This is a genomic window from Pseudomonas sp. CGJS7 (assembly GCF_036961695.1).
The window spans coordinates 1-57281 of the sequence record NZ_JBAMDI010000004.1 but is presented as its reverse complement, the minus strand read 5'-3'; the positions used below and the strand labels follow the sequence as shown (position 1 = coordinate 57281).

Here is a 57281-nt window from a genome sequence, read left to right as displayed (position 1 = left end):
ACGCTGCTGTGCATGGCACGGCATTCGCCACCCTGACCTTGGCCAACAACCTGCTGGGCCTGGCCACCGGGCCGCTGATCACCGGTCGGGTGTCTGACCTGATCGGGCTTCAGGCGGCGCTGCAGTTGGTGCCACTGACAAGCATTGCAGCGGCGGCTGTGTTCTTGGTTGCCAAACGTCACTACCACCGCGACATGGATCGTCTGCGCGCCAGGAGTTGAAACTGTGAAACAGCAATTGTCCATCGAGGTGCTCTTCGATTTCGTCTGCCCCTGGTGCCTGATTGGCCAGCGGCACTTGCAGGCTGCGTTGTTGCTGTTGCAGCGTGAGCAGCCACACGTGCAAGTGCAGGTTCACAGGCAGGGCGTGCAGTTGCTGCCGGGGCTGCCAGCCAATGGGGTACCCCTCAAACAGTTCTACCTTCAACGCCTGGGCAGCGAGCAGGCAGTGCGCGAGCGCCAGGCTCAGGTGCGCGCCGCTGCCCGCGTGGTGGGGGAGGATATCGACTTCTCGCGCATCTGCCGCATGCCAAACACCGGCAACGCCCACCGGTTGATGCAGCGGGCCGGCAGTCTGCTTGGCGCGTCGCAACAGCAAGCGTTGCTGGAGCGGCTGTTCATTGCCTATTTCCACCAAGGCCGCGACCTCGGCGATAGCCGCACGTTGCTCGGCATCGCCGAGAGTTGCGGGCTAAAGGCCGCGCAGGTAATCGATTGTCTGCGTGATGATGGCAGCCCGTTCCTCGACGGTGCAGGGCGTGCAGGCAGTGCCGTGCCACGTTATCGCTTCAACCTGGGCCCTCTGATTGCCGGGGTGCGGCCAGCCGAGGCGCTGTTTGCCGCGATGACCGACGCCTTGTCAGAGAGGGTGCAGGCATGAGCCTGCGTATCGCCCTGAACCCCAGCCAGCTGCCGGAGCGCAATGGCCGGGTGCTGCTGGCCTGCGAGGGCCGCAGCGTAGCGTTGTTCAATGTCGCCGGTGCGCTCTATGCCATCGACGATAGCTGCCCGCACCAAGGGGCGTCGCTGTGTGGCGGGCGCCTGGAAGGGCGGGTGATCCAGTGCTGTGCCCACGGCCTGCGCTTCGACCTGGCCAGCGGCTACCTGGTCAATTCCAAGGCGTTGAAAGTTGCCAGCTACCCGGTGCAGCAGGAGGGTGATGCGGTGTTCATCACCCTCGATGGTGACGGGCCTGGGGAGCAGGGCTGACACTGCGTGCCCGCCAGCTGGCCGGCGGCATGCCGTACTGGGCGATGAACCAGCGGGTGAACGAACTGGGCATCGAGTAGCCGAGCATATCGGCAATGCGACCCAGCGAATAGCTGGGGTTCTCCAGGTAGCGCATCACCAGGTCACGTCGCACGCTGTTGATCAGGTCCTTGAAGGTCAAGCCGCTGTCTTCCAGCCGCCGCTGCAGGGTGCGTACGTTCATGCCCTGGGTTTGCGCCACTTGCTCGAGGGTGGCCCGACCCATGGGTAGCAGCAGGTAGATGGTCTTGCGCAGCTCCAGCTCCAGCGATGGCTCGCTGCCTGCCGGCAGCGTGTCCAGGTAGCGCCGAGCCAGGCGGGCCATGGCTTCGTTGGCCAGCGGGCTGGCACTGTCGAGGTCGGCGGCAGGGCAGACGATGCCGTTGAACTCGCTGCCAAACACCAGCGTGCAGCCGAAAATACGCCGGTGAATGGCGGGGTCGGCGGGTGCCGCATGGGTGAAATTGGCGCTGATCGGGTGCCAGTGCGTGCCTAGCAGTGCCGCGCACAAGCGCATCATCACGCCGATAGCCAGCTCGGTGGCCTGGCGGCTACAGGGCGCGCGCTCGCTGATCACCTCTTCGCGAATGACCACGGTCTTGCCAGCTTCTTCGATATGAATGGCCAGCGCGTCATTGAGCAGGTGGCGGTACTGCACGATCACCTGCAGCGCATCGCGCAGGTTGCGTTGGTGGCTGAGCAGCAGGCTGATTTCGCCGAAGTCCGACAACTGGCGCAGTTCGGCCATGCGCAAGCCGAAGCTCTCGCAGTGGCTGGCGCTGGCGGAAGCTTCCAGCAGGTTGATCACGCTGGCCACCGGGATACGCCGGTTGGGGTCGTCGAGCAACGCCGCGCTGAGGCCCACCTGCGCCAGCAGTGTGTGGGGATTGAGGCCCAGGTGGCGGGACACTTCCAGGTAGTTGGTCAAGCTGGCGGCGCGGACGAGGGCAGGCATTTTTATTGTTATCCCTATTGTTCAGGCAACCTGGCGCTTTCAGGCAGCAGCACAAGGCTGTTGCGACAAAAAGCACTTGGCTTGCAGGTGCACGGGTTTTATAGCCTGCGTGTCATCAATTGAAAAGCAAAGCCCTGTTCGGGCCATTGTCATCAAATGAAAAGTACCTGACGCCCAATGTGAAGCACCCGGGGGGAGGGCTGTTTACTGTGAACCTCAACAGCTACACCGCACACGAGGTTCACCGTGGAAAAACTGCAAACCACTGCCACCGTGTTGATCGTCCCTGGCCTGCGCGACCACGTCGCCGATCATTGGCAGACGCTGCTTGCCAGCCGCCTGGCGAAGGTGCGCAGCGTACCGCCGCTGAAGGTTGACGGCCTTTGCTGCAACGCCCGGGTCGAGGCGATCCAGCGCGAACTGGAGCAGATCGACGGCCAGGTGCTGCTGGTGGCACACAGTGCCGGCGTTCTGATGGTCGCCCACTGGGCCGCGCGTTACCGGTGGCCGATCAAGGGGGCGTTGCTGGCTGCCCCGCCAGACCTCGACGCCCAGTGGCCGGCGCACTACCCAACCCCGGCCAGCCTGGCCGCCTAGGGCTGGTCGCCGTTGCCAACCACGGCGCTGCCGTTCCCGAGCATTGTCGCGGCCAGTAGCAATGACCACCTGGCCAGCTACGCCGCCGTTAGCGAACTTGCCCGCCATTGGGGCAGTGAGCTGGTCAACCTGGGCGCCGTCGGCCATCTCAACCCGGCTTCCGGTTTCGGCCCCTGGCCGTTGGCCGAGGCCCTGATCCGCCGTCTGGACGCCGAAACCCTGTAGTAACGCATGGACGCCCCAGCCACGCCCGCAACAGACGGGCGGCGTAAAAAACAATAACAATACGTGGAGCCATCGTAATGCCAGAACACCGCATTCACCATGCCGTGAAGCCACAGCGCTGCCTGCTCGCCTGCGCCGTCGCCCTGCTCACGCTGCCCGCCGCCCAGGCCGTCGAAGTCGAGACCGGCAATGAAGACTGGGCCGTGCGCTTCGACAATACCGTCAAATACAATTATGGCGTGCGCACGGAAAGCGCCGACAAGCGCATGCTGGGCACGCCCAACAGCAACGACGGTGACTACAACTTCCGCAAGGCCGGCACCAACATCACAAACCGGGTCGACCTGCTGACCGAGCTGGATGTGGTGTATCAGGGCAACACCGGTTTTCGCGTCAGCACTGCCAGCTGGTACGACAAGGCCTACGACAATACCGGCTCCAACAGCAACCCGTTCGTCAATGGCAACGGTGATCAGTCGGGCATCAGCCCCAGCCTCAATGGCCTGCCGGGTACTGGCATACCCCTGGGCAGCCCGCACCTGAGCAACTACGCCCAGCGATACTACAACGGCCCATCGGGCGAAGTGCTGGATGCGTTCGTATTCATGAGCCGTGATGTCGGCGAAGCGTCGCAGGTCAGTGCCAAGCTGGGCCAGCACAACCTGTTCTGGGGGGAAACCCTGCTCAACCCCGTGCATTCGCTGAGCTATGGCCAGTCCGGCCTGGACCTGGCCAAGCTGGCGGCATCGCCAGGCACCGAAGCCAAGGAGCTGTTCGTCCCCCGCAACCAGTTGTCGACCTCGTTCCTGGTCAACTCCGAACTCACCCTGGGTGCGCAGTACTTCTTCGACTGGGATGCTGCCCGCTTGCCCGAAGCGGGCACCTACTATGGCGGCGCCGATGTGGTAGGCGAGGGCGCGCAGAGCTTCCTGCTCGGCCACACCGGCACCCCGGGCTTGATCCCGGTGCGCGGAGCGCTGACCACCATCCGCCGCGGTCATGACCTGACGCCCGGCAAGAGCGGCGACTGGGGCATCATGGCCAGGTGGTCGCCGCAATGGCTGGGCGGCACCCTCGGTTTCTACTACCGCAAGACGTCCGAGATCCTGCCCCAGGCCTGGCTCGACGCGCGCGGCATGACCGTGGCCAGTGGCCCTTTCGGTAACCCACCGGGCAGCCGCCAGGCGGCGGTCGGCAACCTGTACAACTCGCTGCAAAGCACCACTTACCAGTTTGCCTATGCCGACAACATCGACATCTACGGCCTGAGCCTGTCCAAGGATGTGGGTGGCATCAGCGTCGGCAGCGACCTCAACATCCGCCACAACATGCCGTTGGCGAGTATCCCGGCAATCGTCAGTGCCCCCGGCCAAGGTGGCCTGGGTGGTGGCTTCGGTTTACTGCCGTCGCGCCTGCCCAGCAGCGGGGTGGTCTACGACGTACCCAAGGATGGTGACAGCCTGAGCGCCACTGGCGACACCCTGCATTTCACCGTCAACGGCCTGATGACGATGGGTGACACGCCTCTGTTCGACTCGGCAACCCTGCTCGGTGAGCTGTTCTACAGCAACCTGCTCAAGCTCGATGGCCACAACGAGGCTTTGTACAAAGGCAAGGGCAGCTACCGCGGCATCGACAAGGCGACCCGCGACAACTGGGGTATCGCCGTCAACTTCACCCCCACCTGGTACCAGGTGTTGCCAGGCATGGATCTGAGCATGCCGTTGTCGGTCAACGTCGGCCTGGACGGTGTCTCGCCGGTGCAAGGCGGCGGCGCCGAAAACACCGGCAATTACGCGGTGGGCTTGAGCGCTGCGATCTACAACCAGTACTTCGTCGACCTCAAGTACGTCGACAGCTTCGGTGAGACCAAGGCCTGCAAGGACGGCCAGACCGACGGCAGCACCCCCAATGCCCTGGACGGCGAACAGGATTACACCTGCTACGGCGGCGGCTACGCCTCCTTCTCCGGTGGTGGCGCCACCACCGAAGACCGTGGCGCGCTGTACCTGACCGTCAAGACGACCTTCTGAGTCCTGTTTCCTACCGCCTACACAGGAAGACAATCATCATGATCTTCGTACGTACCCTGCTGGCCTCGTGCCTGTCGCTGGCCGCGCTCAACGCCGCCCAGGCTGCCGTTTCTCCTGACCAGGCTGCACACCTGGGCAACAACCTGACCACCCTCGGCGCCGAAAAGGCCGGCAATGCCGACGGCTCCATCCCGGCCTACCAAGGCGGCCTGCTTACCCCGCCGGCCAGCTATCAGAGCGGCGCCAGCATGCGCCCCGACCCATTTGCCAGCGAGAAGCCGTTGCTGGTCATCGATGGCAAGAATGCCGATCAGTACAAGGGGCAACTGACCGCCACTACCCTCGAACTGCTCAAGCGCTACCCCAGCTACCACGTTGACGTGTACCCGACGCACCGCAGCGTTGCGCTGCCGCAGGCGGTGCTGGACAACACCCGCAAGAACGCCACCGGCGCCAGAAGCCAGGAGGGCGGCAGCGCAGTGGACAACGTGCTGCCGGGCATTCCGTTCCCCATTCCGCAGAACGGCGCCGAGGCCATGTGGAACTTCCTGCTGCGCTACCAGGGCGTGAGCATGACCGCCAAGTACGACTCCTGGAACGTCGATGCTGCCGGCAAACCGTCATTGTCGACCACCGGCCAGGCGCACATCAGTTACCCGATTTATGAGGACATGACCAAGCCGATCGGCGCCAAGGACACCTACTACCAGATGAAACTGGTGTACACCGGGCCCGCACGCCGTGCCGGTGAAGCAATGATGCTGCGCGACGCTGCCAACCCGTTGGTGCAACCGCGCAGCGCCTGGCAGTACCTGCCGGGCCAGCGCCGGGTCAAGCTGGCGCCTAACCTGGCCTACGACACGCCCAACCCGGGCACCTCCGGCTCTGGCACTTACGATGACGTGTTCGTCTTCAACGGCGCGCTGGACCGCTACGACTGGACCCTGGTCGGCAAGCAGGAAATGTATGTGCCTTACAACACCTACCGGCTGACCTACAACACCGACGTCAAGCAGTTGATCACCCCCAATCACCTGGCGCCGCAGTTTGTACGCTGGGAAAAACACCGCGTGTGGGTGGTGGAAGGCAAGCTCAAGGACGGCGCGCGTCACATCTACCACAAGCGCCGCTTCTACCTTGATGAGGACAGCTGGATCGCGCTGGCCTCGGACCAGTACGACGCCCGTGGCCAGCTGTACCGGGGTTCGTTCGCCTTCCTCACCCAGAGCTATGACAAGCAGACCCCGGACGCCACGCCGTTCATGATCTACGACCTCATCGGCGGCACCTACAACCTCAATGGCGTGGTCGGTGCCTACGGCGGCATCCGTTACATCGACCCGTTGTCGAAAACCCAATGGTCGCCCGATTCGCTGGCCGGCAACGGCATTCGCTAAACGCACGGAGCAGAGGTTCCAATGCCTGTCTTCAAACGATGCAGCGTGGTGATGCTGGCCCTGGTTGCGCTGCATGGCGCGGCCCAGGCAGCGCCATTCACCGATGTGCTGGATGTGCCCGCCATGCCCAGCGCCCTTGCCAGCAGCAGCGCCCTGCGTGATGTGACCTTGGCCGGGCAACGCCTGGTCGTGGTCGGTCCGCGCGGGCACATCCTGTATTCCGATGACCACGGCGCGCACTGGCAGCAAGCCCAGGTGCCGGTCAGCGCCGACCTGAATGCAGTGAGCTTCGCCACGCCCGAGCTGGGCTGGGCGGTGGGCCATGACGGTGTGGTCCTGCACAGCCGTGACGGTGGCATGCACTGGCAAAAACAGCTGGACGGCCGGGTACTGGCCGAACAGCTGCCAGGCGCGGGCACCGACAATGCCTTGCTCGACGTGTGGTTCAGCGATACCCGCACGGGTTACGCGGTGGGGGTGTTCAACCTGCTGCTTCGCACCACGGATGGCGGCAAGCACTGGCAGCCGTGGCTCGACCACAGCGACAACCCGCAAGGCCTGCACCTGACCAGCCTGGCCGCGGTGGGCGACGAGCTGTTCATCACGGGCGAGCAGGGCCTGTTGCTGAAGTGGGACGGCAAGCGCTTCGCTCGCGTTGGCACACCCTACGCCGGCACCCTGTTCGGTGCCGTCGGCAAGCCCGGCGTGCTGCTGATATACGGCCTGCGCGGCCACGTCTATCGCAGTACCGATGGCGGCCAGCAGTGGCAACTGATCGACACAGGGATCAACACCAGCCTCACCGCCGCCGGTATCGACCCTGATGGGCAGCTGTGGCTTGCCAGCCAGGCCGGTGACCTGCTGCTCAGCCGTGATGACGGCGCCAGCTTCAGCCCGGTAGCCCACAGCCCCCGCAGCCCAGTCACCGCACTCGTCAGCGATGCCGGTAACGGCCTGGTGGTGGTGGGCGAGCGTGGCGTGCGCAACCAGGCCGGTAACCCCACGCAGCACCCCTGACAAGAGAAGACCCTGATGGCCGCTACCCGCCAAGATACGCTTCCGGTAATCCGCAACCTCGCCGATTTCGACCCACGCTCGGGCAATTGCCTGGAGCGCCTGGTGTTCAACCATCGCTGGCCATTTCTGCTGTGCATGCTGCTGGCAACCTCGGTGCTGGGCTTCATGGCGGCGACGCGCCTGGAGCTGCGCCCCAGCTTTGACAAGATGCTGCCGCAGAGCCACCCCTACATACAGAACTACCTGGAAAACCGCGCTTCGCTGCGCGGATTGGGCAATGCGGTCCGGGTGGTGGTAGAGAACACCCACGGCGATATCTTCGACCCGGGTTACCTGCAGACCCTGCGCCATATCAACGACGAACTGTTCCTCAGCCAAGGCGTGGACCGGGCATGGGTGAAGTCCTTGTGGAGCCCGGCGGTGCGATGGACCGAGGTAACCGAGGAGGGTTTCCAGGGCGGCCCGGTCATGCCTGACGGGTATCAAGGCGCAGCCGGTGATATCGAACAGCTAAGGCAGAACATCGAGCGTGCCAACATCGTCGGCAGCCTGGTAGCGCGCGACTTCAAGTCGAGCATGCTGGTGGTGCCGCTGCTGGACCAGGACTCAGCCACCGGCAAAGGCCTGGACTACCATGCCTTTTCGCAAAAGCTCGAACAGTTGCGCAGTCAGTACCAGGCCAGCGGCCAGTACCGCATTCATGTGATCGGCTTCGCCAAGCTGATGGGTGACCTGATCGACGGCCTGATCCAGGTGATGGCGTTCTTTGCGCTGGCTGTGCTGACCAGCCTGGTGATCATCTACTGCTATACCCGCTGTGTGCGCAGCACCTTGCTGGTGGTGGTGTGTTCGCTGACTGCGGTGGTATGGCAGCTGGGTATCGTCGCCTGGCTGGGCTATGCCATCGACCCGTATTCGATCCTGGTGCCGTTCCTGATCTTTGCCATCGGCGTGTCGCACGCGGCGCAGAAGATGAACGGCATCCTTCAGGACATAGGCCGCGGTACGCACCGGCAGATTGCCGCCCGCTATACCTTCCGCCGCCTGTTCGTGGCCGGGGTCACCGCACTGCTGGCCGATGCCGTGGGCTTTGCGGTGCTGATGCTGATCGATATTCCGGTGATTCAGGACCTGGCAATCACCGCCAGCATTGGTGTGGCAGTGCTGATTTTTACCTCTTTGCTGTTGATGCCGGTGGCGCTGTCCTATGTCGGTGTGGGCCGCAAGGCTGCCGAGCGAGCGCTACGTATCGATGCTCGCGCGGATCAGCACCGTGGCTTCGGCCGGCTGTGGGCGCTGCTTGACCGATTCACCGAACGCAAGTGGGCCAGTGCTGCACTGCTGGCTGCCCTGGCGTTGGCCGCCCTAGGCACCTGGGGTAGCCTCCAGCTGAAGATTGGCGACCTCGACAGTGGCGCCCCCGAGCTGCGTGCGGACTCGCGCTACAACCTCGACAACGCTTACATCACCCAGCACTACGCACTGTCCAGCGATACCTTCGCGGTCATGGTCAAGACGGCCCCCGAAGGCTGCCTGCAATATCAGACACTGATCCTCGCCGACCGCCTGGCCTGGGAGCTGCAGCAACTGCCGGGTGTGCAGACCACCGTGTCGCTGGCAAACGCGGTGCGCCAGATCACTGCGGGTACCTACGAAGGCAACGCGCGCCTGAACAGCCTTCAGCGCAACCAGGACGTGCTCAACTACGCCGCCCAGCAAGCCTCGGTCAACGCCCCGGAGCTGTTCAACAACGACTGTTCGCTGATGCCGGTGATCGCCTACCTCAAGGACCACCGCGCCGACACGCTGGCCCAGGTGGCTGTAGCGGCTGAGCGTTTCGCCCAGGCCAACAGCAGTGCTGACCACCAGTTCCTGCTGGCCGCCGGCAGCGCGGGCATCGAGGCCGCCACCAACGAGGTGGTGCGCGAGGCCAACCACCGCATGCTGTTGCTGGTGTACCTGGCGGTGACCCTGTTCTGCCTGGTCACCTTCCGCAGCTGGCGAGCGACGCTGGTGGCAATCCTGCCGCTGATGCTTACCTCGGTGCTGTGCGAGGCGTTGATGGTGGCCATGGGCATCGGCGTCAAGGTCGCCACCTTGCCGGTGATCGCCCTGGGGGTGGGCATTGGCGTGGACTACGCGCTGTACCTGCTCAGCGTGCAGTTGCACTACCAGCGCGCCGGCCTGAGCCTGGCCCACGCCTACCAGAAAGCCCTGGCCTTCACCGGTCGGGTGGTGGGGCTGGTCGGTATCACCTTGGCCGCTGGCGTAGCCGGCTGGGCCTGGTCGCCAATCAAGTTCCAGGCCGACATGGGCCTGCTGCTGACCTTCATGTTCCTGTGGAACATGCTCGGCGCGCTGGTGCTGATACCCGCGTTGTCGCACTTCCTCCTGCGCGGCCAGGGCGCCCCGGCAGCTGCCGAGGCCCAGGCGCCGGCGCTTTCGCAAACCCAAGAAACCGAGTGCTCGCCTCATGTCTGATTACCTTGCGCCACTGCGCGACATGGATTTTCTGTTCAACGAAGTGTTCGACATCCCGACCTGGTGGGCGCAAACGCCCATACTGGCCGAGGTGGTCGATGGTGACACTGCCCGGGCCATACTCGAGCAGGCCGGCAAGCTGATTGCCGAGCGAGTGGCGCCGCTCAACCGCAGTGGCGACGAGCAGGGCTGCCGCTGGGAGGCTGGCCAGGTAAGCACGCCCGACGGTTTCGCCGATGCCTACCGGGCATTTGCCGCTGACGGCTGGGTCGGTGTGGCCGGTGACCCGGCCTACGGCGGCATGGGCATGCCGAAGGTGATCGGCGCCCAACTCGAAGAGATGCTCAATGCCGCCAACCTGTCGTTTGGCCTGTACCCGATGCTGACCGCCGGGGCCTGCCTGGCACTGCTCAACCATGCCAGTGAGGCTTTGCAGGCGCTGTACCTGCCACCCATGTACCAAGGGCGTTGGGCCGGTTCGATGTGCCTGACCGAGCCCCACGCCGGCACCGACCTGGGCCTGATCCGCACCCGGGCACAACCCCTCGCCGACGGCTGCTACCGCATCAGCGGCACCAAGGTCTTCATCACTGGCGGCGAGCAGGACCTGACCGAGAACATCATCCACCTGGTGCTGGCGCGGCTACCGGATGCACCGGCCGGCCCCAAAGGCATCTCGCTGTTCCTGGTGCCCAAGGTGCTGGTCGGCGCCGACGGCGTGCTTGGCGAGGCCAACGCAGTGAGCTGCGGCTCGATCGAGCACAAGATGGGCATCAAGGCCTCGGCCACCTGCGTGATGAACTTCGACGACGCCATCGGCTACCTGGTCGGCGAGCCGAACAAGGGCCTCAATGCCATGTTCACCATGATGAACTACGAGCGCCTGGGCGTGGGTATCCAGGGGTTGGCGCTGGGCGAGCGGTCTTATCAGGGAGCCATCGCTTATGCCCGTGATCGTCTGCAAGGCCGCGCGCCGTCGGGTGTTGAAGCGCCGTCGCAGTATGCCGACCCGATTATCGTTCACCCGGACGTACGCCGCATGCTGCTGACCATGAAAGCGCTGAACGAAGGCGGGCGGGCATTTTCCACCTACGTGGCGTTGCAGTTGGACATGGCCAAATACAGCGACGACCCGGCTACACGCGCCAATGCCGAGGCCAAGGTGGCGTTGCTTACGCCGGTCGCCAAAGCCTTCCTCACCGACATGGGACTGGAGACTACCCTGCACGGCCAGCAGGTGCTGGGTGGCCACGGCTATATCCGCGAGTGGGGCCAGGAGCAGTTGATTCGTGACTGCCGCATTACTCAGATCTACGAAGGCACCAATGGCATCCAGGCGCTCGACCTGGTAGGGCGCAAGCTGCTGGGTGATGGCGGCAAGGCCTACCGTGGCCTGTCTGACGAAATCGTCAGCTTTGCCCAGGCGCTGCCAGTGGCGCACGCCGAGTTCAGTGCGCCACTGCTGGCTGCCGTGCACAACCTTGACGAACTGAGTGCCTGGCTGCTCGACCGCAGCCAAGGCAACCCACGCGAGCTTGGCGCGGCGGCGGTGGAGTACCTGCACGTGTTTGGCTACACCTTCTACGCCTACCTGTGGGCGCGCATGGCCGTGGTGTGCCAGGGCCAGGCGGCACCGGAGCCGTTCCACCTCAGCAAGCTCGGTACCGCGCGCTTCTACTTTGCACGCCTGCTACCACGCATCCACTCGCTCAGCGCCAGTGTCAGGGCCGGCAGCGATAGCCTGTACCTGCTCGAGGCCGAGCAACTGTGATGGCCGCCAACATGCTCACCACTCGCGTCATGCCCCGGGCCGAGCAGGCCTATGCCTATCCGCTGCTGATCAAACGCCTGCTGCTGTCGGGTGTGCGCTACCAGCCCAACCAGGAAATCGTCTACGCCGACAAGCTGCGCTACACCTACACCACGTTGCTGGAACGCATCCAACGGCTGGCCAACGTGCTGACCACGGCCGGGGTCAAGCCTGGCGACACGGTGGCATTGCTCGACTGGGACAGCCACCGGGCACTGGAATGTTTCTTTGCCGTACCGATGCTGGGGGCGGTGTTGCATACGGTGAACGTGCGGCTGTCCAGCGAGCAGGTGCGCTACACCATGAACCACGCCGAGGATCGGTGGGTACTGGTGCATGACGACTTCCTGCCATTGATGCAGCAGCTATGTGCCGACCTGCCGGCAGTCGAGGGCATCATCCGCCTCAGCGACGGCGCTGCTGCCGCGCAGACAGTGCCTTTGCTGGGCGAATACGAAGACATGCTGGCGGCTGCAGCGCCGCAGTTCGAATTTGCCGACTTCGACGAAAACTCGCTGGCCACACTGTTCTACACCAGCGGTACCACCGGCAACCCCAAGGGTGTGTACTTCAGCCACCGGCAACTGGTGCTGCATACCCTGGTCGAGCAGGGCACCTTGGCCGCGTGTGGCGAGGTACCGCTGCTACGCACCGGCGATGTGTACATGCCGATCACGCCCATGTTCCACGTGCATGCCTGGGGCGTGCCCTATGTGGCCACGGCGCTGGGCATCAAGCAGGTCTACCCCGGGCGCTACGAGCTCAACCGCCTGGTGCGCCTGTTCCATGACGAGGGGGTGACGTTCTCCCATTGCGTGCCGACCGTGCTGCAGATGATGCTCGACAGCGAGCAAGGGCGCTGCACCGACCTGACCGGCTGGAAGATGCTGCTGGGCGGCAGCGCCCTGACGCTGAGCCTGGCCCAGCGTGCCAGCGGGCGCGGCATCAGTGTGCATTGTGGCTACGGCATGTCGGAAAGCTGCCCGCTGCTCAGCATCACCCACCTGAGCACCGACTTGCTGGCACAGCCCATGGCGCAGCAACTGCCGCTGCGCATCGATGCCGGTGTGCCGATTGCCTTGGTGGACCTGCGTATCGTCGATAGCGAGGGCAGGGAAGTACCGCACGATGGCGCAAGCCTGGGCGAAATCGTGGTGCGCGCGCCTTGGCTGACCCAGGGTTACCTGCACGAACCGGAGCAAGGCGCGGCGCTGTGGTTGGGGGGCTGGATGCACACCGGTGACCTGGCCTGTATCGACTCGCTGGGCGTGGTGCGCATCCGCGATCGCATCAAGGACGTGATCAAGACCGGTGGCGAGTGGGTCAGTTCGGTGGCGCTGGAAAACCTGATCAGCCAGCACCCGTCCGTCGCCTCGGTCGCGGTAATCGGTATTCCTGATCCACAGTGGGGGGAACAACCTTTGGCCTTGGTGGTCTGTCATGACGGTGTGCAGTTGGACCAGCCGGCATTGGCCAGACACCTGCAGCCGTATGTTGACAGCGGGCACCTGGCCAAATGGGCGATACCGCGGCAGGTGCGGTGTGTGGACGAGATCCCCAAGACCAGTGTCGGCAAGATCGACAAGAAACGCATTCGCCAGACTGCAATATAGATGTGGCTTGCGATGCCTGGGGGCGCCTTGCGCCCCATCTTGTTGCTGGCGGGGCTTTGCCCGCGCGCTCAGCAGCCCCAAAACCCCGCCAAACAAGGGAATGGCGGTTGACTTGAGTTCACCCAGGTAAAGTTAGGTAAAAGCGGCCACGGCATATACACGGATCAGTATTGTGGTTTGTACTGTCCAGTTAAAGATGCCATTGATGAACACACTTCCGTCGCAGCCAAGCGCTGAACGCGGGGCGTTCTCCGGTTTCGAGGCGTGTCGCAATTCCCAGCAGGGCCCCGTGGTGATCCTTGCCTCCGGCGCTTCTGCCAAACATTTTCCGCTGGGCGAGTTTGCGCACTTGCCCATCATCGCCATGAACGGGTCGGTCGCCATGACCGCCGAACACGGCATCAAACCCTTCTTCTACGTGTGCACCGACAAAAGCTTTTGCCAGCAACAGCCGGCCTTGTTCGCCACTGCCGTGCGCGACAGCGAACGCCTGGCCCTGTGGCCTGAGCAGTATGCGCGTGCCGATGTGCCAGCCCACACCCAGTGTTATGCCTTGCACAAAGCCGACATGCCGAGCCTGCTGGACGGTTTGCGCGGCCATGGTGACAGTTGCGTGTGCAACCGGGCACTGTGGAGCAAACGCAGCCGCTCGATTGCCTTCAGTAAAGACATGGCCCATGGCTTTTTCGATGCCCGCACGGTGGCTTATGTGGCCTTGCAGTTGGCCTATCACCTGGGCTTCGAGGAAGTGTTGCTGGTGGGGGTAGACCTCGACCAGAGCGTCGGGCGCTTTTACGAGGACGGCCAGGGCCCGTCTTCGCCGTGCGGACTCGACCAGCATTGGGACAGCCGCATCCTGCCGTCGTTGAAGCTGATGGCCAGGGAAGTGGTCAGCGAGCATTTCCACGTCTACAACCTGTCGGCAACATCACGCATTCCCGCTGAGCTGATACCCAAGGTCACGCTCAGCCAGGCGCGGCACATTGCCGGCTGCGCAATGAACTGAGCAAGAAAGCGGGTGCATGAAAGACTGTGGATGCGTACAGTGGGCCGATCGCAACTTGCAGGAGCCCGCTATGTCCAGCGCATTCACGATCATGCCATCGCCCGTCGGCATGCTGACCCTAGTGGCCCGTGGCAATTGCCTGGCAGCCGTATTGTGGGAAGAGGAGCGGGAAAACCGCGTACGCCTGGGCGCACTGCACCGGGACGACCAGTGCCCGGTATTGCGGGAAACCGCTCGCCAGCTGGGTGAGTACTTTGACGGCAAGCGCCAGCGTTTCGAGCTGGCGCTGGACTTTGCCGGTACTGAGTTCCAGCGCCAGGTGTGGGCCGCATTGCTGGCGATACCGTTCGGCGAAACCCGCAGCTACAGCGACATTGCCCGGCAGCTCGGCAACCCCAGGGCGGTACGCGCGGTTGGCGCTGCCAATGGCCGCAACCCGATTTCGATCATCGCTCCCTGTCACCGGGTAATCGGCGCGTCGGGCAGCCTGACCGGCTTTGCCGGTGGCCTGGCGGCCAAACAGTATCTGTTGGCGCTGGAAGGGCGGCAAAGCCTGGCACTGGACCTGTAAGGCGTCAACCGAACCAGCTGGCGATCAGGCAGGCCAGCACAGCCAGCACCGAACCGGCGATCAGGGTGTATTGCCGCCGGGCCTGACGTGCGCGGGGCCCGACCTCACGCAGGTACTCGCCGGGCGTAGGCGCATCGGGCCGATGGCGCAAACCCTCGGCCACATCGGCAAGTTGACCCTGAATCAGCAAACCGACCAGACAGTAGGTGCAGGCGTAACTCAGCAACGCTAGAAACAGATAGATCATGCAAGGTACGGGTTCAAGGGCAGGGTGATCGCGCTGGCACTGCGGGTGTCGAGTACGATCAGCCCTTCACTGTGGTCATCCAGGCTGGCCAGCAAGTGCCCCTGGCTGTCCCATGCTGCAGAACCGCCGGCACCGATGAAGGTGTCGGCCGGTCCCACGCAGTTGGCCATCAATACCGGCATGCCCAGCTCGCGTGCCACCTCTGGGTAGTGCGCATATCCCTCGCGGATACCCTTGGCGGTTTTCGCAACGCTGACCAGGTACAGGTCGGCACCGCGCTCGCGGGCAACGGCGGCATGCGCCAGGAACATCGATTCGTAGCAGATCGCCGGCGCCACCCGGTGTTCACCCACCTCCAGCAGCAATGCCTGATCACCTGGGGTGAAGTAAGGCAGTTCATCATCATGCAAGCGCTGCTTGGCATAGGCCTGGCGCGGCGCTTCAGGGCAGAAGATGGGCATGCCGATGCGTATGCCGTCGGGCGTCGGCAATGGCAGGCCCACGGCAACCGTAATGCCCAGGCGGTCGCAGGCTGCCTGCAGCGGGTCCAGGCGCGCGGAGGTGACGGGCAGGGCGGCCTGGCGCGCCACACTCGGCTCATAGCCGGTCAGCGACAGCTCGGGGAACACCACCAGTTCGGCACCCAGGGCCGCAGCCTGCTCGATGCAAACCAGATGGCGCTGGAGGTTGCCTGGCAAATCGCCCTTGAGCGACGCCAGTTGTACGGCGCACAGTTTCATCAGAACCATTCCCTGGTGAAGATTGACGTGCCGAGCATACTACCGGCACCAACGCCTGTTCCAGTGAAGGGTTTTTCAGGAAGCCTGGGGTGCGCAGCAAAACGCCTCCCAACCTGCGCAGCCACGGTACCTTGTGCCATGCTGTCCAGTGACAGCGCCATGCGCACGGCCCGCGCGAAGGCGGGCAGGGTGCTACCAGCGGAGGAACACTGTAATGGCACGGTTTCGGCGGATGATCGCCAATATCCGGGGACGGGATCTGGCCGTGGGCGATATCCATGGCCACTTCCAGCGCCTGCAACAATGCCTGGATGCGGTAGGGTTCGATCCGGCGGTGGACCGCCTGTTCAGCGTGGGTGACCTGGTCGACCGTGGGCCGCACAGCGAGGCAGCGCTGGAATGGCTGGCCCAGCCTTGGTTCCATGCCGTCCAGGGCAATCATGAGGCCTTGGCAATCACCCGCGTGCGCGGTGGGCGGCTCGACCTGGGCATGTACCGCGCCGCCGGGGGTGGTTGGTTCCTCGACTTGCCGCGGCGCGAGCAACTGCGTTTCGTGGAGCGTTTCGAGCAGTTGCCGATTGCCATGGAAGTGGAGAGTGCGGACGGTCTGGTAGGCCTGCTGCATGCAGACAGCCCGTTTGCCGACTGGACAGTCTTACGCTCCTGGCTGGAACTGGATGACGACCCTGACGTGCGCCAAGTGTGCCAGTGGTCACGTCGGCGCCTGAAAGAGGGGGACACCCAACCGGTGCAGGGCCTGCGAGCCCTGCTGGTCGGCCACACCCCGGTGCTGGAGGCCAAGCTGCTGGGCAATGTGTGGCACCTGGACACGGGGGGCTGGGCCAGCGGCCATTTCACCTTGGTCGACATGCGCACCTTGCAACGGGTCAGCCCCGGGCCAGATGCAGCAACAACGCCCCCGCCAACATCACCAGCATGACCCCCGAGGCCCGCTCCAGCCACGCCAGGCTGCTGGCGAAGCGCCGCAATACCCGCTGGTTGCCGATGGCCACGGCGACCAGCAAGTCCCAGAGCAGGACGATGCTGAACATCCATAGCGCGTAGGCCGTTTTCCAGCCGGGGCTGACGCTGGCGACCATGCTGGCCAGGCTGGCATAGAACAGCGCGTTCTTGGGGTTGAGGATGCCAGACAAGAAGCCCATGCCCAAACTGCGCCACCAGCCATGAACCCGCTGGCTGCCGGCGACTGTGCCCAGGCTGGTTTGCCCGGCATGGCGCAGGAACAGCACGCCGATGTACAGCAGGTAGCTGGCGCCGGCCAGCTGCAGGGCGCTGAACAGCAGGCTGCCCTGCTGCAGTACCGAAAGCCCGGTGAAGGCGATGACGATGAACGCGCCATTGGCCAGCGCTATGCCCAGACAGGCGCCGCTGGCGATGCGCCAGCCGCTGCTGATCGCGTTGCGTGCGACCAGGAAAAAGTCCGGGCCAGGTGAGAGCAGGGCAAGGAAGTGGGCCAGGGCGATGATCATGAATTGTTGCATTAGGGGCTGCTCTACGGAAAAAACCGCAGTCTGCTGCCGGGCCCGTTCTGGCGTATTGAACAATATTGCATATGCAGCAGGTTTCAGTTTCCGCGGTACTGCCCCGGCGTAACCCCCACATGGGCCTTGAACACCCGCTGGAAATGGCTCTGGTCAGCAAAGCCAAGCTGGTAGGCCACTTCCGCCAGGGCCAGCCCTTCACTCAACAGTTGCCGCCCACGGTTGACCCGGGCATTGAGCAGGTAGGCATGCGGCGTGAACCCGGTAGCCGCACGAAACGCGCGGATCAGCTGATAGCGCCCCAGCCCGGCCTCCCGCGCCAACACCTCCAGGCTCAATTGCGCAGGGTCCTGGTGTTCGATGCGTGCAAGCAACCCGCTCAAGGTGGCGGCTTGCAGGGCGGGGGCCGCTGCCAGCGGTGGGTGCGCGGAAAAATCCAGGTCCCCCAGAAAGGCAATCAGCGCCGCATCTTTCTCGCCGTTGCAGGCACTGGAAAACAGTAACCTGTTCAGCGCGCAGAACTGCCGATATACCTCGGCCTCCCTGCAGATACGCACCGGTTCGCCAGCTTCGATACCGCCAAGACCCGACTCCAGGCGTAACTGCGTCAGCCAGTCGGCATCCACATGCAGCATCTGATAGCTCCACGCCAGGCCGGGGGCCGGGTTGCAGGCATGCACGCGGTGGGCCGGAACCAGTACCAGCGTGCCGGGCGCCAAGTGTTGCTGCCCGTCGGCAGCCCCGGTGAAATGGCTGCGGCCAGCATCCACCGCACCGATGGAAAACGTCGGGTGGCTGTGGGCCTTGTAGCAGGCCCGGCTGTGACAGGCGCGCCGGCTTTCGACATGTGCCAGGGCCGGATCGCGCCACAGGTCGGCGTGGGAACGGGGCATTACAGGCTCCTCGGTATTGCCGGCAGGGTAACAGGTACCGTGAACCCGTACAGTTTTTATCGCTGGCTGTTACTTGACCGCAGGGCCCGGAACGCGCCGAAATAGAGGGCTGTTGTCAGAGGAAAACGAGAATGGACCTTTCAAGCCTGCTGCTTTTCATCCCTGCCTGCTTCGCCTTGAACATGGCGCCAGGGCCTAACAACCTGTTGTCACTGCACAACGCCAGCCGTTACGGCCTGCGCACCGCCTGCGTAGCCGGCGCCGGCCGTATCCTTGCCTTCTGCGGCATGATCGCCCTGGCAGCGATGGGCCTGGCAGTGGTGTTGCATACCAGCGAATACCTGTTCCTGGCCATCAAGGTGGTGGGCGCGGCCTACCTGTTCTACATCGCCTGGCAACTGTGGCGCGCCCCCGTGAGCGAGACCGTGGTGGCAAGCGATCACCCAGGCGGCACTTGGCGCCTGGCGCGCCAGGAGTTCTGGGTGGCGGCTGGCAACCCCAAGGCCATCCTGATCTTCACCGCCTTCCTGCCGCAGTTCGTCTCGGTCGGTAGCAGCACCCCGGTAAGTGAGCAGTTCCTTTGGCTGGGTGTGTTGTTCCTGCTGCTGGAATGGGCGGCCATCGCCATCTACTCAGGCCTGGGCGCCTACATGCAGCGTTGGTTCAGCCAGCCCGGCCCACGCCGGATGTTCAACCGGGTCAGCGCGTCCTTGCTGGGCTGCGCGGGTCTCGGTCTGCTGGCTGCGCGCCGCTAGAACTGCCAGCGCACGCCCAGGTTCACGCCGCTGGCTTCCTGCTGGCGGCTGTCCAGGTTGGCGGTGTACTGCACGCCGCCATGCAGGCTCAGCGCTTCGTTGACCTGCGCTACCACACCGCTTTCCAGTTGCACTGAGGTATAGCGGTAATCGGTCTTGATCTTGTCAGCGTCATCGAAGGTCAAGGTGTCGCGCCCACCGTCGCCGTGCCACAGGTTGACCTGCGCAAAAGGCTGCAACAGGCGCCCGCTGCTCCCCGTGAACGCACCCTCCAGGCGCAGGCCCAAACGGCCGGTCAGCTCGCCCTGGGCGTCATGACTGATGCGCGAGACGCTGTCGCTGGCGCTGTCCAGCGCGACCTTTTGCGCAATCAGCTGAGCTTGCGGTTCCACGCGCCAGTGCTCGGACAGGGTGATGGGGTAGCCCGATTCCAGTGAAGCTGTCCAGGCGTGGCCGTCGAGGTTCAGCGTGTCGCCACGATCGGAGCGGGCGCGGCCATCCAGGCGGGTGTACTGCAACACCGCGTCCAGGTACGCGCCCTGTGGCCCGACCAGCGTCCAGTAGGTGCCCACGCTATCGCCATCGAGCTTCAGGTCGCCCACCCTGCGGTCGTGAACGGCCAGAGCAAACCCTTTGACGTCGGCGTCCAGGCGGCTATGGCTTACGTAGATACCGACATGCTGGCGGTAACCGTTCTCGCCAACCTTGGCATACAGGTCCTGGCCCACCTTGAAACCGTACAGGTCGCCATCCAGGCTCGGGCTGACCGTGCCGCTCCATTGCTGGCGCAGCGTGCCGCCGTAGGCTTGCCCCCAGCTGGCGGGGAGGGCGCTCTCACCCTGCAGTAACAGCTGGTCGCCCTGGCGTTGGTGGAAGGTGCCCAGTGCCTGGCGGGCGATGATCGCGGCCCCCCGCGGCGCTGCGGCATACACCGGGACCTCGGGGCGGTACAGCGGCAGGCTTTGGCCCTGCACCGGCGCCGGCAGCTCGGCCTGGCCGGGCGCTGGCGCAGCGACGGGCAGGGTGACGGCCGGGGCGATCACTGGCGGCTCGCCCGGTGCCGGCACAGGGGCTGGCGCGGGTGGCGCAACCAGCGTCGAGCGCAGGTACCAGCTGTTTTCACTGCCGGCAGTGACGCCCCCTTTGAACAACCGATAGTCGTAGGCACCGGCCGATAGCCTTTGGGTCTGAACAAAGGCGGTGGCCGTACTGGTGGCGCCGTCACGGGCTTCGACCACCTGGATGCCGTTCTGGGCAGTCGCCGCACCTGCGCCGTTGAGGTTGTTGATGAGCACCTGGGTAGAGCCGGCGATGGCGCCGCGGCTGATCACCAGGCGATCGGAAGCAGCGCCATCGCCGGCCAGCACGCTGTTCAGGCGCAGGGTGCCGTTGTTGCCGGTGTAATCGCCCTCGATGCGCAAGCGGCCCATGGCATCATTGCCGGCGGTGAGGTCAAGTGTGCCTGCGTTGCTGATTGCGGCGCGCTGGCCTGGGGCAAACGCAGTGATCACCCCTTGGCGTGAAGTGATGCTGCTGCTGGCGTCGAGGGTGAGGCTGCCCGTGCTGCTGTCACTGTCGCCCAGTACCAGCGTGTCATCCAGTGCCAGCCGGCTGCCGTTGTTCAGCGCCACGCGCTCCCAGTTCACATAGTGGGCACCGCCTGCCGGCTGGCTGGCATCGAACGTCAGGCTGTCGTTACCTCCGCCGCCGTCCAACGTGATACTCAGCACCTCGGGCGTAAGGCCTTTGAGCAGTGCCGTGTCATCACCTGGCCCGGCATCCACGCGCCCGCCAATACGGCCACCGTCCCAGGTGAAGCGGTCGTTGCCAGTGCTCAGCAACACATCGCCGCCAACCTGGCCACCGTGCACCAGCACCTGGTCATCGCCACCGCTGACGCTGATGTTGCCGCCGATGTTGCCCTCGAAGACTTCGATGTAGTCCTTGTCGAAGGCCGCGATGACGTTCCGGTCGACGCTGCCGCCACGCATGATGAAGGTGTTCTCGTCCAGCCGCATGTTGACGTTGCCGATACGCCCGTCGTCCATTTCGGCATAGTCGCCGCTGTCGAAGGTGCCCTTGATCCAGCCACCGGTCATGTGAAAGGTGTCCAGGCCATCACCCTGGTTGAGGTTGCCTTCGATGACGCCGCCGCTCATGGCGAAGTCATCAATGCCAGCGCCTTGGTTGACGTTTCCGCCGACGCTGCCAGAGGCCATGTCGATGCTGTCTCTGCCGGCGCCGAAGGTTACGTCGCCGGTGATGGCGCCGCTACCGGATGCCGGGAATACCAGGCGGTTATCACCGCTGGTGTCCACCAGCGAGGGCGCAGTGCCGCTGTCACAGGTGTAGGTGTCGTTACCCGGGCCGGGTGAGAAGGTACAAGCCGCGTGTGCAGCGGGCGAGGCCATCCCCAGCAGCGGGAGCGAACCCAGGGTCAGCATCAGGCGTAGACGCATCAGGAAATCCTCCATTCTCCAGGGAGACCTGCGCACCACGTGTGGTGCACAGGGTTACCGGGGTTGTATAGAGGAGTGCGTCACGACCACAACTGGCAAAAATGTCAGGTGGCAAAGGGCTAGCGCATTAGTCGCGGTAGAACGTTTGCACCAGGTGGTAGCCGAATTTGCTCTTGATCGGCCCGTGTACCACTCGCAGAGGCTTCTTGAAGATCACCTGGTCGATGGCGCCGACCATCTGCCCCGGGCGAATTTCGCCCAAGTCACCACCACGCTTGCCGGATGGGCAAAGAGAGAACTTTTTCGCGAGCACGTCGAAAGCCTCGCCGTTGGCGATGCGCTGCTTGAGCTTTTCGGCTTCGTCAGCGGTCTTGACCAGAATGTGGCGGGCTTGGGCTTTCATGGGCTACCTGTGCATCGGGGAAAAAGGCGGCATTATGCCTGATTGAATCCCGTTGAAGCGATCGCGCCCAAATGGCCGCGATGAATGTCAGCTCTTCAGCTCAGCGCGATCGCGAAACTGCTCCAGCGCCTCCGGGTTGGCCAGGGCATCGGTGTTCTTCACCGGCCGCCCATGCACCACATCGCGAATCGCCAGTTCCACCAGCTTGCCACTGATGGTGCGCGGTATGTCGCTGACCTGGGCGATCACCGCCGGCACATGGCGGGGCGTGGTGTACTGGCGTATCACCTGGCGGATGTGCTGGCGCAAGGCTTCATCCAGCTGCAGGCCATCTTGCAGGCGCACGAACAGCACCACCCGCACATCCCCGTTCCAGTCCTGGCCGATGGCCACGCTTTCCACAACCTGTTCGACCTTTTCCACCTGGCGGTAGATCTCTGCCGTGCCAATGCGCACACCGCCCGGGTTGAGCACGGCGTCGGAGCGACCGTGGATCACCATGCCCCCGCTGGCACGCTGCTCCGCGTAGTCGCCCTGGGCCCACACCCCCGGAAACTGGCTGAAGTAGGCATCGTGGTAACGGCGACCGTCCGGGTCGTTCCAGAAACCGAGTGGCATCGAGGGGAAGTTGCGCGTGCACACCAGCTCGCCTTTTTCGTCCACCACGGGCTGACCCTGCTCGTTCCACACCTCCACCGCCATACCCAGGCCCTTGCACTGGATTTCGCCGCGACGCACAGGCAGGGTCGGGTTGCCCAGCACGAAGCAGGAGACAATGTCCGTGCCGCCCGACATGGACACGAGCCACAGGTCGGCCTTGATCTTGTCGTACACATAGTCATAGCTGTGCGGTGACAGCGGCGAACCGGTGGACAGCAGCAGCCGCAGGCTGGTCAGGCAGTGGCTGTTGGCAGGTTCCAGGCCTGCCTGCTCCAGTGCCGCCAGGTACTTGGCGCTGGTGCCGAAGGCGTGGATGCCTTCGGCCTCTATCAGGTCCAGAAGGCGCTCGGGGCCCGGGTGGAACGGCGAGCCGTCGTACAGCACCAGCGTGGCACCCACCGCCAGGCCGCTGGCCAGCCAGTTCCACATCATCCAGCCGCAGGTGGTGTAGTAGAACAGCACGTCATCGGCCTTCAGGTCGTTGTGCAGGCCGTGTTCCTTGAGGTGTTGCAACAGCACGCCTCCGGCGCGATGGACAATGCACTTGGGCACGCCGGTGGTGCCACTGGAATAGAGGATGTACAGCGGGTGGTCGAACGGTAGCGGGGTGAAACGGGGCTCGCCGCCAGGCTGGAAGAAGTCATCCCACAGGCTGACGTTGGCTGCCTGGAATTCATCGGCACGCGTGCCTTTGCGGGTATGGGGCACCACGATCAGTTGCTCCAGGCCAGGCAACTGCGCGCACACCTGGTTGACCTTGGTCACCTGGTCGATGGCCTTGCCCGCATACTGGTAACCGGCGCAGACGATCAGCAGCTTGGGTTCGATCTGGCCGAAGCGGTCGATGATGCCGTGCACGCCGAACTCGGGCGAGGAGGTAGACCAGACCGCGCCAAGGCTGGTGCAGGCGAGCATGGCCACCAGTGTTTGCCAGGTATTGGGCATGATGGCGGCTACCCGGTCGCCCGGGACGATACCTGCAGCCTTGAACGCCGTTTGCAGCCCGGCCACCTGTGCGGCCAGTTCGGCATGGGTGAATACTTCGCGCTGGCCATCTTCGCGTACGGCGACCACGGCCGGGCGGTCGTCGCGGCGGCGCAGCAGGTGTTCGGCAAAGTTCAGGGTGGCATTGGCGAACCATTGCGCATCGGGCATTTGCGGCCCTTCGCTGAGCACCTGGCTGGGTGGGGTATGCCAATGCACGTGGAAGTACTCGGCAAGGGTTTGCCAGAAGGCGCTGCGCTGTTCGATGCTCCAGCCGTGCAGGGCCTGGTAGTCGTTGAGTTGCAGGTTGTAGCGCAGGTTGACCCGGCGGCGGAAGGCATCCATCCGGCTGGCCTCGATCTGCGTTGTGGACGGGCGCCAGAGCACATCGTTCATGCCGAATCTCCTTTACCGGAACAAAAGCAGGCTCAGGGCAGGATCAGCCTTGTGTGGCGTATAGGCTGACCCTGCAGAGAAAGCGGTCCTGCCTACTCTACTTTAGCCTTCTGCACATCCTGCGATGCCGACCACACGCGGTAGCGCACTTCGACATCCTTGGGCACATACACCACCACCGGCAGCTTGCTGTTGTAGCGCAGCAGGAAGCCATCGCCGACCACCGGCACGAAGGCCTCGGTCTTCTTGCCGTCCGGGCAGGCCATCAGCGTGCTGGCCGGGCCGCTGACGTTGTCCAGGCGGTAGTAATTGTAGCCCCAGCCTTCCAGGGTGCGTGCTTCCAGGTTGCCGCCCAGGCGCTGACGATTGCAGTCGACCTGCAGCGTCTTGCCAGCGAGGATTTCCAGTTTATAGGCCGACTCGTCGGCCTGGGCCGGCAGGTGGATAACCTGCCGGGTGAAGCCTTTTTCCGCCTCGGGGTAGGGCGCGATGTCCTTCAGGCTGGCGGCCATCGCAGGTGCGGCGGCGGCCAGGCTCAGGGCCAGAATCGCGGTCATTGGGGTAGGGCGCATAAGGCCTCCTTGCTGATAAACGAATGCGGGGCCGTCGCCAGGCCCAGGTCGCCCGTCACTGGGCCAACCAGCCACCATCGACGTTCCAGGCGGCGCCGCGAACCTGGCTACCGGCCTCGCTGCACAGGAAGAGTACCAGCTCGCCGAGGTGTTCGGGGGTGACGAAGGCCAGCGATGGTTGCTTTTCTGCCAGCAGATCGTGCTGCGCTTGCAGCCGATCGCCACCCTTGGCCGCACGATCGTCGATCTGCTTTTGCACCAGCGGTGTCAGCACCCAGCCCGGGCATATGGCATTGCAGGTGACATGACTGGTGGCGGTTTCCAGGCCGACCACCTTGGTCAGGCCGATCACACCATGCTTGGCTGCCACGTAGGCTGCCTTGCCAATCGAGCCGACCAGGCCATGCACCGAAGCGATATTGATGATGCGCCCCCAGTTGCGCGTGCGCATGCCCGGCAGCGCCAGGCGCGTGCCATGGAATACGGCCGACAGGTTCAGGGCGATGATCTTGTCCCAGCTTTCTGGCGGGAACTGCTCAACCGGTGCCACATGCTGGATACCGGCGTTGTTGACCAGGATGTCGACGCCGCCGAACTCGCGTTCGGCCAGGTTGAACAAGGCCTCGATCTGGACCACATCCGACAGGTCGGCCGGGTGGTGCACAACCTTCACCCCGTGCCGGGCAATTTCCGCCATGGCGGGGCCCGGGTCACCAAAGCCGTTGAGCACGATGTTGGCGCCAGCCCGGGCCAATACCTGGGCGATGCCCAGGCCAATGCCGCTGGTGGAACCGGTGACGAGTGCAGTTTTGCCTTCAAGGGTCATGCAATGCTCCTTAGACGATGCCAGTGGCGTAGAACGTGGCGATGACCACGAACACCGCCAGGGTCTTGATCAGGGTAATACCAAAAATGTCCTTGTAGGCCTCGCGGTGGGTGAGGCCGGTCACCGCCAGCAAGGTGATCACCGCGCCGTTGTGCGGCAGGGTGTCCATGCCACCGCTGGCCATGGCCGCTACCCGGTGTAGCACTTCCAGCGGGATATCGGCCGCGTGGGCGGCGGCGATGAACGTGTCGCCCATGGCTGCCAAGGCGATGCTCATGCCGCCCGAAGCGGAGCCAGTGATGCCGGCCAGCAAGGTCACGGTGATGGCTTCGTTCACCAAGGGGTTGGGGATGCTGCGCAGGGCATCGGCCAGCACCAGAAAACCCGGCAGCGAGGCGATTACCGCGCCAAAACCGTATTCCGAAGCGGTGTTCATGGCTGCCAGCAAGGCACCACCCACCGCGCTTTTGGTGCCTTCGGCCAGGCGTGTACGAATGGCGCCAAAGGCGCACACCAGGACCATCAGGATGCCCACCAGCAACGCGGCCTGCACAGCCCAGATGGCCGTCAGCTTGGTCACGTCGCTTTGTACCGGTGCACTCATGCCTGGCAATTGCAGGCTGTGACTGGGGCCGTACCAATGCGGTATCCAGTGGGTGAACACCAGGTTCATCACCCCCACCAGTATCAGCGGCGACAGCGCCAGCCAAGGGTTGGGCAGGCTCAGGTCGGCAGCGGTTTCCGGTTCGTTGCGCAAGTCGGTGCCATAACCTTCACCGGCGCGCTGGGCCTTGTTGCGCTGGCGCTGCAGGTAGGCCATGCCGGTAAAGAACACGAACAGCGTGCCGATCAGGCCCAGCCACGGTGCGGCCCAGGCGGTGGTGTTGAAGAAGGTGCTGGGGATGATGTTCTGGATCTGTGGGGTGCCGGGCAAGGCGTCCATGGTGAACGAGAATGCGCCCAGGGCGATGGTGGCCGGGATCAGGCGTTTGGGGATGTTGCTCTGGCGGAACATTTCGGCGGCGAACGGGTACACCGCGAACACCACCACGAACAGCGAAACACCGCCGTAAGTGAGCAGGGCACAGACCAGTACGATGACCAGCATCGCCTGGCGGGTGCCGAGCAGGCGGATGGCCGCGGCGACGATCGAGCGGGAGAAGCCGGACAGCTCGATCAGCTTGCCGAACACCGCCCCCAGCAGGAATACCGGGAAGTACAGTTTGATGAAACCGACCATTTTTTCCATGAACACCCCCGTGAACGCAGGGGCGACGGCGGCAGGGTCGGTGAGCAGGACAGCGCCGAGGGCGGCGATGGGGGCGAAGAGGATTACGCTGTAACCGCGGTAGGCGGCCAGCATCAGCAAGGCCAAAGCAGCGAGTGCGATGAGCACGGTCATCGGGGTGGGTCTCCTGGGTGAGTCTTGTTTTTATCGTTGAGCAGGAGATAGCGGGAATCGTGCCAACTATGTAACTGGCTGATTTGTAAGGGTTAAAGGGTTTTGTTAGAAGTCTGTGTCTACATTCAGAGACGCCATGGGCTGCCTTACAGCCCATCGCTGGCTTGCCTGTGCTAAAGGGCGGAGCTCTGGCGGTAATCTCAAATCAGAAACAAAAGTCTCCAATCAGAGACCAAGTGCCGCCATCTTCTTGTACAGCGTCGACCGCCCCAGCCCTAAGGCTGCTGCTGCCTCTGGCACGTTTCCCCCCTGTTCGGCCAGCGCCCCGGCAATCAGGCCGCGTTCAAAGGCCTCGCAGGCCTCACGGTAGCTCTGCCGCACGGGCGCTTCAGCCAGCGGGCTCAATGGCCCCAATGCCGCACGCAGGTCCGCAACCCCCAACCGGGGCTGATCCGCCAGCAGGGTCGCGCGCTCCAGCACATTGCGCAGCTCGCGAATGTTCCCCGGCCACGCATGCCTGGCCAGCAGTTGCTGCGCTTCAGCTTCCAGCTCGTACTGGCTGCCCAGCTCAGCCAATATGGCCTCGCACAGCGCGGGCAGGTCCTCCAGCCGTTGCCGCAACGGCGGAACATCGATCGGCAGCACATTCAGCCGGTAATACAGGTCGGCGCGGAAGGCCCCGCGGGCCATGGCAGCCTGCAGGTCGATGGAGGTGGCGGCAATGATGCGCACATCGCTGCGCAGCATCTGGTTCGACCCGACCGGTTCGTATTCCTTTTCCTGCAGCACCCGCAGCAGTTTGCTCTGCAGGGCCAGCGGCATGTCGCCGATCTCGTCGAGGAACAGCGTGCCGCCTTCGGCCAGTTGCAGCTTGCCGCTGCGGCCCTTGCGGTCGGCACCGGTAAAGGCACCCGGCGCAGTACCGAAGAATTCGGCTTCCAGCAGCGTCTCCGGGATGGCTGCGCTGTTGATGCTGACAAAAGCTTTGTGTGCCCGTGCCGACGCTGCGTGAATGGCGTGGGCCAGCAGCTCCTTGCCGGTGCCGGTTTCGCCCAGCAGCAACACGGGCGAATCACTGCTGGCGCCACGCCGGGCGCGTCGTTTGGCTTCCAGGCTGGGCGCGCTGCTGCCTACGAACTGGGCGAAGCTGTATTTGGCCTGGCGGGCGCGCAGTTGCGAGCGGGTCGAGGCCAGTTCCTGCTGCATGCTGGCGTAGCGCTTGAGCAGCGGCGACAGGCTGCGCAGTTCGTCGAACAGGGCAAAGCCAATGGCGCCGATCAGCGCGCCCTGGTCATCGTGGATGGGCAGGCGCATGACCACCAACGGCTCGTTCGGCGTGTCGAGCATGTCCAGCAGGATGGGCCGGCCATTGCTCACCACGTCGCGCATCAGGCTGCCGGGGATTACCGTTTCGCAGGGCTGGCCGATGGCACTGGCAGCGTCGGCCAGGCCAAAGCGTCGGGCGTAGCGTTCGTTCATCCAGACGATGCGTGCCTGGCGGTCGACGATCACCGTGCCCTCGCTGGACTGCTCAATGATCTCGAACAGTGAGCGGATCGCCAGTTGCCGTACCTGGGGGTAGTCCTTGAGGCTGTCGCTGTCGTGCATGGGTGAACATCCTGAATCATGTATTGGCACAAGCCCGCGAAAAGGCCAGGCCTGAAAACTCATCGTCGGGGGTCAAACGCCTCACGCAAGGCATCCCCGATAAACACCAGCAGTGACAGGATCACCGCCAGCGCAAAGAACGCGGTAAAGCCCAACCACGGTGCCTCCAGGTGCTGCTTGCCCTGGGTCACCAACTCGCCCAGCGAGGCGCTGCCCGCTGGCATGCCAAAGCCCAGAAAGTCCAGCGCGGTCAGTGTGGTGATCGCCCCGGTCAGCATGAACGGCACATAGGTCAGCGTGGCATTCATGGCATTGGGCAAGATATGCCGCAACATCACCTGACTGTCCGGTAACCCCAACGCCCGCGCAGCCTTTACATACTCTAGGTTGCGCCCACGCAGGAACTCGGCGCGCACGACGTCGACCAGGGTCAGCCAGGAGAACAGCGCCATGATCCCCAGCAGCCACCAGAAATCCGGCTCGACGAAACCGCTGAGGATGATCAACAGATACAACACTGGCAACCCCGACCATACCTCCAGCAACCGCTGGCCGAGCAGGTCGACCCAGCCCCCGTGGTAGCCTTGCAGGGCGCCCGCCGCCACGCCAATGAGCACACTGACCACGGTCAGGGCAAAGGCGAACAGCAGCGATACCCGCGTGCCATAAAGCACCCGCGCCAGCACGTCACGGCCTTGGTCGTCGGTGCCTAGCCAGTTGCTGGCACTGGGCGGACTGGGGGTGGGCACCTGCAGGTCGTAATTTGGTGTGTCGGCACTGAACGGGATAGGTGCGAACAGCATCCAGCCACCCTGTTCAGCGATCAGTTGGCGCACATAGGCGCTGCGGTAGTCGGGCTGAAACGGCAGTTGCCCGCCGAACTGCTGCTCGGTATAGCGTTTGAGCGCCGGAACGTACAAATTGCCCTTGTAGCCCAGCAGCAGTGGTTTGTCGTTGGCCACCAGTTCGGCGCAAAGGCTCAGCAGCAGAAGGCCGGCAAACAACCACAGCGACACCCAGCCCAGGCGGTGGCGACGAAAACGTTGCAGGCGACGGCGCGACAGGGGCGATAGCATCAGTGCGCCCTCGTATCGAAGTCGATGCGCGGGTCGAGCAGGGTGTAAGACAGGTCACCGATCAGGCGAATCAGCAGGCCCGCCAGGGTGAAGATGAACAGCGTGCCGAACACCACCGGGTAATCCCGCGACACGGCGGCCTCATAGCTCATGCGGCCCAGGCCATCGAGCGAGAAGATCACCTCGATCAGCAACGAGCCGGCAAAGAACACGGTGATCAGCGCCTGTGGCAGCCCGGCCACCACCAGCAGCATGGCGTTGCGCAACACGTGGCCATACAGCACGCGGCGTTCGCTGAGGCCCTTGGCCCGGGCAGTGACCACGTATTGGCGGGAAACCTCGTCGAGGAAGGCATTCTTGGTCAACAGCGTGAGGGTGGCGAATCCACCGATCACCAGGGCCGCAACCGGCAGCACTAGGTGCCAGAAGTAGTCGGCGACCTTGCCCAGCAGGCTGAGCTCGTCGAAATTGTCCGAGACCAGGCCGCGCACCGGGAACCAGTTGAGCGAAGTGCCGCCGGCAAACAGGACGATCAGCAGCAGGGCGAACAGGAACGAAGGCAGGGCGTAACCGATCACGATCAACGCGCTGCTCCAGGCATCGAAGCGGCTGCCGTGGCGCATCGCCTTGCGGATGCCCAGCGGAATCGACACCAGGTAGGTGATCAGCGTGGCCCAGAAGCCCAGCGACAGGGTGACCGGCAACTTGTCGAGAATCAGGTCGGTGACTTTGGCGCCGCGGAAGAAGCTGTTGCCAAAGTCCAGCCGGGCATATTGGCCGAGCATCAACCAAAGCCGCTCGGGGGCGGATTTGTCGAAGCCATACTGGCGCTTGATCTCTTCGATCAGTTTCGGGTCCAGGCCGCGTGTGGCCCGGGATTCGCCATGGACCACTTCAGCTCGCGCGCCGGGTGCGCCGCCACCGATGCCCTGCAGGCGCGCCACGGCTTGTTCCACCGGGCCACCCGGCGCAGCCTGGACGATAGCGAAATTGACCAGCAGGATCGCCAGCAGCGTCGGGATGATCAGCAACAGACGGCGCAGGATATAAGCGGTCATGGCGAGGCCTTCCGGCGTTCGGCCATCTGCGCGTTGGTCAGCGGGGTAGGGCTTACCTCCCACCAGGTGTCCAGGCCTTCGTCATAGGTGGCCTGGACCTTGGGCAGGCCGAAGCGGTTCCACCAGACGGTGGAGCTGCCCGGTGGGTAATAGTTGGGGATCCAGTAGTAATTCCATTGCAGCACGCGGTCCAGGGCATGGGCGTGGCGCAGCATGTCGGCCTGGGTGTCGGCGCGGACCAGGCCGTCGATCAGGTGGTCTACGGCCGGGTCCTGCAGGACCATCAGGTTGTTCGAGCCGGGGTCGTGAGCGGCCGCCGAGCCAAAGTAGTTGTACAACTCGGCGCCCGGCGACAGGGTGACCGGGTAGCCGGTGACGATCATGTCGTAATCGCGCGCCATCAGCCGGTTGACGTACTGGGCCGAGTCGACATTGCGGATGTTCAGGCTCACGCCGATCTGGGCCAGGTTGCGCTTCCACGGCAGCAGCAGGCGTTCAAGGCCCGCCTGGCCATTGAGGAACGTGAACGCCAGCGGCGTGCCCTGGTTATTGACCAGACGGTCGCCTTCGGGGTGCCAGCCGGCTTGTTCGAGCAGGGCCAGGGCCTGCAACTGCTGTTGACGGATGATCCCCGAGCCATCGGTGACCGGGGCAGTGAACACCGTGGTGAACACTTCATCTGGCACTTGGCCGCGCAAAGGGGCGAGCAGCTTCAACTCGCCCGCATCCGGCAACTGGCGAGCGGCCAACGGCGTATTGGAGAACACGCTTTGCTGGCGGATGTACAGGTTGCGCATCATCTGCCGGTTGCTCCACTCGAAGTCCCATAACATACCCAGCGCCTGCCGCACACGGCGGTCCTTGAACTGCGGCTGGTCGAGGTTGAACACAAAACCCTGAGCCACCTGCGGTTTGGCCGGGCCCAGGTGGGCGCGCTGCAGGCGGCCGTCGTCCAGTTGCGCACCGTTGTAGCCCAAGGTGTAGGCCGTGGCGGAGAACTCGCGGTTGTAGTCGTAGCCACCGCCTTTGAGTACCTGGCGCGCCACTTCGGTGTCGCCGAAGTACTCGATGCGCAGCTTGTCGAAATTGTAGCGGCCACGGCTGGCGGGCAGGTCACGTGCCCACCATGCCGGGTCGCGTTCGAAGGTGATGCTGCGGCCGTTGTCGATGCGCCCGATTCGGTATGGCCCGCTGCCGACTGGCTTGTCGAAGCCGGCACCGTTGGCAAAGTCGCGCTGCTGCAGGTCGTGCTCGGGCATTACCGGCAGGCTGGCGAGGTCCAGCGCCAGGGTGCGGCCGTGCTCGGGCTTCAAGTCGAATCGCACGCTGTGCAGGTTTTCCACGGTCACGCCGGCCACGTCGGCAAACTGGGTACGGTACTTGAGGCTGCCCTTGCTCATCAGCAGTTCGAAGGTGAAACGAACGTCTTCGGCGCGCACCGGCTTGCCATCGGCGAAGGTGGCGCGTGGGTCGAGGTCGAAACGTAGCCACTCATCATTGGGGCCGCGCTCCATGCGCCGGGCGATCAGGCCGTAAACGGTATAGGGTTCATCGTACGAGCGTACCGCCAGTGGCGCGTACAGCAGGCCATCGACTTCGCTGACACCGATGCCTTTGTCGATATAGGGAAGGATATGGTCGAACTGGCCGATCTCGATGGCCGAGCGGCGCAAGATGCCGCCCTTGGGGGCGTTGGGGTTTACATAGTCGAAATGCCGGAAGCTGGCGGCGTAGCGGGGGGCTTCACCGTAGACCGTGAGGGCGTGGGTGGGAGCGGCCTGGACCGTAAAGCCCATGCACGAAAATACAAGCCCCCACAATACTTGTGGGAGCGGGTTTACCCGCGAATGCGTCGGAGCAGGCAACGAGGTTGTCTGGTCTGGCCTCTTCGCGGGTAAACCCGCTCCCACAGGGGGGCTGATCACCGGGAGGGGTGAATCAGTCCTGGCGGCTGGTCACTTCCAGCAGGTGGTAGCCGAACTGGGTCTTCACCGGGCCTTGCACGGTGTTGACCGGTGCGCTGAAGACCACGGTGTCGAATTCCTTGACCATCTGGCCTGGGCCGAACGAGCCCAGGTCACCGCCCTGACGGCTGGACGGGCAGGTGGAGTTGGCTTTGGCGATTTCAGCGAAGTCGGCGCCTGCTTCGATCTGGGCTTTGAGTTCGTTGCACTTGTCTTCGCTGCTGACCAGAATGTGGCGGGCGGTTGCACGGGCCATGGGTACTGCTCCTTGGGGGTAAAAAGGCAAGCCTAGCGCACTTGTCCGGGGTATGTCTCGCCAGGCTTACAACCTTCGGCCTACAGTTTTTGTGCCGCCTCACGCAACAGGGTTTCGGTCGAGGCCCAGCCCAGGCAGCCGTCGGTAATCGACACACCGTATTTCAGTGTGCCCTTGCCTAGCGCCTGGCAGCCATCGAACAAGTGCCCTTCGATCATGACGCCGACCAGCGAACGGTCGCCGGCCAGGCGCTGTTCCAGCACATCATTGAAGACCGCTGGCTGGCGCGCCGGGTCCTTGCCGCTGTTGGCGTGGCTGCAATCGACCATGATCCGTGCCTGCAGGCCGGCCTTGGCCAACGCCTGACGGGCCATGGCGATGCTGTTGGCATCGTGGTTCGGGCCTTTGTGGCCGCCGCGCAGCACAAGGTGTGTGTCCGGGTTGCCCAAGGTCTCGATGATCGCCGGGTGGCCCTGTGCATCCATACCGAAGTGGCGGTGCGGGTGGGCAGCGCTGCGCATGGCGTCGCTGGCGATGGCGATGCCGCCGTCCGTACCGTTCTTGAAGCCGACCGGCAGCTCCAGGCCACTGACCATTTCGCGGTGGATTTGCGATTCGGTGGTGCGTGCGCCGATCGCCGCCCAGGCCAACAGGTCGTCGAAGTAGCCGGCGGCCATCGGTTGCAGCAACTCGGTGGCGATCGGCAGGCCGCGTTCGATCATGCTCAGCATCAGCCCGCGAGACAAGGCGATACCCGAGTGCATGTCGTCACTGCCATCGAGGTGCGGGTCGTAGGCAAGGCCTTTCCAGCCCACTGTAGTACGTGGTTTTTCGACGTAGGCGCGCATCACCAGCAGCAGCTTGTCGTTGACTTCGCGGCCAAGGGCGGCCAGGCGGTCGGCGTATTCAAGGGCCGAGCGTGGGTCATGAATCGAGCAGGGGCCGACGATGACCAGCAGGCGCGGGTCGCGGCCTTCGAGGATGTTGCGGATGGCCAGGCGATGGGCCTGGACTTGCTGGGCCCGTTCGCTGGGCAGTGGCATCTGCTGCTTGAGCAGGTGCGGGCTGGGCAGGCGTTTGCTGACAGTGGTGTTGGCCGCTTGCGGCTGGGTCAGGGGCAGGGCGAGGCTGGAAGCGTGCATGGCGTTTTTCCCTGGGCGGACAGCGGGTTCAAGCCCGCATGGTCGGCCCTATCGAGGTGTTCGACAGATCGTTGAATTCGTATTGGCTGCTGCATTGCCACCTGTAGAAGACCGATCGGAGGCGGCAGGCTGGCCCGAACGGGATTGGCTAAATCGCCAGGCGCAGGTGTTTGCGTAGTAATAAGTGGCGTAGTTCATGAATCTGTCCTCAAAGTGAATCGGTGTTGGTCAAAGGCCTGAAAAACAAAACCCCCGGTCGGGAAGCCGACCGGGGGTTTGAGTATTCTCATGTTCGGCGGCCCCTCGAAGGTGGACGCCGGGTGGGTATCGGCGCCTAGTGGCTAAACCAATACCCAAAGTAATAGCTGGCAGGTGCCACGCAGCCGGCAACGGCCAGCACAGGGCGCAGGCTGCGACCGGTGTGGTTGGCGTGGTTGCGGGTGTGTTTCGGCATGTTGCTCTCCAGTGAATGAGCCCGAGCTTACTTCAGTTCGTGCGGGCCATTCAATGGATAAATGCTATGGGGCCGATCATTTATTTTTGTACTGACTGGTTCAATGGCCGTAGCGTCCGACCAGGCTCTGCGCCCCCAGGGCGTGGCCTTGCAGCAGTTGCAGCAGGCCGCTGCGGTCCAGCCCCTCGGGCAAGGTACCCAAGGGCAGGTCGGTGGCAATCAGGGTCAGGGCGTAATGATGGGGGTTGTCGCCGGCGGGTGGACAGGGGCCGCGGTAGCTCTGGGTGCCACGGGAGTTGCGGCCCACTGTCACGTAGGGCCCGCTCAACCCCGCCATGCCTTCCTTGAGCCCATCGTGTTCGGGATCGATGTTGTAGGCCACCCAGTGCACCACACCCACACCCTTGCCACCGTCCGGGTCGAACATGATCAGGGCCAGCGACCGCGTACCTGCGGGCAGGTTGTCCCAGCTCAGTTGCGGGGTCCGCTCTTCACCGGCACCGCATGCCGGGTCCTGGCCGACCTGTTGCAGGGCAATGACGCCGCCATCGGTGAAAGACGAGGAACTGACCGACATCGCGCCTTGGCCGCCTGCGGCGGCTAACGCTGTGCAGGGCAGCAAAGCAGCGAACAGCCAGTGTCTGAAGTGCATGGTCAATCCTTGGCAGGGCGTCAGGGCTCAGTCTAGACCAGGTCTGCTTCAGCGGCTGTCCTGGTCCTCGGCAGTGCCTCCGCTGGCTCCGGCACCAGAGCCGGTGGCTTCGCCGGTGCTGTTGGAGCCGCCAGACGCACCGTCGGCGGCATCGGCGTTGCTGCCGGTGTCACTGCTGTCGTTACCTTTGCTGCTACCGGGGCTGTTGACGCTGCTGCCTTCACCGGCGGTCTTGCCGCCGGATTGGTCAGTTTGCGGATGGCTGTCGGTATGGGTGTCGGTGGCGGCGAAGGCAGCGCCGGTGAGGCTGGTCAGGGCCAGCGCCAGGCTCAGGGACAGCGGGCGAATACGGATCATGGGACTTCTCCTTTGTGCAAGATCTGACATTCGTTTGGCTGGCAGCTGCTGGCGGGGTGCCTTCTGGGCGACGAGTGGCAATCAACAGGATTCCGAGCGCTGTGCGGTTGCCGGGGTTTCGACCGGCTCCAGCGGCGGATGCTCCTGCGCCGCATGCATCAGGTCTTCGGTCACCCGCAACTCGGCACCGGTTGGCGAGAAGGTGGTCGAAGCGGTGAACGGCGCCGGGTGCTCTGCCGCCGGGCGTTTGCCGCGGCGCCACATGAAGAAGCACACCATGGCCAGGTTGACCACGGCAAACGCCCAGAACAGCCCAGCCTCGCCAAACTCGGTCATCATCGGCGAAATGGCCACCGGTGCCATGGCCGAGCCCAGCGAGTTGATCAGCAGCAGGCCCTGGATCATCGGTACCAGGGCATCGGACGGCGCGCGGTCGGCCGCATGGCTGACCGCCACCGGGTACAGGGTGAACACGCCACCACCCAGCAGGAACAGCATGGCCGGCAGCAGGAACGAGTCCGATGGCAGGAACACCGTTACAAGGGACAGGACAACGCACAACGCGGCGAGCGCGAGCAGCACATCGAGGCGGTCCTTGCGGTCGGACCAGCGCCCGACCGGGTATTGCAGCAGCATCGCGCCAAGGATCACCCAGGCCATCATGTTGCCGACCTCACCCACCTCCAGGCCGATGCGCTGCAGGTACAGTGGCAGCAGCGCATAGATGCCGGCAATCGCTACACCCGAGCCGAAGCAGCCGACCAGGCCCGACGGTGCCACGCCCAGCAACTGGCGAGGTTTGAGGGGTTCGACCTGGTCCAGCAGCGGCGACACCCGCGGCAGGATCACGATCGGCAACACCGACAGGGCGGCCAGCACGCCGGCCAGCATGAACGGGGCGGTATCGCCTAGCTGGGTGATTTCGCCAAGACCGGCCTGGGCGATCACCCCGGCGCCGTAGAAGGCGATCATGTACAGCGCCAGCAGGCGGCCGCGGATTTTCGCGTCGCCAGCCAGCAACAGCCAGCTTTCGATCACCAGGAACACGCCCACTGCGGCCCAGCCGTTGATCAGGCGTAGCACCGACCACCAGGTGACCTCGTAGAACAACCCTTGCAGCAGGATGGTCACGGCGATCAGCGAGGCGAAGCTGGTATAGGCGCGGATGTGGCCGATGCGCAGGATCAGCCGGTCGTTGAAGATGGCGCCGAGGGTCAGGCCGATGAAGTAAGTCGACGAGACGATACCAATGGTAGTGGCAGACTCACCGGCGGCGCCCAGGCGCAGGGTGGTCAGGGAAGACATGAAGCCGTTGCCCAGGGCAATGATGAACAGCCCGAGCAGGGGCGCCAGCGCCATGGCCAGCAAACGCGGAGACATACGTACCTCTAGTTGGATGAGCGGAATGAGCACCTTCTCGGCGCGCACACCGGCTCGACCCGGCAAGGGGCGAGTGGCGACACGGATGCGACCTGGGCAAGACTCAACCGCTGGGCGCTATGGGAGATGGGCCGGGCGGGGAGGGTTGAGCCTACTTCACATGTGCGTTCATGTGTTCAGGCGCTGACTCTGTCATTGCTGCTGGTTGCCACCGTTCAAGGCGACGGGCGAAAAGGAAGCGGGATTCTACGGGCTTGGACGCTTTTGCCCAAGGGGCTCGGGTGTGCGACGAGACGCCGCAGTCTCAGCGCGACATGAACATGTCTTCCACAGACATTTTCGATGGCGGCTCCTGCGTGCATTGAAATCGGCCCGGTAATCTCACTGAGTGCTGCATAATGCCGAACCCCACCAAGGAAGGCCCCCATGTTCGCGTCGCTGTTCGCAGTACTGGCCCCGGTTTTCATCGTCGCCGGAATTGGTTTTGCCTGGGCCCGCAAGGGCCTGGATTATCCCACTGACTTCATCGCCCGGGTGGTGATGACCGTCGGCACACCTTCGCTGGTACTGTCCACCCTCAGCCGTACCGAGCTGGACCCGAATGCCTTTACCAGCATGGCCGTGGCCTGCTTGCTGTGCACCCTGGGTATGGCCCTGGCCGCTTTGCTGGTGTGTCGCGCGTCGGGCATGCACTGGCGGGTACTGCTGCCGGCGTTCATGTTCCCCAACACCGGCAACATGGGCCTGCCGATCAGTCTGTATGCCTTCGGGGAGCATGGCCTGGCCCTGGCCGTGGCATTTTTCCTGACCCTGTCGATCGTGCAGTTCACCATCGGCATGGCCATCTCCGGCACGGCGGCTTCGCTCAAGGCGCTGTTGCGCAACCCTATCGTCATCAGCCTGGCCGGCGCCATGCCCATCATTTTTCTCGATTTCGAACTGCCGCGTTGGCTGGCCAACACCGCAGACCTGCTGGGCGGCATGACCATTCCGCTCATGCTGCTGACCTTGGGGGTGTCACTGGCCAGCATTCGCCTGCGTCATGTGGGCAGCGGCATGCTGCTGGGCGGCTTGCGCATTGGCCTGGGGGCTGCGGTGGGCTGGGCAGTGGGCGCGGTACTGGGTATGGACAGCCTGGAGCGTGCGGTGCTGATGGTGCAGTCGGCGATGCCGGTAGCCGTGTTCAACTACCTGATGGCGGTGCGGGCCAACCGTGAGCCAGAGCAGGTGGCGAACCTGGTGATGTGTTCTACGGTGCTGTCGTTTGCCTGGTTGCCGGTGGTGCTGGCTTGGTGGATGTAAGCCTGTTCTGGCCTTTTCGCGGGCTTGTCCGTGAAAAGGCCAGTGGCAATCACATCATGTTCTGCCGTGGACGCACCCGGGGCACCCTGCAGGAACTTTAGACGCTGCAGCGTTCAGCCTTGCTCATCAAAGCGTCTTAGAAGTCTACACTGGCCGACAAGCGCAAAACCCGCGGCGTACCTTGCGTCAGGTAGTTGTTCGAGGTCGACGCCGAAGCCCAGTACGCCTTGTTCGCCACGTTCTCCACATTGGCGCGCAATGTCACCTGCTTGTCGTCGAGCTTGAAGCGGTAGCGCCCGCCCAGGTCCACCCGGGTCCAGGCGGGGATGCTCAGGCTGTTGGCCGCATTCACATACTGGCCACCCGTGCGCAGCAGCCGGGCACTGAGCGCGGCGCCTTCGATACCGGGCACGTCCCAGTCGGCGCCCAGGTTGTACTGAAAGCGCGGCACGCCAGCAGCACGGTTGCCGTCGTTGCTGCCATAGGCCGTGTTTTTCTGTTCGGTGTGCATGAACACCGCGCCTGTCAGCAGACGCAAGCCGTCTAGCGGTTCACCGAACAGGTTCAGCTCCACCCCCTTGTTGACCTGCTCGCCGTCCATGCTGAACGTGTCCAGCGCTGCCCCGGGAGCGCGATAGGTCACGCTGTTGGGCTGCTCGATACGGTACACGCCCAGGCTCGCACCAAAGCTGTTCCAGTCCAGCTTCACCCCGGCCTCTACCTGTTTGCTGCGCTTGGGCGGGAATACTTCGTTGGCATTGCTGACACTCGAGGGTGCCGTTGGCCCCTGGGCCAGGCCCTCGATGCGGTTGGCATAGAACGACACATGCTCCCAGGGTTTGATCACCAGGCCATACACCGGGGTTGTAATCGACTCATCGTAAGGCGTGTTGCGCACACCTGTGGCAGTCGCCCAGCTGTCGACGCTGATCGACTGCCGGCGCACGCCCACGGTCAACAGCACGCGGTCATCCAGCAGCCCCAGGGTGTCGGACAACGCGACGCTCTTGTTGCGGTTTTTGCCGACGATGCGCGGGTCGTGCAAATCGCTGCCGAAATAGGTATCGGTCGGGCGCGGCACCTTGACCGGGTTGTAAAGGTTGCTGTCATAACGCTTGCTGGCCGCCAGCGCCTCGTAGGCCGAGCGCTGCTCACCCCACAGGCCCGACAGGCCAAAATTGACCCGGTGGCTGACCGGGCCGGTGGCAAAGCGGCCATTGACGCCGGCGACGGCGCTCTTGTTGTCTTCGTCGTGGGGCGCATAGAGGAACCCGCCGCGTGCGGTGCCATTCCCGTCACTGACATAGAGCGAGGAATACTCGCCGTTCTCACGGGTATGCTTGGCCCCGGCGCCGGCATACAGCATCCAGGCGTCGTTCAGGTCGTACTCGGCGTTGAGCATGCCGTAGGTGTCTTCCAGCTGCGACCAGCTCCAGGCCTGCGAGTAGTTGTCTCGCGCCGATGGCGCCCGGGGAACCTTGTCGCCGGTGGGGTAGATCACCGCACGGCCCTGGTTGATACGCTCTTTCTGGTAACCCAGGTCGGTGGACAGGCGCAGCCGTTCACCACGGTAGTCAAGGGCCACGGCAAGCAGGGTGGAATGCTGGGCCTCGTCATTGATGCCGCTGCCACCGTCATGCTGAGCCAGGTTGATGCGGGCGCCAAAACGGTTGTCTTCACCAAAACGTTGGCCCAGGTCGAGGTGGCCACCCACGTTGTCGCCCGTGGCGTAGTCGAGGGTGACATGCCGCGTGGCGCTATCTTCGGCACGCTTGGGCACCAGGTTGATCGCCCCACCGATGCCGCTACCCTGTGGTGCGACCCCATTGAGAAAAGCACTGGAACCCTTGAATACTTCGACCCGCTCGAGTGCCTCGGTCGTCACGATCTGCCTCGGTAGCACCCCGTACAGGCCGTTATAGCTGATGTCGTCGGTGTTCAGCGGCAAACCGCGAATGGTGAATACCTGCGAAAAGTTGCCAAAGCCCGCCGACTGGCGCACTGACGCGTCATTGAGCAGCACGTCACCCAGGGTACGGGCCTGCTGGTCGGCGATGGTCTTGGCGGTATAGCTGGTAACGCTGAACGGCACGTCGCTGATTGCCTGGTCTCCCAGCACGCCCAGGCGGGCACTACGGGCTACCTGGCCACCTTGCCAGGTATCGGTGCTGGCGGCCAGGTCGCTGTTGATGGTAGTCGCGCCCAGTTCCACGGCATTGCCCAGGTCGACCGTCGGCGCCAAGGTATAACCGCCACTGTCGGTAGTGATCAGGCTGTAGCCACTGCCGGCCAACAGACGGGCAAAGCCTTGCGCGATACTGTAGCTGCCCTCCAGGCCTTGGCTTTGTACGCCCCTGAGCAGGGCCGGGTCGAATGACAACGCCACCCCGGCGTTGGCGGCAAAGCGCGCCAGCACATCGGCCAACGGGCCTGCCGCCAGGTGGTAAGTGCGCGCGGAGGTGTCGGCTGCCATCGCGGTGGGGGCCAGGGCGGCCATGGCGATGGCTAGGCTCAGGGCCTTCAAAAGCAAGCGGTACGGCTGGCGAGGCGTCATGCGTGGGTCCTGTGGGTGCAGAAATGAAGGTTCTGCACTCATCACCGGACGACGCAGGAAAAGGTATCAATCGTGCTGCCCATCGTCCCTGTGGGAACAACTGTCCTGCTCACACGTTGAAGGTTGGCGCGATCACCGGGAGCGTTGCCAGGCTTTCACACGTGTGGCTCCACAGTTACCCAGTAGCGGGTCATGCCCTGAATGTTCACCGGCAGGGTGTCGCTCAGCAGCCGCAGGCTGGCATCGGTGTCGGCCAGCGGGAATGCGCCAGACACCTTCAGCTCGCGCACTGCCGGGTGGCAGCGCAGCACGCCGGGGCGATAGCGGGCCAACTCTTGCAGCAGGTCGGCCAAGCGCATGTCGCGAGCCAGCAGCATGCCGTGCTCCCAGGCCAGGTCACCGGTTTCCAGCGGTGAGGCCGGTAGCACCCGGTCCCCATCGAAAGCGCTGCGCTCGCCTGCCTTGAGCAACAGGCTGTCGGCATGCAGCGGTCGAGTGTCGACTGCGCCTTCCAGGACGGCGACCTGGGTCAGCGGGCCATGGATGCGCACGCTGAAGCGAGTGCCCCTGGCAGTTGCCTGCCCATGCGGGGTGCGCACTGACAGTGGCCGGGCCGGGGTCGCTGGGTCTTTGGCGCTGGTCAGTAGAATTTCGCCCGCCAGCAGGTCAATGCGGCGCTGTCGCGCGTCAAAGGTGATATCGATGGCGGTGTCAGTGTTAAGCAGCACCTGGCTGCCGTCGGCGAGCGTCAACGTGCGTTGTTCGCCGACCGCTGTATGCGCATCGGCGGTCCATTGCTGCCACGGCGTTTCGCGCCAGGCCAGCCAGGCTGCCGGTGCTGCCAGCAGCCACAGCCCCAGGCGATGCAGCGCTTGGCGACGACTTACCGCGCCGTTACGGCTCAGACGGCGCAGGGTTTCACCGGTAACCGGTGTGGGCAGGCGGCGGAAATCACCGAGGATGGCCTCTGCACGCTGCCACGCCTGGGCGTGCTGGGCACTGCGCTTGCACCAGGCCTGCACGGCGCGGTGGTCGGCTTCAGTGGCGGTGCCCGATTGCAGCTGCACCAGCCAGTCAGCCGCTTCGCCCAGGATCAGCGGGTCAATGCGCTGCACCATCACTCGATGCTCAGGCAGGCAAGGAATGCCGTACGCATGTCGCGCTTGATCGTGATCAGCGAAACCTGCAGCTGTTCGGCGATTTGGGCGTAGGTCAGGCCGTCCAGCTGTGACAGCAGGAACACCTGACGTACCCGCGCCGGCATGTCGCGCAGCATGGCGTCGATGCGGTACAGGGTTTCAAGGATCAGCCAGCGCGTTTCCGGCGAAGGCACCTCGGGTTGCGGCAAATGGGCGATGGCCTCCAGGTAGGCCCGCTCGACATCCTGGCGGCGCCAGCGGTCGACCACCAGGCCCTTGGCTATATGAGTAAGCAAGGCCCGGGGTTCGTTGCCAAAGTAGGGGTTGCCTTGGCGGCTGAGCAGGCGCACGAACGTGTCGTGAGCCAGGTCGGCGGCATCGCAGGCATTGCCCACTTTACGGCCCAGCCAACCCTGCAGCCAGCCATGGTGCTCGGTGTACAGCGTCTGGACCTGCAGGTTGAGGCTAGGTTCGGCGGGTGGCATGGCGGGCGCGTGGCTCCGGAAGCGTGAGTGCAATCAAGAATTGATCGCATTCTAATCGGCGGCCCAGGAAACTGGCAATGCGCAGGCATCACAAGGCCTTGGCCAAAAACGCCGCCGTGCGGCTGTCGGTACATGCCGCCACCACCTGCGGCGTGCCACTGACCACCACCTTGCCCCCGGCATCACCAGCCCCCGGCCCGATATCGATCACCCAGTCGCTCTGCGCCACCACTCGCATGTCGTGTTCGACCACCACCACGCTATGCCCGCTTTCTACCAGGCGGTTCAGCTGTACCAGCAGCCGGTCGATGTCCTGCGGGTGCAAGCCGTTGGTGGGCTCATCCAGCACATACAGGGTCGCCCCGCGGGCCATGCGCTGCAGTTCGGTCGCCAGCTTGATCCGCTGCGCTTCACCACCGGACAGCTCGGTGGCCGGCTGGCCCAGACGCAAGTAGCCCAGGCCGATATCCTGCAGCACTTGCAGACAACGGCGGGCAGGCGGTTGCTCGGCAAAAACCTGCAGGGCCTGGTCGACGGTCAACTGCAGCACTTGCGCGATGTTCATGCCTTGCCAGCTCACCGCCAGGGTTTCGGGGTTGTAGCGGGCACCCTGACAGGTCGGGCAGGGCGCATATACGCTGGGCATGAACAGCAACTCTACGCTGACGAAACCCTCTCCCTCGCAGTTGGCGCACCGGCCCTTGGCAACGTTGAAGGAAAAGCGCCCGGCATCGAAGCCCTTTGCCTTGGCCTGCTCGGTAGCCGCGAAGAGTTTGCGCACGTGGTCGAACAGGCCTGTGTAGGTGGCCAGGTTGGAGCGCGGCGTGCGGCCGATCGGCTTCTGGTCAACTTGCACCAGCCGCTTGATGCTGCCAAGCCCGGCGCTTACGTGGCCGCTGCTGGTCTGTTCGGGTTCGTCTTCCAGGCTTTGCGCTTCGGGCTCGCTACGTTGCTCGGCATGGCCCAGGTGTGCCCCCACCAGTTCCAGCAGGGCCTGGCTGACCAGGCTGGATTTGCCCGAGCCGGAAATACCGGTAACGGCGGTAAAGCAGCCCAGCGGAAATGCAGCGCTCAGGTTATCGAGGTTATTGCGCGTGATGCCTTCGAGCTTCAGCCAGTCGCGGGCCTGGCGGGGGGCGCGTGCGGCCTGTACCGGGGCATTGAACAGGTAGGTGCGGGTGCATGACTGTTGCACCTCGACCAGGCCGGCAGGCGGCCCGCTGTAGAGGATGGTGCCACCATGCTCGCCGGCAGCTGGCCCTACATCCACCAGCCAGTCGGCGCGGCGCATGGTGTCCAGGTCGTGCTCCACCACATACACCGAGTTGCCAGCCTGTTTCAGGCGCTGCAGGGCTTCGAACAGCGCTTCACTGTCGGCCGGGTGCAGGCCGGCCGACGGCTCGTCGAGTACGTAGACCACCCCAAACAGCTGCGAATTCAGCTGGGTGGCCAGGCGCAGGCGTTGCAGTTCACCAGAAGACAAGGTCGGGGTGCTGCGCTCCAGGGCCAGGTAGCCGAGGCCGAGGTCAAGCAGCGTATCAATGCGTTCGAGCAGCTCGTTGGCGATGCGTTGGGCCGCCAGGCGTTTTTCCAGTGTCAGCTCGTCCTGCTGCTGGGTCAGGTAGTCGGCTGCTGCCACCTTGCGGAACACCTCGGCCAACGCCTGCAACGACAGGTGCGACAGTTCGGCGATGTCCAGCCCGGCGAAGGTCACGCCCAGCGCTTCGCGCTTCAGGCGTTTGCCCTGGCACAGCGGGCAGGGGCTGGGGCGCATGTACTGGGCCACACGCTTGCGCATCTGCGCGCTCTGCGAGTGCATGAAGGTATGCAGCACGTAACGCCGGGCACCCATGAACGTGCCTTGATAGCTGGGCTCGAGTTTGCGCTTGAGCGCTTCGCGGGTCTGCGCCGGAGTCAGGCCGGCGTACACGGGGCGGTGGGCGTCTCTTCGGTGAACAGGATCCAGTCGCGCTGCGCCTGAGGCAGGTCGCGCCAAGGGATATCGACGTCATAGCCCAGCGTGACCAGAATGTCGCGCAGGTTTTGCCCTTGCCAGGCCATTGGCCACGCCGCCACCGCACGCTCACGGATGGTCAGCGACGGGTCGGGGACCATGGTCGCTTCGGTCACCTCGTAGACACGGCCCAGGCCATGGCACTGCGGGCAAGCGCCCTGGGGCGTGTTCGGAGAAAAGTCTTCGGCGTACAGCATCGCTTGCCCGGGCGGGTAATGGCCAGCGCGGGAATAGAGCATGCGGATCGAGCTGGACAAAGTGGTCACGCTACCCACCGAGGAGCGTGCACTCGGCGTGCCGCGTTGCTGCTGCAGGGCCACCGCCGGCGGCAGCCCGTCGATGGCATCCACATCCGGGACGCCAACCTGGTCGATCAGGCGCCGGGCATAGGGCGCGACCGATTCGAAATAGCGGCGCTGGGCTTCGGCATACAGCGTGGAGAACGCCAGCGAAGACTTGCCCGAGCCAGACACGCCGGTGAACACCACCAAGGCGTCGCGGGGGATATCGACATCGATGTTCTTCAGGTTGTGCTCGCGGGCGCCACGGACGCGGATGAAACCGCTTGGGGTGGTCGGGCTTGGAGGCATGAAGCAGTCCTTGTCTGAAGCTGAGCAGTGCGCTCAAGTTAACAGCAATAGCAGCGCGCTGCAGCGCCTGGCGGCCCATGAGCGGCTGGATGACGATGGGTTGTTGCGCGATATCGAAGAACAAGCGCACAAGGGCTTTGGTCAGCGCACCGAAGGCTACTGGGAATACCCGGTACGCCTGCCGTTCCTGATCCGCGCCATTGCCTTGCCGGTACATGCCGAAGGGCGCCTGGTCGGCAGCATTGCCTTGCAATGGCCGCTGGATCAGGCGCCGGTGGAGCGGGTGTTGAGCCTGCACCTGAGCAGTTTGGCGACCACGGTGGGGGAAGTGCAGCGGGCCTTGGCTGTTTGATGTTTCCTGCACGGGTTTCTTCGCGGGTAAGCCACAGACGCAAGCATTGCCAGTAACACCCACAGAGCCTGCGGGGCGTTACTGGCCCTCCCGAAATCCGCTAGGGCTCACCCCCGCCTGCTTGCGAAAGAACCGGCTGAAATACCCCACATCGGCAAACCCCAGCTCATGAGCGATTTCTTTCACGCTCAGACTCGAATGCCCGAGCATGCGCTTGGCCTCCAGCACCAGTCGGGCATTGATCACATTCATCGGCGTCATGCCCAGGTGTTCCTGGCACAACCGCCCCAACGTCACCAGGGTCATGCCCAACTCGGCGGCGTATTCCGCCAGTGGCCAGTGCGCGCGGTAGTGCATGTCTACCAGCTCGCGAAAAGCAGTCAGTTGCTGGCTGCGTCTTGATACTGGGCGCTGCTCACCTGCGGGTATGTACGGCTCATGGCGCAGGACATGGATCATCAGTGCCAGCAATAGCGCCATGCTGCTGGCCACATGCTCGCGGGCGCGGTTGTGGTATTCCTCGCGCAGGGCCCGAAACAGGGGCAACAACGGGTCTTCATCGGCGGCCCGGTGGGGCAGGGCAATCACCTGTGGTTTGCGCAGTTGCACCAGCACGCTGGGTGCCAGCACCTGAGCGATGCTATCCAGCGGGTGCTGCGCAGCCGTGATTACCTGGCCTTCTACCTGGCTGGCCCAATGAAAACCATGCACCACCTGCGCCGGGACGTACACCACGCAGGGCGCATGAACCTGAAACCGGTCACTGTCGAACAGCACCTCGCCGCCACCGCTTTGCAGGTACAACAGCTGCAGCAAGCCTTCGTGACGGTGTGCGGCAATCTCCCAGTTGTGCGCGCCAGAGCGCTGGGATATCTGCTCCACATGCAAGGCTTCGTGCCACACCGGCTGCGCGGTTTCACCGTACAGGGCGTAATTGGGGATCTTGTTCATGGTGTTGTAATTGTTCTGTTCAGTACCCGCTACTGTGCCATAGCTGCACGCGGGCTTCAGGACGCAGTGGGCAAATTGACGGGAATGTGGGGCTGGTTGCAGGTTTTGTCCATTCTGCCGGTGGGCCTGCCGGCCATAGCCTGTTGCCCAGAACAAGCAACGCTCTGGAGAACAGCATGCACAACAACAAGATCCTTTCTCAGTGGCTAGGCCTGGAGTCGGCCGTATGCGTGGTGACCGGCGCGGCCGGCGGCATTGGTGCAGCGTTGGCCGCAGCCTTGGTGGAGCAGCAGGCCCACGTGGTGCTGCTTGACCGCGACCTGGACAAATGCCGCGAACTGGCGGCCACCCTGGGGGAACACAGTGCAGGCGAAGTCAGTGCCCTGGCCTGCGACATTGCCGACCCGGCCAGCGTGGAGCAGGCTGCGGCCCAGGTACAGGCGCTGCATGGACGCTGCGATGTACTGATCAACAATGCCAGCGTGCTGCGCCCCGGTGCGCTGGACACGCTAAGCCTGGAACAATGGAACCAGGTGCTGGCGGTCAACCTCAGTGGCTACCTTTTGTGTGCCCAGGCCTTTGGCCGTTCCATGCTGGACTGCGGCCAGGGCCGTATCGTGCATGTGGCCTCGATTGCAGCACATTACCCGCAACCCAACAGTGGCGCCTACAGCGCGGCGAAGGCAGGCGTCAGCATGTTGTCGCGGCAGATTGCCGTGGAATGGGGGCCACGCGGTGTGCGCAGCAACGCCGTATGCCCGGGTTTGATCCGCACGCCATTGTCGGCAGCGTTCTATGCCGACCCACAGGTGGAGCGCCGGCGTAGCGCCATGACCGCCAACCAGCGCATCGGTGAACCGCAAGACATCGCCGAAGCCGTGCTGTTTCTGGCCAGCCGCCGCGCCGACTATATCAACGGCGCCGAGCTGACCGTGGATGGCGGACTGGAAAGCATGCCCATGGCATTGATCCCGCGCCCTGGCTTCGAGGGGGCAGGCCAATGAATACGCGTAGCTGCGATGTACTGGTCATCGGTGCGGGTGCTGGCGGCCTGGCGACAGCCATCACGGCGAAAAAGCTTGGCCTGGATGTGATCGTCATCGAAAAGGAGGAGTGCTTCGGCGGCACCACGGCGTTTTCCGGCGGCGTATTGTGGGTGCCGGGCACCCGGCACGGGGGCAATGACAGCCAAGCAGCGGCCATGACCTACCTGCGCAATGAAACCGGTACCTGCTTCGATGCGGCCGGGGTGGAGGCATTCTTGCGCTACGCGCCGCAGATGGTTGAGTTTTTCGAGCGCGAGACGGCAGTCAAGTTCGTGCCCACGCTGTACCCCGATTATCACCCGCAGGTGGAAGGCGGCGTCGATGTGGGCCGCTCAATACTGGCCGCACCTTACGACATCCGTGGTCTGGGGCCCGACATGGCGCGGCTGCGCCCGCCGCTGAAGACCATCACCTTCATCGGCATGATGTTCAATTCGTCGAATGCCGACCTCAAGCACTTCTTCAATGTCACCCGTTCGTTGACCTCGTTCGCCTACGTGGCCAAACGCCTGCTGACCCATTTGAAGGAGCTGGCCTTGTACCGACGCGGCACCCAGGTCACCAGTGGCAATGCCCTGGCGGCACGGCTGGTACGCTCGGCACTGGACCTGGGCATTCCGATTCTCACTGGCACCCCGGCGCGGCAGTTGCTGCGCGAAGGGGCGCGGGTAGTGGGGGCGGTGACCGGGCAGGCCGGCAGCGAGCAGCGCATCGAGGCCCGGCGTGGGGTGGTGCTGGCCTGTGGCGGTTTCTCCCATGACCTGCAACGGCTGCGCCAGGCCTACCCGCATGTACGGCGTGGCGGCGAGCATTTTTCACCGGTGCCAGCGGGCAACACCGGCGATGGTGCGCGCATGGCCGAAGCGCTGGGAGCAAAGGTCGATATCTGCCTGCAGGCACCTGCAGCCTGGATGCCGGTGTCGAAGGTGCCGGTGGGTGGTGGGCGGCATATTGCCTTTCCGCATTTGCTCGACCGCTACAAGCCGGGTGTGATCGGCGTGCTGCGTTCGGGGCAGCGATTCACCAACGAGTCGAATGCCTACCACGACGTAGGCGCAGCGCTGATCGAGGCGTGTTCCGATCAGGCAGAAACCGCCATGTGGCTGGTGTGCGACCGCCGCACCCTGGCCAAGTACGGGCTGGGCTTTGCCAAGCCTGCGCCGATGCCGCTGGGGCCATTGCTGCGCAACGGTTACCTGCTCAAGGGCCAGACCCTGGCGGAGTTGGCCGGCAAGGCCGGTATCGATGCACAAGGGCTGGAGCAGACTGTGCGCGAGTACAACCTTGGCGCCGTCCACGGTGAAGACCGTCAGTTCGGCCGCGGCAGCACCAGCTTCAATCGCTACCTGGCCGACCCGCAGCAACAACCCAACCCGTGCGTAGCGCCGCTTGGCGAGGGACCGTACTTTGCCGTGAAAGTGATCATGGGCGATCTGGGCACTTTCGACGGGCTGCGCACCCGTGTGACCGGTGAAGTGTTGGCGGCCGACGGGCAAGTCATCGACGGCCTGTATGCGGTGGGTAACGACCGCGCCAGCATCATGGGCGGCAACTACCCCGGGGCGGGCATCACCCTGGGGCCGATCATGACCTTTGCCTACATCACCGGGCGCCATCTGGCGGGTGTCGAGCAGGGGCTGGCGGCGGGCAACGCACGGGAGGTGGCGTGATGGACAAGCCTGTGGTCGACCACCGCATCTACACCATTCGCCCGCGCGGCATGGCGGCCTTTCTCGAGGCGTTCGACCAGCTGGCGATGCCGATCCTGCTGCGCCACCTCGGTGCACCCCTGGCGTTTTACACCAGCAGCATCGGGCCGTTGAACCAGGTGGTGCACTTGTGGGGCTATGACAGCCTCGATGACTTCGAGAAGCGCAGCGCAGCGCGGGATGCCGACCCGGACTTTGCCGCGTACCTGCATGCCACCCGCGACCTGGTGGTGGCTCAGGAAACACGCATCATAAAGCCTGTGCGCTTACCCAGCCTTTTCCACTAGGGCTGCGACAAACACCGTCATAAAAACAACAACAGGTGATACCTATGAACAACACGCTCGACGTGCGCCAACTGATCGACCAGCAACCCATCGGCCGCTACCAGAAATGGGTGGTGTTCCTTGGCTTTCTCATCATCGCCCTGGACGGCCTGGACGTCGCCATCATCGGCTTCATTGCCCCGCAATTGAAAAGCGACTGGGGCCTGGATGCGCAAAGTCTGGGCCCGGTATTGAGCGCCGCGTTGATCGGCCTGGCACTTGGCGCCTTGATTGCCGGCCCCTTGGCGGACCGTTACGGGCGCAAGGCGGTGTTGCTGTGCAGCGTGCTGCTGTTCGGCCTCTGGACACTGGCCTCGGCCTTTTCACCCAACCTGGAAGCCCTGGTCGCGTTGCGCTTTCTGACCGGCCTGGGCCTGGGCGCAGCCATGCCCAATGCCAGCACCCTGGTCAGCGAGTATGCCCCGGCACGCAGCCGCTCGCTGCTCATTACCCTGGCATTCTGCGGCTTCTCCCTGGGCGCGGCGGCAGGTGGCTTCGTCAGCGCCTGGATGATTCCGAACCTGGGCTGGCGCAGTGTCTTGGCATTGGGTGGGGTGTTGCCGCTAATGGTCCTGCCGTTGCTGTATTGGCGCCTGCCGGAATCGGTGACGTTCCTGGTCAGCAAGGGGGCGGACCGCAAGCGCATTCTGGCCATTGTCCGTCGCCTGGCACCTGAGCATGTCAACGCCGACACGACCTTTGTCTTGCCCGGTAAAGCCCAGGCTGCAGGCGGTGCAATCGGCACTATCCTCTCTGCGCGGTATCGCTTTGGTACCTGCATGCTCTGGGGCGGGTACGTGCTGGCGCTGTTCCTGGTCTATCTGTTCAGCGGCTGGCTGCCGACGCTGGTGAAGGAGGGGGGCGGGTTCTCGGTGGCCGAAGCGGCCATCGTCACGGCCTGTTTCCAGATTGGCGGCCCGTTGGGCGCAATTTCGGTGGGTTGGGCCATGGATCGTTACCCGGCGCAGCGCGTGCTGGTACTGACCTTCCTGTTCAGTGGTGCGGTGATTTTTGCAATTGGTCAGGTCGCTGCGGACTTCGCCTGGTTGTGCGCGGTTGCGAGCGCTGTAGGCTTTGGCCTTAATGGGGCAAGTGTTGGGATGAATGCACTGGCGGCGGCTTTTTACCCGACTGAAGCACGGGCGACCGGGGCCAGCTGGATGAGCGGCATCGGGCGCCTGGGTGCGATTCTCAGTGCCTTTGCCGGGGCACAGATGCTGGCGCTGGGCTGGAGTTTTGCCCAGGTGTTCGCTTCGTTGTTGCTACCCGCAGGGTTGGCGGCTTTGGCGGTATGGCTGCAGGGGCGAAATGCGGCGTCACGGCTTAGCGTTCCAGGCTGTACATCCGGCACCCCGGCTGCAGTGCCAGCAAGTTCGGCTCCCGCTCCCTAGCCTTCGGGAACACACCCCGTATCTGAAGCCATACGCTCGATCAACGCCCACAACGCCGCATCATTGAAATCGTCGACAACCAGCCTGGCGCCCGCCGCCAGCAACCGCTCCGGGGTCTGCGTCGTGGCCACGCCCACGGTAAAGATCCCCGCGCCACTGGCCGCGGCCGTCCCCGGCAATGAGTCCTCGAAGGCCAGCGCTTGCCCGGCCTCGGCACCCAGGCGCTGCAGGCCGGTGAGGTAGGGCAGCGGGTCCGGTTTGGGCCGTGCCAGTTCTTCGGCCACCAGCACATGTTCAAAGTGCTGGCCAAGGCCCATGGCGTTCAGCATGTGCTCGGCGTTCAGCCGCGGTGCGTTGGTCACCACGCACATGCCGATGCCATGGGCCTGGGCATGCTCCAGCAGGCGCAACAGGCCTGGCATCGGTTCAAGCGACGGCGACATCGCGCGAAACAGCGCTTCCTTGCGGTCGGCCAACGCCTGGCACTGTTCGACGCTGGCGCCGCTGAACAGCTCGGCGAACAGCTCGCCGTTGGCGCGGCCGCTGACCTGGGCGTCGAACTGCGCCTGGCTCAGCTCGCGGCCGTCGTGTTCGCGTAGCAGTTGGCGAAAGGCCTGCAGGTGCAGGGTGTCAGTGTCGGTGAGGGTACCGTCAAGGTCGAACAGCAGGGCGGTCAGCATGGGATATCCAGATGAAAAAACACAAGCCAGGGGGATCATAACCAAAGCTGACGACGAAGGGGGCTGTTCAGCGTGCTCCGAAAAGAGTACAAATGTGCTCCATGGACACTCTTACCCCCAAACGCCGCGCCATTTTCGAATTCATCCGTGAGCGCATTGCCGAGCATGGTCAGCCGCCGAGCCTGGCCGATATCGCCACGCGCTTCGGTTTTGCCTCGCGCAGCGTTGCACGCAAGCACATCACCGCCCTGTGCCAGGCCGGTTACATCGATGTCACGCCAAACCAGGCCCGGGGCATACGCCTGGCCGAACCGCTGCGCCGGCCGGAAATCCTCGAAATACCCGTGCTGGGCCAGGTGGCGGCGGGTGCCCCCATCGGCCCGGACCTGGACATCCACGAGCAGTTGCTGCTCGACCCCAGCCTGTTCCGCCGTACCCCCGACTACCTGCTGAAGGTGCGGGGCGACTCGATGATCGACGACGGCATCTTTGACGGTGACCTGGTCGGCATCCTGCAACAGGCCGACGCCCGCGACGGGCAAATCGTGGTTGCGCGCCTGGACGGCGAAGTGACCATCAAGCGCCTGCAACGCCAAGGCGGCACTTACCGGCTGTTGCCACGCAACCCGGCCTACGCGCCGATCGATGTGCAGCCCGAACAGGACTTTTTCATCGAAGGCGTGCTCTGCGGCTTGCTGAGGCGCGACTGATGGGCGCCGTGGTCGACCTCGACAGGCTGCTGGAGCAGCGCCGGGTATGGCGCGGCCGGCAGGCCCAGGCGCGGCCACTCGGGTTGCAGCCCACCGGCCATGCGGCCCTCGACGAACGTTTGCCGGAAGGTGGCTGGCCGGCGGCAGCACTGAGCGAGCTGTTGCTGGCCAACCCCGGTTGTGGCGAACTGCAGTTGCTGTGGCCAACCCTGGCTCGGCTGAGTGCAGAAGCCAGCAGAGTGGTGCTGGTGGCTCCACCCTTCATCCCTTTTGCACCGGCCTGGCAGGCAGCGGGGGTGGACCTGCGCTGGCTGGTACAGGTGGATGCCGAGCCTGCCGATGCCCTGTGGGCTGCCGAACAGTGCCTGCGCTCGGGCAGTTGCGCGGCGGTGCTGTGCTGGCCGGAACGTGCCGATGACCGCGCCCTGCGGCGCTTGCAGGTAGCGGCCGAAACCGGGCAGGCACTGGCGTTCGCCTGCAGGCCGCAGCAGGCGTCGCACAACCCTTCACCCGCAGCGCTGCGCATTGCAGTCGACACGCGCCCGGCGCAATGGCGCGTGCTGAAAAGCCGGGGTGGCATGCCTCCAGCGATGCCTATTCCCTGCCCGGGGCGGGGCTGATGCACCATGCTCTGGGCCTGCATCCTGCTACCGCAGCTTGCGCTGGACACCGTCCTGCGTGAGCGTGACGACCCTGACACGCCTTTGGTGCTGATTGGCGGGCCGACCCAGCGTCGCGTGTTGCAGGCAGTCAACCCGGCGGCCGCTGCACTGGGCCTGCGGGCCGGGCAAACCCTGACCGCAGCGCGTGCCCTGGCCGATGGCTTCACCTGTGTCGAAGCCGACCCCAAACGCATCGATCAGGTGCAACAGCTGCTGGCGGCCTGGGCCTACCGCTTCAGTGCCCAGGTCAGCCTGCATTACCCACGGGCGCTGCTGCTGGAAGTGGGCTCCAGCCTGCAACTGTTCGGGCCCTGGCCTTTGTTCGAGGCGCGTCTGCGTCAGGAATTGGCAGAACTGGGCCTGCGCCAACGCATTGTCCTGGCCAGCAACCCGGTGGCAGCTCGCATGCTCGCCAATGGCCACGATGGCCTGGCCGTGGGCGATGTCGACGCCACCCGAGCTGCGCTGCTTGGCATGCCCATCACGCGCGTCGGCCTGCCGGCAGAGGCGGCCGAAGCGTTTGCCCGCATGGGCTTGCACCAGCTGGGCCAGGTATTGGCCTTGCCGCGCGATACCTTGGCCAGGCGCTTTGCGGCCCAGGTGCAGCTGCACCTCGACCAGTTGCTCGGCCAGCGCAACCTGGGGCTGGATTTCTACCAGCCACCGGACCGTTTCGAAACCCGGCTGGAACTCAATTTCGACGTCGAGTCGCACCAGGCGCTGTTGTTCCCGCTGCGGCGCATGCTCAACGACCTTGCTGCATTTCTGGCCGGGCGAGACTGTGGCGTGCAGCGCTTCTGTCTGCATCTGGAGCACGCCGAGGGGCCGGATACCCTGCTCAAGGTGGGCCTGCTGGCGGCCGAACGCGATGCTGCGATGCTGTTCGAGCTGGCCCGTGGGCGCCTTGAGCCGCTGCGCATACCCGCACCGGTGCGCAACCTGCGGCTGGTTGCCGAAGACTTGCCACCCTTCGTGCCACAGCATCAGGCGTTGTTCGACCCGCGGGCGCAACAGGCGCAACCCTGGGCGCAATTGCGCGAGCGGTTGCGCGCCCGCCTGGGGGATGAGGCCGTCAAGGGGCTTGGTGCAGCCGCCGATCACCGCCCCGAATGCGCCTGGCAGTTGGCGGAGCAGGGGGCCCAAGGCAACATGCCGGTTGCACCGGGCAGCCGCCCGGGGTGGCTGTTGTCGGCACCGATCGCGCTGGATGACGCCGCCTACCAGGTGCAGGGCTACGCCGAACGCATCGAATCAGGTTGGTGGGATGGCGGCGATGTGCGTCGCGACTACTACCGCATCGAAACCCGTGACGGCCTGCGCGGCTGGGCCTACCGCGACCTGAGCCAGGCCGGCCCGCTTTGGCTGCAGGGTTGGTTCGCATGAACACCCCGGGTTATGCCGAGCTGCATTGCCTTTCCAACTTCAGCTTCCAGCGCGGTGCATCGAGCGCCGACGAGCTGTTCCGGCGTGCGCGCGAGCAGGGCTACCAGGCCTTGGCAATCACTGACGAATGTACGTTGGCCGGTATCGTGCGCGCCTGGCAGGCAGCCAAGGTGCACCAGTTGCGGCTGATCGTTGGCAGCGAGGTGCAATTGTGCGACGGGCCCAAGCTGGTGCTGCTGGTCGAGGACCTGACCGGCTACCAGAACCTGTGCGCCCTGATCACCCGTGCCCGGCGGCGGGCAGAGAAGGGTGCGTACCAGCTGTTTCGTGATGACTTGCTGCTGCACCACCAAGGCCTGCTGGCCTTGTGGGTGGCCGCTGACAGTGGCGATACCGCTACCGGCGCGTGGCTGCGCAGTGTGTTCGCAGAGCGCCTGTGGCTGGCCGTGCACCTGCATCGGGGCAGTGACGATGCCGTGCGCCTGCAACGGCTGCGGGCACTGGCGGCTGATGTGGGTATCCTCGCCGTGGCCTGTGGTGACGTGCACATGCACGTGCGTGGTCGCCGTGCCTTGCAGGACTGCATGACTGCCATCCGCCAGCATTGCCAGGTGAGCGAGGCCGGGCGCTTTCTGTTTGCCAATGGCGAACGGCACCTGCGCAGCCAGGCGCAACTGGCCGAGTTGTATCCGCTCGACCTGCTGGCCGAGACCCTGGTCATTGCCCGGCGCTGCCAGTTTGACCTGAGCGAACTGAACTACCAGTACCCACGCGAACTGGTGCCCGAGGGGCATACCCCGGCAAGCTGGCTGCGCGAATTGTGCGAGCAAGGCATGCCGCTGCGCTGGCCAGACGGGCCCAGTGGCAAGGTGCGTGATGTGCTTGCCAAGGAACTGGGGCTGATCGAAGAGCTGGGCTACGAAAGCTACTTCCTGACAGTGCACGACATTGTCGCCTTCGCCCGCAGCCAGCGCATCCTATGCCAGGGCCGGGGGTCGGCAGCCAACTCGGTGGTGTGCTTCGTACTGGGCATCACCGAGCTTGACCCCATGAAACACCACCTGCTGTTCGAGCGCTTCCTGTCGCGCGAGCGCAACGAGCCGCCGGACATCGACGTGGACTTCGAACACGACCGGCGCGAGGAGGTGATCCAGTATGTGTTCCGTCGCTATGGCCGGCACCGGGCGGCGCTCACTGCGGTAGTCAACACCTACCATGCCGCCGGTGCGGTGCGGGATGTGGCGCGGGTGCTGGGGCTACCTGCCGACCAGGTGGATGCCCTGGCCAAATGCTGTGGTCGCTGGAGCGATCGCATACCCGATGACCAGCGCCTGGCCGAGGCCGGTTTCGAAGCGGGCAGCCCTTCGCTGCGGCGGGTGCTGGTGCTGGCCGGCGAACTGATCGGCTTCCCCCGGCACCTGTCACAGCACCCGGGCGGTTTTGTCATCTCCCAGCAACCGCTCGACCAGCTGGTGCCGGTGGAGAATGCCGCGATGCCGGAGCGCACGGTGATCCAGTGGGACAAGGACGACCTGGACATGGTCGGCCTGCTCAAGGTCGACGTACTGGCGTTGGGCATGCTCAGCGCCTTGCGTCGCTGCTTCGACCTGCTGCAGCACCACCGTGGCCGGCACCTGACCCTGGCGACCATCCCCAGCGAAGACCCGGCCACCTACGCCATGATCAGCCGCGCCGAGACCATGGGTGTGTTCCAGATCGAGTCGCGCGCGCAGATGGCCATGTTGCCGCGGCTGCGGCCCCAAAAGTTCTACGACCTGGTCATCGAGGTAGCCATTGTCCGCCCCGGGCCGATCCAGGGCGACATGGTCCACCCATACCTGCGCCGGCGCCTGAAGCAGGAGCCGGTGACGTATCCGTCGCCGCAACTGAAGGAAGTGTTCGAACGTACCTTGGGCGTGCCGCTGTTCCAGGAGCAGGTGATGGAGCTGGCGATGGTCGCGGCCGACTATACCCCGGGCGAGGCCGACCAGTTGCGTCGCAGCATGGCAGCCTGGAAGCGCCACGGCGGCCTGGAACCGCACCGCGAACGGCTGGTGCAGGGCATGTTGCGCAATGGTTACACGCTGGCGTTTGCCGAGCGCATCTTCGAGCAGATCAAGGGGTTTGGCAGCTATGGCTTCCCTGAGTCGCATGCGGCCAGCTTTGCCTTGCTGTGCTATGCCAGCAGTTGGCTGAAGTGCCATGAGCCGGCGATTTTCACCTGTGCGTTGGTCAACAGTTGGCCGATGGGCTTCTACAGCCCTGATCAGCTGCTGCAAGAGGCTCGCCGCCAAGGTATCGAGGTACGGCCGGTGGATGTCTGCCACAGCGACTGGGACTGCACCCTGGAGCCTGATGCTGAGGGCACCCTGGCCATTCGCATGGGCCTGCGACTGGTGCGTGGCCTGGCCGAAGCCGACGCCAGGCGCGTGCAGCAGGCGAGGGCGCAGCGGCCGTGGCGCAACGTCGAAGACCTGTGCCTGCGCGCCGGCCTGGACGCACGGGCCCGTGCCCGCCTGGCTGATGGCGGGGCGCTGCGCGCCTTGGCCAGTGATCGGCATCAGGCGCGCTGGCAGGTGGCGGCGGTGCAGCCGCAGCTGCCGTTGTTCGCCGATGTGCAGGCCTTGCCTGAAGAACCGGTGCAATTGCCCGTGCCAACCGTGGGCGAGGACCTGATGGCCGATTATCAAACCCTCGGCACTACGCTTGGCCCACATCCGCTGGCCCTGTTGCGCGCTCGCCTGAGGGCGCTGGGGTGTCGCAGCTCCAGTGAATTGCAGGGTGTGGAGCATGGCGACAACATTGCCGTGGCCGGGCTGGTGGTGGGCCGGCAACGGCCCCAAACCGCCAGCGGTGTGACCTTCGTTACCCTGGAAGACGAACATGGCATGGTCAACGTGGTGGTGTGGCGTGCGCTGGCCGAACGGCAGCGGCGGGCGCTGGTGGGTTCTCAGTTGCTCAAGGTCAGTGGGCGGTTGGAGCAGGAGAATGGGGTGCGGCACCTGATTGCGCGGCGGTTGGAGGATGTGAGTCCGCTGTTGCAAGGGCTGGATGTGCGCAGTCGGGATTTCCACTGAAACCCCAACGCTCGGTACTTGCACGGTTCCCTGTGCGGGCGAGCCCGCGAAGCAGCCACCGCGTTGCAAGGCACCGGCCTTGCCGGTGTTCACGGGCATGCCCGCGAAGCCAACACCGTGGTGGATGGCACGGGCTTCGCCCGTGTTCGCGGGCAAGCCCGCTCCCACAGGT

47 protein-coding genes and 3 pseudogenes (1 of these 50 running past the window's edge) are annotated in these 57281 nt (G+C 64.4%); 24 read left to right on the top strand and 26 right to left on the bottom strand.

The genetic code is table 11. The features are described from left to right. The 3 genes in view from V7787_RS04275 to V7787_RS04265 are tightly spaced (at most 4 nt apart) and all read left to right on the top strand, a layout consistent with a single transcriptional unit that may run on beyond the window. Positions 1 to 221, top strand: the final stretch of a protein-coding gene (locus V7787_RS04275) for an MFS transporter (RefSeq protein ID WP_064490592.1). The gene continues 1060 nt to the left of window position 1, outside the view; only the last 221 of its 1281 coding nucleotides appear in the window; its start codon lies off the left edge, out of view; its stop codon occupies positions 219 to 221. A gap of 4 nt (positions 222 to 225) precedes the next feature. Continuing rightward, positions 226 to 879, top strand: coding sequence for a DsbA family protein (locus V7787_RS04270; protein ID WP_064490591.1), 654 nt, complete (start codon positions 226 to 228; stop codon positions 877 to 879). Next, positions 876 to 1208 (top strand): Rieske (2Fe-2S) protein, encoded by a 333-nt coding sequence (locus V7787_RS04265; protein ID WP_020191133.1) that lies wholly within the window; start codon positions 876 to 878, stop codon positions 1206 to 1208. The genes V7787_RS04270 and V7787_RS04265 overlap by 4 nt, the downstream gene beginning before the upstream one ends. On the opposite strand, the gene V7787_RS04260 is transcribed toward V7787_RS04265, so the two are convergent. After that, complete coding sequence (locus V7787_RS04260) at positions 1171 to 2202, bottom strand: AraC family transcriptional regulator (RefSeq protein ID WP_064490590.1); 1032 nt, start codon at positions 2200 to 2202, stop codon at positions 1171 to 1173. The genes V7787_RS04265 and V7787_RS04260 overlap by 38 nt on opposite strands. A 246-nt stretch (positions 2203 to 2448) precedes the next feature. On the opposite strand from V7787_RS04260, the pseudogene V7787_RS04255 reads away from it, so the two are divergent. The 9 genes and pseudogenes from V7787_RS04255 (at position 2449) to V7787_RS04215 (ending at position 14952) form a co-directional block, all read left to right on the top strand. Next, positions 2449 to 3024: pseudogene (locus V7787_RS04255) on the top strand (RBBP9/YdeN family alpha/beta hydrolase). Between the two features lie 77 nt (positions 3025 to 3101). After that, entirely contained in the window at positions 3102 to 5057 is a 1956-nt protein-coding gene (locus V7787_RS04250) for a DUF1302 domain-containing protein (protein WP_064490588.1), read from the top strand. A 38-nt stretch (positions 5058 to 5095) separates the two neighbouring features. Further along, positions 5096 to 6454 carry a DUF1329 domain-containing protein gene (locus V7787_RS04245; protein ID WP_064490587.1) on the top strand — a complete coding sequence of 453 codons (1359 nt, stop codon included), beginning with the start codon at positions 5096 to 5098 and terminating at the stop codon, positions 6452 to 6454. 21 nt (positions 6455 to 6475) lie between these two features. Further along, positions 6476 to 7471, top strand: coding sequence for a WD40/YVTN/BNR-like repeat-containing protein (locus V7787_RS04240; RefSeq protein WP_064490586.1), 996 nt, complete (start codon positions 6476 to 6478; stop codon positions 7469 to 7471). A 15-nt stretch (positions 7472 to 7486) separates the two neighbouring features. Continuing rightward, positions 7487 to 9952, top strand: a complete 2466-nt coding sequence (locus V7787_RS04235) for an efflux RND transporter permease subunit (protein ID WP_104887568.1) — start codon at positions 7487 to 7489, stop codon at positions 9950 to 9952. Next, positions 9945 to 11723 (top strand): acyl-CoA dehydrogenase C-terminal domain-containing protein, encoded by a 1779-nt coding sequence (locus V7787_RS04230; RefSeq protein WP_104887569.1) that lies wholly within the window; start codon positions 9945 to 9947, stop codon positions 11721 to 11723. The genes V7787_RS04235 and V7787_RS04230 overlap by 8 nt, the downstream gene beginning before the upstream one ends. Beyond that, complete coding sequence (locus V7787_RS04225; RefSeq protein WP_336085926.1) at positions 11723 to 13375, top strand: fatty acid--CoA ligase; 1653 nt, start codon at positions 11723 to 11725, stop codon at positions 13373 to 13375. The genes V7787_RS04230 and V7787_RS04225 overlap by 1 nt, the downstream gene beginning before the upstream one ends. A gap of 205 nt (positions 13376 to 13580) precedes the next feature. Next, a complete protein-coding gene (locus tag V7787_RS04220; protein WP_064490583.1) occupies positions 13581 to 14381 on the top strand; it encodes a hypothetical protein in 801 nt (266 codons plus the stop codon). 70 nt (positions 14382 to 14451) lie between these two features. Beyond that, on the top strand, positions 14452 to 14952 hold the full coding sequence (locus tag V7787_RS04215; RefSeq protein ID WP_004576657.1) for a methylated-DNA--[protein]-cysteine S-methyltransferase: 501 nt from the start codon (positions 14452 to 14454) through the stop codon (positions 14950 to 14952). 4 nt (positions 14953 to 14956) lie between these two features. Here V7787_RS04215 and V7787_RS04210 read toward each other — a convergent pair whose 3' ends face one another. Together V7787_RS04210 and V7787_RS04205 are read right to left on the bottom strand one after the other, a co-directional pair. Next, positions 14957 to 15199 carry a hypothetical protein gene (locus tag V7787_RS04210; RefSeq protein WP_064490582.1) on the bottom strand — a complete coding sequence of 81 codons (243 nt, stop codon included), beginning with the start codon at positions 15197 to 15199 and terminating at the stop codon, positions 14957 to 14959. Then, entirely contained in the window at positions 15196 to 15939 is a 744-nt protein-coding gene (locus V7787_RS04205; RefSeq protein WP_064490581.1) for a carbon-nitrogen hydrolase family protein, read from the bottom strand. The genes V7787_RS04210 and V7787_RS04205 overlap by 4 nt, the downstream gene beginning before the upstream one ends. A gap of 214 nt (positions 15940 to 16153) precedes the next feature. Between V7787_RS04205 and V7787_RS04200 the strand changes: the two genes are divergently transcribed. Continuing rightward, on the top strand, positions 16154 to 16879 hold the full coding sequence (locus tag V7787_RS04200; protein WP_064490580.1) for a serine/threonine protein phosphatase: 726 nt from the start codon (positions 16154 to 16156) through the stop codon (positions 16877 to 16879). Here V7787_RS04200 and V7787_RS04195 read toward each other — a convergent pair. Continuing rightward, on the bottom strand, positions 16827 to 17441 hold the full coding sequence (locus tag V7787_RS04195; protein WP_020192416.1) for a LysE family translocator: 615 nt from the start codon (positions 17439 to 17441) through the stop codon (positions 16827 to 16829). The genes V7787_RS04200 and V7787_RS04195 overlap by 53 nt on opposite strands. Before the next feature lie 83 nt (positions 17442 to 17524). Continuing rightward, entirely contained in the window at positions 17525 to 18334 is an 810-nt protein-coding gene (locus V7787_RS04190) for a helix-turn-helix transcriptional regulator (protein ID WP_020192415.1), read from the bottom strand. A 131-nt stretch (positions 18335 to 18465) separates the two neighbouring features. Between V7787_RS04190 and V7787_RS04185 the strand changes: the two genes are divergently transcribed. After that, positions 18466 to 19089: a LysE family translocator gene (locus tag V7787_RS04185; protein ID WP_012052432.1), complete on the top strand. Its 624-nt coding sequence runs from the start codon at positions 18466 to 18468 to the stop codon at positions 19087 to 19089. Here V7787_RS04185 and V7787_RS04180 read toward each other — a convergent pair. From V7787_RS04180 to V7787_RS04110, 15 genes are all read right to left on the bottom strand, one after another. Next, positions 19086 to 21563 (bottom strand): autotransporter outer membrane beta-barrel domain-containing protein, encoded by a 2478-nt coding sequence (locus V7787_RS04180; protein ID WP_198747039.1) that lies wholly within the window; start codon positions 21561 to 21563, stop codon positions 19086 to 19088. The genes V7787_RS04185 and V7787_RS04180 overlap by 4 nt on opposite strands. A gap of 112 nt (positions 21564 to 21675) precedes the next feature. After that, positions 21676 to 21951, bottom strand: a complete 276-nt coding sequence (locus tag V7787_RS04175) for a peptidylprolyl isomerase (protein WP_010953969.1) — start codon at positions 21949 to 21951, stop codon at positions 21676 to 21678. Between the two features lie 87 nt (positions 21952 to 22038). Then, a complete protein-coding gene (locus V7787_RS04170; RefSeq protein WP_104887574.1) occupies positions 22039 to 23991 on the bottom strand; it encodes an acetoacetate--CoA ligase in 1953 nt (650 codons plus the stop codon). A gap of 92 nt (positions 23992 to 24083) precedes the next feature. Next, entirely contained in the window at positions 24084 to 24563 is a 480-nt protein-coding gene (gene eco / locus V7787_RS04165; protein WP_012052429.1) for a serine protease inhibitor ecotin, read from the bottom strand. A 55-nt stretch (positions 24564 to 24618) separates the two neighbouring features. After that, the gene (hbdH, locus tag V7787_RS04160) at positions 24619 to 25389 is read right to left on the bottom strand and encodes a 3-hydroxybutyrate dehydrogenase (protein ID WP_010953972.1); all 771 of its coding nucleotides are present in this window, start codon (positions 25387 to 25389) and stop codon (positions 24619 to 24621) included. A 10-nt stretch (positions 25390 to 25399) separates the two neighbouring features. Beyond that, on the bottom strand, positions 25400 to 26791 hold the full coding sequence (locus V7787_RS04155; protein ID WP_010953973.1) for a GntP family permease: 1392 nt from the start codon (positions 26789 to 26791) through the stop codon (positions 25400 to 25402). 225 nt (positions 26792 to 27016) lie between these two features. Then, positions 27017 to 28399, bottom strand: a complete 1383-nt coding sequence (locus V7787_RS04150) for a sigma-54 interaction domain-containing protein (RefSeq protein ID WP_274145129.1) — start codon at positions 28397 to 28399, stop codon at positions 27017 to 27019. Between the two features lie 59 nt (positions 28400 to 28458). Next, positions 28459 to 29475: an ABC transporter permease gene (locus V7787_RS04145; protein WP_020190943.1), complete on the bottom strand. Its 1017-nt coding sequence runs from the start codon at positions 29473 to 29475 to the stop codon at positions 28459 to 28461. Further along, a complete protein-coding gene (locus V7787_RS04140) occupies positions 29475 to 30533 on the bottom strand; it encodes a microcin C ABC transporter permease YejB (RefSeq protein ID WP_064490558.1) in 1059 nt (352 codons plus the stop codon). Before V7787_RS04140 ends, V7787_RS04145 begins: the two co-directional genes overlap by 1 nt. Beyond that, positions 30530 to 32329 carry an extracellular solute-binding protein gene (locus V7787_RS04135; protein WP_232968566.1) on the bottom strand — a complete coding sequence of 600 codons (1800 nt, stop codon included), beginning with the start codon at positions 32327 to 32329 and terminating at the stop codon, positions 30530 to 30532. Before V7787_RS04135 ends, V7787_RS04140 begins: the two co-directional genes overlap by 4 nt. 142 nt (positions 32330 to 32471) lie before the next feature. Next, on the bottom strand, positions 32472 to 32753 hold the full coding sequence (locus V7787_RS04130) for a peptidylprolyl isomerase (RefSeq protein WP_003248318.1): 282 nt from the start codon (positions 32751 to 32753) through the stop codon (positions 32472 to 32474). 80 nt (positions 32754 to 32833) lie between these two features. After that, positions 32834 to 33895, bottom strand: a complete 1062-nt coding sequence (locus tag V7787_RS04125; protein ID WP_064490556.1) for a 3-deoxy-7-phosphoheptulonate synthase — start codon at positions 33893 to 33895, stop codon at positions 32834 to 32836. Positions 33896 to 34449: 554 nt separating this feature from the next. Next, positions 34450 to 35001 carry a YbhB/YbcL family Raf kinase inhibitor-like protein gene (locus V7787_RS04120; protein WP_064490555.1) on the bottom strand — a complete coding sequence of 184 codons (552 nt, stop codon included), beginning with the start codon at positions 34999 to 35001 and terminating at the stop codon, positions 34450 to 34452. Between the two features lie 48 nt (positions 35002 to 35049). Further along, positions 35050 to 35358 (bottom strand): hypothetical protein, encoded by a 309-nt coding sequence (locus V7787_RS04115; RefSeq protein ID WP_019438461.1) that lies wholly within the window; start codon positions 35356 to 35358, stop codon positions 35050 to 35052. A gap of 81 nt (positions 35359 to 35439) precedes the next feature. Beyond that, positions 35440 to 36738: an MFS transporter gene (locus tag V7787_RS04110; RefSeq protein WP_020190937.1), complete on the bottom strand. Its 1299-nt coding sequence runs from the start codon at positions 36736 to 36738 to the stop codon at positions 35440 to 35442. Between the two features lie 426 nt (positions 36739 to 37164). On the opposite strand from V7787_RS04110, the gene V7787_RS04105 reads away from it, so the two are divergent. Next, positions 37165 to 38040: an AEC family transporter gene (locus tag V7787_RS04105; RefSeq protein WP_014591064.1), complete on the top strand. Its 876-nt coding sequence runs from the start codon at positions 37165 to 37167 to the stop codon at positions 38038 to 38040. A 136-nt stretch (positions 38041 to 38176) separates the two neighbouring features. Here V7787_RS04105 and V7787_RS04100 read toward each other — a convergent pair whose 3' ends face one another. From V7787_RS04100 to V7787_RS04085, 4 genes and pseudogenes are all read right to left on the bottom strand, one after another. Beyond that, complete coding sequence (locus V7787_RS04100; protein ID WP_064490554.1) at positions 38177 to 40594, bottom strand: TonB-dependent receptor; 2418 nt, start codon at positions 40592 to 40594, stop codon at positions 38177 to 38179. A 155-nt stretch (positions 40595 to 40749) separates the two neighbouring features. Next, on the bottom strand, positions 40750 to 41712 hold the full coding sequence (locus V7787_RS04095; protein WP_049586091.1) for a FecR domain-containing protein: 963 nt from the start codon (positions 41710 to 41712) through the stop codon (positions 40750 to 40752). After that, on the bottom strand, positions 41712 to 42218 hold the full coding sequence (locus V7787_RS04090) for a sigma-70 family RNA polymerase sigma factor (RefSeq protein ID WP_064490553.1): 507 nt from the start codon (positions 42216 to 42218) through the stop codon (positions 41712 to 41714). Before V7787_RS04090 ends, V7787_RS04095 begins: the two co-directional genes overlap by 1 nt. A gap of 88 nt (positions 42219 to 42306) precedes the next feature. Beyond that, positions 42307 to 44822, bottom strand: a pseudogene (locus tag V7787_RS04085) (excinuclease ABC subunit A). Positions 44823 to 44880: 58 nt separating this feature from the next. Here V7787_RS04085 and V7787_RS04080 point away from each other — a divergent pair. Next, a pseudogene (locus V7787_RS04080) lies at positions 44881 to 45174 on the top strand (IclR family transcriptional regulator); the annotation flags it as partial. A gap of 78 nt (positions 45175 to 45252) precedes the next feature. On the opposite strand, the gene V7787_RS04075 reads toward V7787_RS04080, so the two are convergent. Continuing rightward, positions 45253 to 46125, bottom strand: a complete 873-nt coding sequence (locus V7787_RS04075) for a helix-turn-helix domain-containing protein (protein ID WP_198747036.1) — start codon at positions 46123 to 46125, stop codon at positions 45253 to 45255. A gap of 176 nt (positions 46126 to 46301) precedes the next feature. On the opposite strand from V7787_RS04075, the gene V7787_RS04070 reads away from it, so the two are divergent. The 4 genes from V7787_RS04070 to V7787_RS04055 are packed head-to-tail and all read left to right on the top strand — an operon-like array spanning position 46302 to position 50597. Then, positions 46302 to 47129 carry an SDR family NAD(P)-dependent oxidoreductase gene (locus V7787_RS04070; protein WP_104887580.1) on the top strand — a complete coding sequence of 276 codons (828 nt, stop codon included), beginning with the start codon at positions 46302 to 46304 and terminating at the stop codon, positions 47127 to 47129. After that, positions 47126 to 48841, top strand: a complete 1716-nt coding sequence (locus tag V7787_RS04065; RefSeq protein ID WP_104887581.1) for an FAD-dependent oxidoreductase — start codon at positions 47126 to 47128, stop codon at positions 48839 to 48841. The genes V7787_RS04070 and V7787_RS04065 overlap by 4 nt, the downstream gene beginning before the upstream one ends. Continuing rightward, entirely contained in the window at positions 48841 to 49167 is a 327-nt protein-coding gene (locus tag V7787_RS04060; protein ID WP_104887582.1) for an NIPSNAP family protein, read from the top strand. The genes V7787_RS04065 and V7787_RS04060 overlap by 1 nt, the downstream gene beginning before the upstream one ends. Positions 49168 to 49211: 44 nt before the next feature. Further along, a complete protein-coding gene (locus V7787_RS04055; protein WP_104887583.1) occupies positions 49212 to 50597 on the top strand; it encodes an MFS transporter in 1386 nt (461 codons plus the stop codon). Here the strand turns inward: V7787_RS04055 and V7787_RS04050 are convergent. Beyond that, positions 50594 to 51277 (bottom strand): HAD family hydrolase, encoded by a 684-nt coding sequence (locus V7787_RS04050; protein WP_064490549.1) that lies wholly within the window; start codon positions 51275 to 51277, stop codon positions 50594 to 50596. The two genes, V7787_RS04055 and V7787_RS04050, sit on opposite strands and share 4 nt — an antisense overlap. A 92-nt stretch (positions 51278 to 51369) precedes the next feature. Between V7787_RS04050 and lexA the strand changes: the two genes are divergently transcribed. The 4 genes from lexA to V7787_RS04030 are packed head-to-tail and all read left to right on the top strand — an operon-like array spanning position 51370 to position 57109. Further along, positions 51370 to 51987 carry a transcriptional repressor LexA gene (gene lexA, locus V7787_RS04045; protein ID WP_177410026.1) on the top strand — a complete coding sequence of 206 codons (618 nt, stop codon included), beginning with the start codon at positions 51370 to 51372 and terminating at the stop codon, positions 51985 to 51987. Next, positions 51987 to 52607, top strand: a complete 621-nt coding sequence (gene imuA, locus V7787_RS04040; RefSeq protein WP_064490548.1) for a translesion DNA synthesis-associated protein ImuA — start codon at positions 51987 to 51989, stop codon at positions 52605 to 52607. The genes lexA and imuA overlap by 1 nt, the downstream gene beginning before the upstream one ends. A 6-nt stretch (positions 52608 to 52613) precedes the next feature. Then, positions 52614 to 54032, top strand: coding sequence for a Y-family DNA polymerase (locus V7787_RS04035; RefSeq protein WP_104887584.1), 1419 nt, complete (start codon positions 52614 to 52616; stop codon positions 54030 to 54032). Next, positions 54029 to 57109 carry an error-prone DNA polymerase gene (locus V7787_RS04030; protein ID WP_336085876.1) on the top strand — a complete coding sequence of 1027 codons (3081 nt, stop codon included), beginning with the start codon at positions 54029 to 54031 and terminating at the stop codon, positions 57107 to 57109. The genes V7787_RS04035 and V7787_RS04030 overlap by 4 nt, the downstream gene beginning before the upstream one ends. The last annotated feature ends 172 nt before the right edge of the window (positions 57110 to 57281 follow it).

Bases quoted from the DNA above. Each gene is read 5' to 3' on its own strand.
- V7787_RS04190 (WP_020192415.1), bottom strand. From the start codon at position 18,334: ATGCCCCGTTCCCACGCCGACCTGTGGCGCGATCCGGCCCTGGCACAT.
- imuA (WP_064490548.1), top strand. From the start codon at position 51,987: ATGGGCGCCGTGGTCGACCTCGACAGGCTGCTGGAGCAGCGCCGGGTA.
- V7787_RS04180 (WP_198747039.1), bottom strand. From the start codon at position 21,563: ATGGAGGATTTCCTGATGCGTCTACGCCTGATGCTGACCCTGGGTTCG.
- V7787_RS04200 (WP_064490580.1), top strand. From the start codon at position 16,154: ATGGCACGGTTTCGGCGGATGATCGCCAATATCCGGGGACGGGATCTG.
- V7787_RS04125 (WP_064490556.1), bottom strand. From the start codon at position 33,895: ATGCACGCTTCCAGCCTCGCCCTGCCCCTGACCCAGCCGCAAGCGGCC.
- V7787_RS04250 (WP_064490588.1), top strand. From the start codon at position 3,102: ATGCCAGAACACCGCATTCACCATGCCGTGAAGCCACAGCGCTGCCTG.
- V7787_RS04220 (WP_064490583.1), top strand. From the start codon at position 13,581: ATGAACACACTTCCGTCGCAGCCAAGCGCTGAACGCGGGGCGTTCTCC.
- V7787_RS04100 (WP_064490554.1), bottom strand. From the start codon at position 40,594: ATGACGCCTCGCCAGCCGTACCGCTTGCTTTTGAAGGCCCTGAGCCTA.
- V7787_RS04185 (WP_012052432.1), top strand. From the start codon at position 18,466: ATGGACCTTTCAAGCCTGCTGCTTTTCATCCCTGCCTGCTTCGCCTTG.
- V7787_RS04210 (WP_064490582.1), bottom strand. From the start codon at position 15,199: ATGATCTATCTGTTTCTAGCGTTGCTGAGTTACGCCTGCACCTACTGT.
- V7787_RS04205 (WP_064490581.1), bottom strand. From the start codon at position 15,939: ATGAAACTGTGCGCCGTACAACTGGCGTCGCTCAAGGGCGATTTGCCA.
- V7787_RS04155 (WP_010953973.1), bottom strand. From the start codon at position 26,791: ATGACCGTGCTCATCGCACTCGCTGCTTTGGCCTTGCTGATGCTGGCC.
- eco (WP_012052429.1), bottom strand. From the start codon at position 24,563: ATGCGCCCTACCCCAATGACCGCGATTCTGGCCCTGAGCCTGGCCGCC.
- V7787_RS04055 (WP_104887583.1), top strand. From the start codon at position 49,212: ATGAACAACACGCTCGACGTGCGCCAACTGATCGACCAGCAACCCATC.
- V7787_RS04175 (WP_010953969.1), bottom strand. From the start codon at position 21,951: ATGAAAGCCCAAGCCCGCCACATTCTGGTCAAGACCGCTGACGAAGCC.
- V7787_RS04075 (WP_198747036.1), bottom strand. From the start codon at position 46,125: ATGAACAAGATCCCCAATTACGCCCTGTACGGTGAAACCGCGCAGCCG.
- V7787_RS04245 (WP_064490587.1), top strand. From the start codon at position 5,096: ATGATCTTCGTACGTACCCTGCTGGCCTCGTGCCTGTCGCTGGCCGCG.
- V7787_RS04225 (WP_336085926.1), top strand. From the start codon at position 11,723: ATGGCCGCCAACATGCTCACCACTCGCGTCATGCCCCGGGCCGAGCAG.
- V7787_RS04065 (WP_104887581.1), top strand. From the start codon at position 47,126: ATGAATACGCGTAGCTGCGATGTACTGGTCATCGGTGCGGGTGCTGGC.
- V7787_RS04240 (WP_064490586.1), top strand. From the start codon at position 6,476: ATGCCTGTCTTCAAACGATGCAGCGTGGTGATGCTGGCCCTGGTTGCG.
- V7787_RS04235 (WP_104887568.1), top strand. From the start codon at position 7,487: ATGGCCGCTACCCGCCAAGATACGCTTCCGGTAATCCGCAACCTCGCC.
- V7787_RS04120 (WP_064490555.1), bottom strand. From the start codon at position 35,001: ATGCACTTCAGACACTGGCTGTTCGCTGCTTTGCTGCCCTGCACAGCG.
- V7787_RS04115 (WP_019438461.1), bottom strand. From the start codon at position 35,358: ATGATCCGTATTCGCCCGCTGTCCCTGAGCCTGGCGCTGGCCCTGACC.
- lexA (WP_177410026.1), top strand. From the start codon at position 51,370: ATGTGCTCCATGGACACTCTTACCCCCAAACGCCGCGCCATTTTCGAA.
- V7787_RS04060 (WP_104887582.1), top strand. From the start codon at position 48,841: ATGGACAAGCCTGTGGTCGACCACCGCATCTACACCATTCGCCCGCGC.
- V7787_RS04265 (WP_020191133.1), top strand. From the start codon at position 876: ATGAGCCTGCGTATCGCCCTGAACCCCAGCCAGCTGCCGGAGCGCAAT.
- V7787_RS04150 (WP_274145129.1), bottom strand. From the start codon at position 28,399: ATGCACGACAGCGACAGCCTCAAGGACTACCCCCAGGTACGGCAACTG.
- V7787_RS04195 (WP_020192416.1), bottom strand. From the start codon at position 17,441: ATGCAACAATTCATGATCATCGCCCTGGCCCACTTCCTTGCCCTGCTC.
- V7787_RS04215 (WP_004576657.1), top strand. From the start codon at position 14,452: ATGTCCAGCGCATTCACGATCATGCCATCGCCCGTCGGCATGCTGACC.
- V7787_RS04170 (WP_104887574.1), bottom strand. From the start codon at position 23,991: ATGAACGATGTGCTCTGGCGCCCGTCCACAACGCAGATCGAGGCCAGC.
- V7787_RS04095 (WP_049586091.1), bottom strand. From the start codon at position 41,712: ATGGTGCAGCGCATTGACCCGCTGATCCTGGGCGAAGCGGCTGACTGG.
- V7787_RS04110 (WP_020190937.1), bottom strand. From the start codon at position 36,738: ATGTCTCCGCGTTTGCTGGCCATGGCGCTGGCGCCCCTGCTCGGGCTG.
- V7787_RS04145 (WP_020190943.1), bottom strand. From the start codon at position 29,475: ATGCTATCGCCCCTGTCGCGCCGTCGCCTGCAACGTTTTCGTCGCCAC.
- hbdH (WP_010953972.1), bottom strand. From the start codon at position 25,389: ATGACCCTTGAAGGCAAAACTGCACTCGTCACCGGTTCCACCAGCGGC.
- V7787_RS04260 (WP_064490590.1), bottom strand. From the start codon at position 2,202: ATGCCTGCCCTCGTCCGCGCCGCCAGCTTGACCAACTACCTGGAAGTG.
- V7787_RS04135 (WP_232968566.1), bottom strand. From the start codon at position 32,329: ATGGGCTTTACGGTCCAGGCCGCTCCCACCCACGCCCTCACGGTCTAC.
- V7787_RS04030 (WP_336085876.1), top strand. From the start codon at position 54,029: ATGAACACCCCGGGTTATGCCGAGCTGCATTGCCTTTCCAACTTCAGC.
- V7787_RS04130 (WP_003248318.1), bottom strand. From the start codon at position 32,753: ATGGCCCGTGCAACCGCCCGCCACATTCTGGTCAGCAGCGAAGACAAG.
- V7787_RS04105 (WP_014591064.1), top strand. From the start codon at position 37,165: ATGTTCGCGTCGCTGTTCGCAGTACTGGCCCCGGTTTTCATCGTCGCC.
- V7787_RS04050 (WP_064490549.1), bottom strand. From the start codon at position 51,277: ATGCTGACCGCCCTGCTGTTCGACCTTGACGGTACCCTCACCGACACT.
- V7787_RS04070 (WP_104887580.1), top strand. From the start codon at position 46,302: ATGCACAACAACAAGATCCTTTCTCAGTGGCTAGGCCTGGAGTCGGCC.
- V7787_RS04140 (WP_064490558.1), bottom strand. From the start codon at position 30,533: ATGACCGCTTATATCCTGCGCCGTCTGTTGCTGATCATCCCGACGCTG.
- V7787_RS04090 (WP_064490553.1), bottom strand. From the start codon at position 42,218: ATGCCACCCGCCGAACCTAGCCTCAACCTGCAGGTCCAGACGCTGTAC.
- V7787_RS04230 (WP_104887569.1), top strand. From the start codon at position 9,945: ATGTCTGATTACCTTGCGCCACTGCGCGACATGGATTTTCTGTTCAAC.
- V7787_RS04035 (WP_104887584.1), top strand. From the start codon at position 52,614: ATGCTCTGGGCCTGCATCCTGCTACCGCAGCTTGCGCTGGACACCGTC.